Below are 54,964 nucleotides of genomic sequence, written 5' to 3'. Positions count from 1 at the left end.
GTTCTGCTCCAGGTGCGCCACCGACGACGTGCCCGGGATGCAGACGAGGTTGGGGCTGCGGCCCAGCAGCCAGGCGAGCGCCACCTGGTACGGGCTGGCGCCGTGCCGCTCGGCGACGTTCTCCAGCGGCTGTCCCGTCAGCGGCACCGCCTTCGGCACCTTGGCGTCCTGGCCGGGCACCTTCTCCGCCCGCAGCAGGGTGTACGTGCCGAGCGGGAAGAAGGACATGTACGCGATGCCGTCCGCCGCGCACGCCTTCAGCAGCTCCTCGTCGTCCCTGCGGACCACGTTGTACTCGTTCTGCACACAGACGACCGGTGCGATGCCGCGGGCCTCGGCCAGCTGCGCGGGGCTGATGTTGCTCACGCCCAGGTGGCGGATCAGCCCCTGCTCGCGCAGCTCGGCCAGCGCCGTGAACGGCTCCTCGATCGAGTCCTCGGGCGTGAGCCCGCCGCCCTCGGCGACGATGCGGAGATTGACGACGTCGAGCCGCTCGAGACCCAGGTGCTTCAGGTTCGCGTGCACCGCGTCCCGCAGCTCCGCCGGGGAGAGTGCGGCCGGCCAGTCCTTCTGCGGCGTGCGCCGCGCACCGACCTTGGTGACGATGACGAGGTCGTCGCCGTAGGGGTGCAGTGCCTCGCGGATCAGCTTGTTGACCACATGGGGGCCGTAGTAGTCGCTGGTGTCGATGTGGTTGACACCGAGTTCCCGTGCTCGGCGCAGGACGGCGACGGCCGCGTCGGGGTCGCGCGGCGGCCCCCAGACACCGGGGCCGGCGAGCTGCATCGCGCCGTAGCCCATCCTGTGGATCGAAAGGTCTCCGCCGAGCAGGAACTGACCGGCGGCATCCGCGCGCACAGCGGTATCCATACCGACTGTGGAATCCATTCCGATTCTCCTAGTGATCGTGGGGACGGAAGTGGGCGAGTGAATTCAATGGCGACGGACGCCCTGTGCGCAGCAGCAACCCGGCGACTGTGTCACTTCATGTCGACGCGGCGCTGTTCCGCGACGCGCCGGAGGAATACGACGATGACCACGACGGCGACGATGACCACGCCCGCGTCGACCGCGAGCGCGAGCCGCACACCGGAAAAGACCGATTCGCTTTCCGAATGGGTGGCCTCCAGGGCGTGGATACGGCTCGTGGCGATCGAGCTGATCACCGGAATACCGACCGCGAGCGCCACCTGCTGCGTCATCGTGGCGAGCCCGGTCGCGAGCCCCTGCTCCTCGTCCGGCAGCCCGGACGTCCCGGTCACCATGTACGAGACGACCGCCGTCACATGGCCGAACGCGCCCACGGACAGCAGCGCGAGCAGCACCGTCACACCGGCCGGACCGCTGTCCTGCCGGGCGACGAGAACCAGGCCGACGGGCCCGACGGCCTGCAGCGCCATACCGGTGACCAGGCTGCGGTGGTTGCCGATCCGCCCGATGATCCGGGGCGCGAACGACCCGCCGAGGAACGCCGCGACGCCCAGGACCGCGAACGCGAGCCCCGTCGCCATCGCCGACCAGCCGAGCACGTCCTGGAGGTACAGCGTGACCATGAAGATCACCGCGGTCTGCATGGTGATGGTGACCAGACCGCCGATGTTGCCCCAGCGGACGGTCGGCTTGCGCAGGATCCGTACGGACGCCAGCGGCTCCTGGGCACGCAGCTCGATGCGCCAGAACCAGACGAGCAGCGCGGCGCCGATCACGACGCAGCCGAGCACGAACGGGTCGGCCCAGCCCTCCTCGCCCGCGCGGGAGACGCCGTAGACGAGCGAGACCAGACCGGTGCTCACGGTGATCGCGCCGGGCACGTCCATCCGGGCGGTGCGGGCGACCTTGCTCTCGGCGAGCAGGTACGGCGTGAAGGCGATGATCACCAGGCCGATCGGCACATTGATCAGGAACGCCCAGCGCCAGCTGAGCAGATCGGTCAGCAGCCCGCCGACGATCGCGCCGACGGTGAACCCGGCCGACACCATCGCGCCGTTGGCGCCCAGCGCCCGGGCCCGCAGCGGACCCTCCGGGAACGAGGTGGTGAGCAGGGAGAGCGCGGCCGGGGTGGACATGGCGGTGGCGAGGCCCTGCAGGACCCGCGCGGTGATGAGCACGGTGGGGTCGTTCGCCACGCCGCCGAGCAGCGAGGACAGCACGAGCAGCGTCATGCCCGCGATGAACAGCATGCGGCGGCCGAAGAAGTCGCCGACACGACCGAAGAACAGCGTGAACCCGGCCGCGGTCAGGGCGAACGCGGTCGCGATCCACTGCAGGTCGCCGACCGCGAAACCGAGGCCGTCGCCGATCAGCGGGACGGCCACGTTGAGCAGTGACAGGTCGGCTGCGAGCAGGAACGTGGAGCTGAGGAGCAGGATCAGGACGGCGCGCTGGCGCTGTGTCATGCGCGGCCGCGAAGGACCGGATCCCTCGCGGCTCGCCGTCTCGTCGAGCACGGACATGGTGAGACCTTTCGCTGGGGCCTGACCCTCGGATCAGGCAGGGTCGCGGCTGCCGGTGTACCGGCGGAGCCGGCCGTCGGCGTTCCGGCCTGCGAGATCGGCCACGTGCCCGAGGCAGCGCGCAAGGTGGGCGGGGCGTGCGCGGTACCGTCCGGTCCGCACGACCGCCCCGAGGTCGTGTCCGCGCGGACACAACCTCGCCCTGCCATGCTCGGCGGCCGGGCGCGGCCGGTCGATCCGCGCCCGTCCACTTCGTCAGGTCATGGCCGGGAAACTGACGAAGTCCCCCGCGCGGACTGCGCGCGGCGGCGTGCCGGCGGTCACACTGGCCGGGCCGCGCTTCGGCCGGCGGTGGTTCTCCCCGGCCCCTGGGCACGGCCCGGACTCCAGGAAAGAGGACCTCAGATGAACCCCTTGGCCGAGACCCCGTCCATGTCGGTGACCCCCGGGACACGGCAGGAGGACTCCCTGCTGTCGCGCGACGCCCGCACGGTCACCGTGTGGTCCGACATCGGCTGCCCGTGGGCGACGCTGGCCCTGCACACGGTGCACGCGGCGGCGGAGCGGCGCGGCACCGAACTTCTCGTGGACCACCGGGTCTTCCCGCTGGAGCTGTTCAACAGCCAGTCCACGCCGAAGCCGATCATCGACGCCGAGGTCGTCGCGATCGGCGCCAAGGTGCCCGCGCTCGGCTGGCGGCTGTGGTCGGCGCCCGAGTACACCTACCCGGTCAGCACCCTGCCCGCCATGGAGGCGGTCCAGGCGGCGAAGGCCCCCGAGGTGGGCGGGCTGCGCGCCTCCGACCAGCTCGACACCGCCCTCCGGCACGCGTTCTACGCGCAGGGCCGGTGCATCAGCATCGTCCCGGAGATACTCGCGGTCGCCGAGGAGTGCCCGCTCGTGGACGAGAAGGCGCTCGCCTCGGCCGTGGAGCGGGGCGAGGGGCGTGCTGCCGTGTACCGCGACTGGGCGGTGGCGCGCAGCCCGCGGGTCCAGGGCAGCCCGCATCTGTTCACGGCGGCCGGCGTCGACGTGCACAACCCCGGCGCCGACTTCCGCTGGACGGCCGACCCAAACGAGGGCGGCTTCCCCGACTTCCACGCCTACTCCGCCGATTGGGCGGAGGGTGTCCTCGACTCCGTCACCGCACAGGAATGATGACTTCCGGTCAATTCCCGCCGCGTATCACCTGACAGAGTAAATTGGCTGACTTTGCAGGGGTCGATGGCCGGGCATTTCAATGAGGGCAACAGGCTGACTTGTTCTCGCTCTTGTTGTTTCCCGAAGGGAGCACATCGATGCCCGCCATCGATCCCATTCTCGAGCTGCCGTACGGTGTCACTCCGGATCCGGACGAATTCCTCCGCGCGGCGCTCCGCTGGCATTTCTCGCCGGAGACCGGTTCGCCGTTCTGGCTGGCACAGGCCCGGAAGCTGGAGTTCGATCCCATAGCCGATGTGCGCGGGTTCGACGACCTCAAGCTGTTCCCCAACGTGGCGAACTCGCTGCGCGACGTCCGCGCGGAGGATCTGATCCCGCGCGGCTACGGCCCCCGCCCCAAGGTCGTCGGTGTCTTCGACAGCGGCGGCACGACGGGCGCGCCGAAGCGGGTCGTCATGCTCCAGGAGTGGCTGGAGATGCTGATCGCGCACAGCAACGCGCAGCTCGACGCCCACGGCGTGCCGCGCGACGTGAACTGGCTGCTGTCGATCCCGTCCGGCCCGCACATGGTCGGCGCCACCTTCCAGCAGCTGGTGGCGGCCCGCGGCGGCCTGTCGTTCACGATCGACGTGGACCCGCGCTGGGTGAAGAAGATCATCGCCCGCGGTGCCGACACCGAGGCCGATCTCTACACCGACCACCTGGTCGACCAGCTGTCCCACGCGCTGGCCTCCCAGGACATCGGCGTCCTGATGCTGACGCCGCCGGTGCTGGAGCGGCTGAGCCGGCGCGACGACCTCGTCGAGCTGATCCGCAAGAAGGTCAAGGCCATCATGTGGGTCGGCACCCAGCTCGACCCCGACACCCGGCATCTGTACCGCACCGAGCTGTACCCGGGCATCGCCCTCTACAGCGGCTTCGGCAACACGATGACCCTCGGCCACGTCAGCGAGCGCCCGGGTCTCAGCGACGACGAGCCGTGCGTCTACGACCCGTTCTCGCCCTACATGACGTACAACGTGATCGACCTGGAGGCCCGTAAGCCCGTCGAGTACGGCGAGCGCGGCCGGGTCGTCATGAACTACGTCGGCAAGAGCCTGTTCCTGCCGAACAACCTGGAGCGGGACTTCGCCACCCGTATCCGCCCGCTGGAGGGCCAGGTCGGCGACTCGGTCGCGGACATCGCACCCGTGCGCGAGTTCGACGACGAGAAGGTCATCGAGGGGGTCTACTGATGACCGCCGAACCTGTCGGACTCGACGCGCTCGGCCCCAGCGGGCCCTACCGGTCCCGCAAGCGGCTCACCATCCCCGACGTGGCCGGCGCCCCCACCGCCGAACTGAGCCTCGTCCCCGCGCTGTTCGTCGGACGCGCCATGGTCGCGCTGCGCAAGGCGCGTCCGCTGCCGCAGGAGCAGCGGCTCGCCGCCCTCTCCCGCGCGGCCCGCATCTTCCGCGAGCAGGAGGTCGGCGGCCTGTCGTACGAGGAGTACGAGCGGACCGTCTCGCGGATCTGCGGTGTGCCGCTCCAGGCCGTGCGGTCGGCGGCCGACGAGATCGCCGACTCCGCCGAGCGCGTGCTGACCCCCTCGTACCACGCGCGCCCCACGGGTGCCGTCTCCGACTGGCGCCACCCGCTCACCCGTATCGGCCGCGCCGTGTGGACCCGGCGCGGTGAGGTCCTCGCGGTCAACGCGGCGGGCAACCACCCGGCGCCGCACGCCCTGTGGCTGGAGGCGCTGGCCCTCGGCTACCGGGTCGCCGTACGGCCCTCGCGGCGCGAGCCGTTCACCCCCCACCGTCTCGTGCTCGCGCTGCGGGCCGCGGGCTTCGGCGACGACCACGTCGTGCTGCTGCCCACCGACCACGCGGTCGCGGACGAGGTCATGGCGGGCGCCGACCTGAGCATCAGCTACGGCGGCGACGACGTGGTCCGGAAGTACGCCGCCGACACGACGGTGCTCGCCCAGGGCCCCGGCCGGTCCAAGATCCTCGTCACCGCCGACGCCGACTGGCGCGAGCACCTCGACACGATCGTCGACTCGGTCGGCCACCACGGCGGCGTCAAGTGCGTCAACACGACCGCCGTGTTCGTCGAGGGCGACCCCGCGCCGCTGGCCCGGGCGCTCGCCGAGCGGCTGGCCGCGCTGCCGTCGCTGCCGCCCGAGGACGAGAAGGCCGTCCTGCCCGTGCAGCCGGCCGAGACCGCGCGGAACCTCGAGCGCTACCTCCTCGCGCAGGCCGCCGGGACCACCGCGCACCTCGGCGCGGAGGGTGTCGTCGAGGAACTGCCGGACGGCAGTGCGGTGCTGCGGCCCGCCGTGCACGAGCTCGCCTCCACCGAGGGCGGTCAGCACCGGGTCGAACTCCCCTTCCCCTGCGTGTGGGTCGCGCCGTGGAGCCCCGGCGACGGCATCGCCCCGCTGCGCGAGACGCTCGTGCTCGGTGTGATCACCGGGGACGAGGACAGGCACGCCGAACTCATCGACGCGCTGGTGGAGGACCCGACCATCTGCAACGTCCACCTGGGGGACCACCCGACCCACTGGATGGACCGCAGCGTGCCGCACGACGGCTACCTGGGCGAGTTCCTGATGCGCACCAAGACCGTGATCCGCGGTTGACGGCGTCGTCCGCCCCCTTCTTCCGATCCTTCCCTGTGAGAGGCCGAGGTCAATGAGCACCGAGCAGCCGGCGCCCCAGCGCGCCGCCGTCCTCAAGGGCCTGGGGACATGGCTTCCCCGGCGCGCCGTCAGCAACGAGGAACTGTCCGCGCGGCTGGACACCAGTGACGAGTGGATCAGGAGCAGGACCGGTATCCGGCAGCGCTTCTGGGCCGAGCCGGGCACGGCCACCTCCGACCTCGCGGTCGAGGCCGGCGCGCGTGCGCTCAAATCGGCGGGTGCGACGGGCGCGGACGCGGTGGTGCTCGCCACCACGACACCGGACCACCCGTGCCCGGCGACCGCCCCGGCGGTCGCGGCCAGGCTCGGCCTCGGGACCGTGCCGGCCTTCGACGTCTCCGCGGTCTGCGCCGGATTCGTCTACGCGACCGCCACCGCGGCCGGCCTGATCACCGCCGGGATCGCCGAACGGGTCCTGGTCATCGGGGCGGAGACGTACTCCTCGATCCTCAACCCCGAGGACCGCACCACATCGGTCATCTTCGGCGACGGCGCCGGGGCGGTCGTCCTGGAGGCCGGCGGCGCCGACGAGCCCGGCGCGCTGCTCGGGTTCGACCTCGGCAGCGACGGAAGCCACCCGGACCTCATCACCGTCCCGGCCGGCGGATCGCGCCAGCGGCTGTCGGACACGGAGCCGGACCCGGCCGACGCCTACTTCCGGATGCAGGGCAAGCCGGTCTTCACCCACGCCGTGACGCGGATGGGCCAGTCGTCGACCGCGCTGCTGGAGAAGATCGGCTGGGAGAAGGAGTCCGTCGACCGGTTCGTCGGCCACCAGGCCAATGTCCGCATCCTGCACTCGCTGGCGGATCTGCTCGGCATCGACCGGGAGCGAGCGGTGGTGAACCTGGACCGGGTGGGCAACACCTCCGCCGCGTCCATTCCGCTTGCGCTCGGCGACGCGGTGGCGGACGGGCGGATCACGGCGGGCGACCGGGTGGTCCTGAGCGCCTTCGGCGGCGGGCTCGCCTGGGGCTCGACCGCACTCGTCTGGCCGGACATCACGACCGCCTGAGCCGTCACCGCACCACCACACGCACCACAGCCCCGTAGGTCAGAAGGCCGGCAGAACGCCGGGAGAGCGAGAGGGAAACCCATGAGCGCCGTTGCCGAGAACATCGCCGAGATCATGGTCTCCAAGTTCGAGATCGACGCCGACAAGGTCGACATCACCGCCACCTACGAGTCCATGGAGCTGGACTCCCTGGTCCTCGTCGAGCTGGCGGTGCTGCTGACGAAGCAGTACGGCGTCGAGGTCGAGGACTGGGAGATAGAGGCCGCGAAGACCATTGAGAACACCGCCGTGATGCTGCAGGAGAAGGGCGTCGCGGCCTGACCGGCCGCCCCCGCGATCCCCCCGCACCCCCACGCCCCCACATCCCCCACGCCCCCCACATCCCCACGCCCCCCACATGCTCGCGTCCCCACGAGCAGGAGGCCCTGTCCCTACCCCGGACAGGGCCTCCGCTGTGCTCGTGTTCAGTCACGCATCCGGCCGCCGCGCGGCCGGACTACCACTCACCCACGGCCGGCGGCCAGTTGACGCAGGACGTGAGGACGCAGCGGAAGGTGAGTTCACCGTGCTGCGTCCCGGTCACCTCGATCGCCCGGCTGCCGGGGAGTGCGCCCTGTACGTCGCGCGCCTCGATCCAGCAGGGGTCGTCGAACTCCACGTACTTCGTGGGCACGATGGAGGTCGACGTCGGCACGAAGCCGTCGGGCCCCGCGTGGGCGAATGCCGCCTGGTGGGCGGCCTCGACGAGGACCAGCCCCGGCACGTGGTCGACCGGGTGGTCCAGCAGGGCCAAGTGCCCGGTGTCGCCGCGCAGTTCCCACCGGCTGGGCCGGTCGCTCGGCGCGAGCGTCACCTCGTCCTCGGTTCGCCGGCCCACGAGGGCCGGAGCGACGGGGGCGGGTGCACCGTTCGGACGGGCGGAGGCGTACTCTCCGCGCAGACGTCCGTACACGTTCGCCGGCACCCAGCTGAACGCGGCGCTGCAGGTCACGAAGATCGTGCCCTCGTGCGAGAACACGAAGTGCATGTCCAGGCTGCGGCGTCCGGACGGTACGCAGCGGACGTCGATCTCGATGGCGTCCATGGTCCGGTCCACCGTGGGGTAGTCCGGGTCCGAGGAGTACTGGAGCTTGTTCATGAGGTACTGGTCCGACGTGGGGGTCTCGAACCCCGCGTGCGCCAGCAGCAGACCGGCCTGACGGATGGTCTGCGCCACGAGCATCTCGTTGTGCCGTGCCCTCGGTGCCGGGGCGAAGAATCCGTGAGCCACCGTCCAGTCGGCGGAGAGGTGGAATCGGTCCTCGCCCAGTCGCGTCCACGAGGTGATCAGGATGTCGTCCTCGGCGACGCGGTGCACGTACTTCGGGGTGATCGGTCCGCTCGGCCGGGTGCCGACCGTGGAGACCACCGCCGCGCTGCTCGGCGACGAAGCCGACCGGCGAATCTTGCGCGTGGTCCTTTTTCGGGCATGGATGGACAACTGAGACATAGAACCCCCCAGGCTCGTAGACCTTCTACGTAGGAACGGCTGTCCGCTCCCCTGCTAAGATACGGACTGCCCGGTTTGTTTTGTCAATCGATCTGAGGCAAACTCAACGAGAACTTGAAAACGAACGGGGAGTGAGAGGAGGCCTGATGGCCCGTCAGGAACGCGCGACCAGGACTCGCGCGGCGATCCTGGAGGCGGCCGCGACCGTCTTCGCGGAGCGGGGCTACGAGGCCGCGACCATCGCGGACATCCTGGCCCGCGCCGACGTGACGAAGGGCGCGCTGTACTTCCACTTCTCGTCCAAGGAAGACCTGGCCAGAGGGGTCCTCGCCTACGCGGTGACCACCGAGGGCGTCCCCGAGCAGCCGTCCAAGCTCCAGGAGGTCGTGGACGTCAGCATGGTGCTGGCCTACCGGCTGCCCCGCGAGGTCGTGCTGCGCGCGGCCGCGCGGCTCGCGGCGGACCAGAGCTCGCGGGAGCTCTTCGGCGCCCCGTACAGCGAGTGGACCGAGCTGGTCGCGAGCCTGCTCAGCCAGGCCAAGGCCCGGGGCGAGCTGCTGCCGCACGTGCAGCCCGAGGAGACCGCCGAGATCCTCGTCGGTGCCTTCACCGGCCTGTCGCTCACCTCGCAGGCCTCGGCGGACATCGCCTGCCTGGAGCGCCAGGTGGGCCTGATGTACGACCACATGCTGCCCGCCATCGCCGTCCCCGGGATCCTCGGCAGGCTGGACACCAGGCCCGACCGCGGTGCGCGGGTGTCGGCCCGGGCCGCCGAGGAGGCCGGACCGGCCGAGGCGGACGGCGAGAACGGCGCGGAACTCACGGCAGGGGCGGCCGCGGGCGCCTAGGTCCTGTCCGGTCGATCAGGCCGGATCAGTGAGCGGGGCCTGGTGCGTGCAGATGCAAGGCGGAAGAGGGAGCCACTGCGGTGGGGGCACCTCCCGTGCCCGAAGGGCTACGGGGGACATTGGCGACCGACGACAACGCAGCAGATGCGCGTGCCAGGGCACGCGAGCCCGGCAAGATCGGCCGGACAGGGCCTGGGTCCTGCCGGCCGGGGTGCTTCCGGCGGGGCGCACACCCTGCCGGTCACCCGTCACACACCATCGATGACCGACATCGATCACTTCGAAGGGGAGGGCGGTCGCATGACTGCTTCGCGTGCGAGGACAGCGCTGGTCACGGGAGCGAGCAGGGGGATCGGCCGCGGCACAGCCCAGCGGCTGGCGAGGGACGGATTCCTCGTCGCGGTCCACTACGGGAGCAACGAGGCGGCCGCGAAGGAGACGGTCGAGTCGATCCTCGCGGAGGGCGGACGGGCGTTTGCCGTGCGCGCCGACCTGGCCGCCGCCGACGGCGTGGCCGCGCTCTACGAGGGATTCGGGCAGGGCCTGGCCGCGCAGGGCGCCGAGCCGGGCCTGGACGTGCTGGTCAACAACGCCGCGCTCGGACCGACGGCCCGGATCCAGGAGGTGACCGAGGCCGACTTCGACCGGCTGTTCACGGTCAACGTCAAGGCGCCGTTCTTCCTGGTCCAGCAGGGGCTCGGGCTGCTGCGCGACGGCGGGCGCGTGGTCAACATCTCCTCCGGCGTGACCCGGATCGCGTTCCCCGAGGCCATCGCCTACTCGATGACCAAGGGGGCCGTGGACACCTTCACGCTGGCCCTGGCCAAGGAGCTCGCCGGACGCGGGATCACCGTGAACACGGTGGCGCCCGGCTTCGTCGAGACGGACATGAACGCGCCGCTGCGCTCGACCCCGGAGGGCGCCGCCTTCCTGGAGGGTTTCTCGGCCTTCGGCCGCATCGGGCAGCCGGCCGACATCGCGGACATCGTGGGCTTCCTCGCGTCCGAGGAGTCCCGCTGGGTCACCGGCCAGTACATCGACGCGACAGGCGGCTCGCGGCTCTGACGCGGGGCGCACGGGGCCGGGGGAGCCGGGGAGCCGGTCCACGGCTCTCGTGCGGCCCCGGGGCCCGCTGTCGCGGCCGTGGAGGGATCGGGCGTCAGGGCTCCGCCGTGGGAGGCCCCAGGGGGCACAGCGCGCCGTCCCCGCCCCGGGAGCCGTCCGCCATCAGCACCGGCAGGTGCCCTGCGGCGGCCACCTCCGGCAGCACGAGCTCCCAGATCCGGCTGAGCCACGCGCGGGGCGGCTCCGGCGGGTCGTCGGTGTCCTGGCGCGGTACGAGGTCGGCCAGTACGCCGTGGTCCCGCACGGTCGTCTCCAGACCTGACATCAGATACGCCACGAGTACGGCGACCGTGTGGACGTTCGCATCAGGGATCAGGGACCCGTCGGCCCGGGCGTGGCGCAGCAACCGGCGTACGGCCTCCGCCCATGCCGCGTTCCAGTGGCGCGGGAGGGACGCGGCCTGGGGACGTTCCCGCGCGAGCCGGGCGCCGGCCCGGGCGACCGGGTCCTTCTCCAGCAGGGCGGCGAGCTCGTGCGTGATGTCGATGACGGACTGCAGGGCCGGGCCCGGGCGGCGGCGCACGTCGTCGACGACGGCCCGGGCGGCGAGGTGGGCGGACTCCTGGACGGCGTCCGCGAGTTCTTCCTTGGAGGCGAAGTGGAACGACAGCGCGCCCTTGGAGACGCCGGCGGCCTCGCTGATGCGGGTGAGGGAGGAGCGCTCGTAGCCCACTTCGTCGAAGGTGAGGGCCGCCGCGCCGATCAGGGCCCGCCGGGTCTGTTCCGCTCGCTCCTGCTTGGCCACCGCCGCCACCCCTTCCTCGCGATCCGGCAAAACGAGGGACATGTCCCGACTCGGAAACCTACCATGCGGTTTCTTTACTGTCCCTTGGTGTGCGAGGTCCGACGGGATTTCGCTCTCATTGGCCGCTGAAACTACCCCGAATCGGGAGGTGGGAGCCGTACCGAGGGTCAGACATTGTCATCTCCGTCGGCATGCGTGAAGAAAGAAACCGTTGAGTCGGTTGTTTATTCGAGCCCGAGCCGCGTCGGCGGCCGGGCACACCGGACAGAAGGGGGAGGATCGACAGTGCGTGCGATCCAGTTCAGTCGATTCGGCGGTCCCGAGGTGCTGGAGGCCGTCGAGACACCCGATCCCGTACCGGGGCCGGGCGAGGTGTTGATCACGGTGGAGGCGGCCGGCGTGAACTACGCCGACACCCTCGTCGTCGACGGCTCCTACGCCGTAGCGGAATCCCTGCCGCTGATCCCGGGCAGCGAGGTCGTCGGCCGCACCGCGGACGGCCGCCGAGTCCTCGCCCGGGTGGCGAGCGGCTACGCCGAGCTGGCCGTCGCCAAGGAGTCCGCCGTCGTCGCGATTCCCGACGAACTCGACGCGGGGCAGGCGCTGGCGCTGCTCGTGCAGGGCCTGACCGCGTGGCACCTGCTGGAATCGGCGGCCCGCCTGCGGCCGGGCGAGACGGTCGTCGTACACGCGGCGGGCGGGGGCGTGGGCAGCCTCGCCGTGCAACTCGCCACGATCTTCGGCGCGGGCCGGGTCCTGGCCCAGGCGTCGACGCCCGAGAAGCGTGAACTGGCCCTGAAGCTGGGGGCGGACGCGGTGGCGGAGTACCCGCTCGCGGAGCGCGCGGACGTGGTCCTGGACGCGACGGGCGGTGAGCTGTTCGACCAGGCGCTGGCGTCGCTCGCGGACTACGGCCGCCTGGTGACGTACGGGGACGCGACGGGGAAGGGCCTGCCGCCCGTGGACCCGGCGCGGCTGTCCCGCCTGAACGCGGCGGTCGTCGGCTTCTGGCTCCGGCCGGCACTGGCGCGGCCCGGGGCGGTGTCGGGTCCGCTGACGTCGATGCTGCGCCTGGTGTCGGAGGGGCGCCTGACGCCGGTGGTGTCACCGCCGTACGCGCTGGGCGAGGCGCGGCGCGCGTTCGAGGACCTGCGGGCGCGGCGGACGACGGGCAAGACGGTCCTGCGTCCGTGACGGGCCCGTCCGGCTCTGCGGGTGCGTTGCGGGGCTGGTGTGGGCCGGGTCCGTTGGCGCGCGCTGGCTTCGGCGGGGGGCGCGGCGCGCTGGTGTGGGCCCGGTCCGTTGGCGCGGCGACCTGGCTTTGGCGGGTTCGTAGGCGCGGCGTGCTTGCGGGGCTCTGCCCCGGGCCCCGCGCCTCAATCGCCGGCGGGGCTGATCTTGGCCCGGTCCGTTGGCGCGGCGACGACCTGCTCTGGCCGGGGATCGGTTGGCGCGGCGTGCCTGGGCTTGGCCCGACTTTCCTACTTCGCGTCCGCGTATCGCTGCACCACCGCCACCGTGAACGGAAACCGCACCGGCGTGGCGCCGAAGGCGACCCGGCCCGCGAGGGTCCCCGCCTCGCGGATCGCGTGGGTCACCGCTTCCGCCTCCTCGGCCGGGCAGTGCACGATCACCTCGTCGTGCTGGAAGAACACCAGCTCCGCCCGCATCCCCGCCAGCGACCGCCGCAGCGCCGCCAGCATCAGCAGGGCCCAGTCCGCGGCGCTGCCCTGCACCACGAAGTTCCTCGTGAAGCGGCCCCGCGCGCGGGCGTCCGAGGACGAGAAACGGCCACGGTCCTCGTCCTCCTCCTGGGGGATCCCCGCCTCCTCCGCCCCGGCGTCCTGCGCCCCCGGGCTCGTCCGGCCGAGCCAGGTGCGGACGCGGCGGCCCTCCTCGCCCGCCTTCGCCGCGTCGTCCACGTACGCCACGGCCGCGGGGAACCGGCGCCGCAGGGCCGCCAGGTTCTTCAGGCCGTCGCCCGACGTCTGCCCGTAGATCGCACCGAGCAGCGCGAGCTTCGCGTGCGCGCGGTCGCCGGCGAACGCGCGGTCGGACAGCGCGGCGTACAGGTCGCCGTCGTGACCGGCGACCTCCATCAGGCCCCGGTCACGGGAGATCGCCGCCAGTACCCGCGGCTCCATCTGGTCCGCGTCGGCCACCACCAGCCGCCAGCCCTCGTCCGCGACCACCGCACGCCGGATCACCTTGGGGATCTGCAGCGCCCCTCCGCCGTTGGTCGTCCAACGCCCCGACACGGTGCCGCCGGGCTGGTACTCGGGCCGGAACCGCCCGTCGCGCACCCAGTCCTGCAGCCAACCCCAGCCGTGCGCGGTCCAGATGCGGTACAGCTTCTTGTAGGCGATCAGCGGCTCGACCGCCGGATGGTCGATCTCCGCCAGCTCCCAGCGCCGGGTCGACCGCACCCTGATCCCCGCCCCGGCGAACGCCTTCACCACGTCCGCCGGCAAATCCGGCCGCACCCGCCGCCCGAACGCCGCTGACACCTCGTCCGCCAGCTCCGCGAGGCGGCGCGGCTCGCCGCCGCCCGCGTACCGCTCGCCGAGCAGCTCGTGCAGCACCTCGCGGTGCACGTCGGCCCGCCACGGCAGCCCCGCCCGGTGCATCTCGGCGGCCACCAGCATCCCCGCCGATTCGGCGGCGGTCAGCAGCCGCATCCGCCCCGGGTGTTCGGCGGCGTCGTGCCGGCGCTGCTGGTCGGCGTAGACCTCCAGCAGCGCCTCCAGCGGAAGGGGCACCGGCTGCGGCTCGAACAGCGGGGACTGCGCGCCCGGCACGGCCGCGCGCGCCGGGGGATCGGGCGGCACGGGCGCGTTCCGCAGGCGGGCCCACGCGGCGGCCGCCGAGCGCGGCTCTCCCAGCCGCCCCTCGTGGCCGAGCAGCAGCAGCTCCGCGTCCTCGATGTCGTAGCAGCGCTCGACCCTGACGCCCGCCGCGAGCAGGCCGGGATAGATCTCCGCCGTGGACCGCCACACCCACCGGCCGACGCCGGGGCGCGAGCGGACCGCCTCGACGAGGTCGGGCTCGGTGCGGATCGGCCCCGAGGGCAGGCCGTCGGGGCCGAGGGGGACGAGCCGTGCCCCGCCCCCGTCCGCCGCCGCCACGGCCCACCGCTCGCTCATGGGTTCGAGTGTGGCAGCAGGGTCGGACAGTGCGGCGTAGCGCCGCGCTTCACGGCCCCGCGGGCCGGTCCGTGAGGTCGCGGGCGACCCGGGCCGGGCTGCCGACGGCCGGGAGGTCCTTCGTGACGACGGGCCCGGCGCCGACCAAGGTGTTCTCGCCGATCGTCACCCCGGGGCAGACGACCACCCGCCGCCCAGCCACAGGTTGTCGCCGATCGTCACCGGGTCCGCGCGCTCCCAGCCGGCCCGGCGGCGCTCGGTGTCCAGGTCGTGGGTGGGCGTGAGGATCTGGACGTTCGGACCGGTCTGCACGTCGGCGCCGATCGTGAGGGGCGCGGCGACCAGGAAGACCGCGTCGAGGTTGACGAACGTCGGTCGCCGATGCGGATGTGGCGGCCGTAGTCGCACTGGAACGGCGGCCGGATGCGCACGTCCCGGCCCAGTGCGCCGAGCAGTTCGGCGAGGATCCGTTCCCGGTCGGCGGGCGCCGCGCCGCCGCCCGCGTTGTACGCGGCGCACAGCGCGAAGCGCCGCGCGGTGTCCTCGGCGAGTCCGGGATCGTCGGGCAGGTACCACTCGCCGGTCGGCATCCGGTCCTTGTTCTCGCCCGTGCGCGGTCCGCCCCTCGGCTCGAATCGCCCTCTCCGTACGATTGATCCCTACTACGCGGCCTGTCATGGCCGCGAGCACTTTCACAGGGTGGGGATCCTTCGGTGCGAGAAGTGATGCAGGGCCGCGGACGCGGCATGGCCGGCACGGCGGCAACAGCGGTCCTGGTGCTGGGGGCGGTGACCGGCTGCTCGTCGGAGCCGGCGGCGGACGCGAAGGCGGGGGCCGGGAGCACGGCGAAGGCCACGGCGACGCCCGCCGCCGCGGACTCCGTGAAGAAGGGGGCCACGATCGGCGCCCCGGATTCGGCCTGCCCGATGCCCGTCACCTTCGACCTCGCGGCCGACTGGAAGCCAGAGGCGGTCGAGAGCGGCGGCCCGGACGACGAGTTCGGGGCGCTGCTGCGGCAGGGGCCCGTCACGCTCGTCTGCGAGATCGACGCGAAGCCCGCCGGGAACATCGGCTTCCTCCGCGTCTGGACGGGCGGCAAGGCCGGCGACGACGCCCGTGCGGCGCTGCGGGCGTTCGTCGCGGACGCGGCGAAGAGCCGCGAGAAGGAGGCGTACACCGCCACGAAGGCGGGTGGCCTGGAGGCCGTCGAGGTCACGTACGTCAACACCGACGAGTTCCTGGACGAGCCGAAGAAGGAGCGGGCCTTCGCCGTGACGACGCCGAAGGGCGTCGTGGTCGTGGACCTCGGCGGACTCGACACCCAGGAGCACGAGGAGATGCTTCCCGCGTACGAGCTGGCGAGGACGTCCCTCCGCACCTCCTGAACCCCATGGCCCCGGTCCGGCGGACCGGGGCCCGGTGTCCGCAGAGCCGTTGTGCCACGGACCTGCCGTGAACCGCCCCCTTCGCCGTACGCTGAACGACCGCGGTCGAGCGGCCACGCCGTCCGGCAAGCGTGGTGCGCCCTTCCGGGGCACACTGTGGACCAAGGCGCGGGCGACGTGACTGGGAGGCCGAAACGGTGAACGGCGGCAGCCGCAAACGGCGCCTGACCAGCCGGATCTCGTCGGGAGGCGGCGCATCGGCGCACCTTTCCGGCCGTGCGGGCCCGCGTTTCCGCCGGGGCAGGGGCCTGGTGCAGCCCGACCAGTTCACCACCCGCAGCCGGCTCGCCTGGCTGAACTCCGCCACGTCCAGGATCGGTACCACCTTGGACCTGGAGCGCACCGCGCAGGAGCTGGCCGAGTTCACCGTGCCCCGCTTCGCCGACGGGGCCGCCATCGACATCCTCGAGAGCGTGCTCCGCGGCGACGAGGGCAGCCGCTGGACCGGCACGGGCATCCCCGCCATGCGGGCCACGGCGCTGTGCGCCATCGAGGAGCTCTCCTCCCTGGAACCGACCCCCATCGGGGAGACGTTCGTCCACGCCGAGATGCCGCACGAGACACTGCTCCACCGGTACTGCCTCCGCCAGGGCAAGCCGGTCCTGCTGGGCCGGATGAACGACGACGACTTCGCCCGCGTCGCGCCCACCGCCAGCGCGGCCGTCAAGATGCGCGCCGCCGGTGTGCACAGCTACCTCGCCGTGCCGCTGATCGCCCGCGGGGTGCTGCTCGGCACCGCCGACTTCGTCCGGGGTCCCGGCACCCCGCCCTTCTCCTCCACGGACCTCGCCCTCGCGGAACAGCTCGCCTCCAAGGCCGCCGTCTTCATCGACAACGCCCGCCTGTACGGGCGCGAACGCGAGCACGTCGTCTCCCTGCAGCGCAGCCTCCTGCCACGCGTCACTCCGCACACCCCCGGACTGCGGGTGCACGCCGAGTACGCCCCGTCCGCCGCCGGCCACGGCGTGGGCGGCGACTGGTACGACGTCATGGCCCTGCCCAGCGGGCGTACGGCCCTCATGGTCGGCGACGTCATGGGACACGGGCTGCCCGCGGCCGCCACCATGGGACGCCTGCGGGCGGTCGCCCGCACGCTGATGACCCTGGACATGGCCCCGGAGCGGGTCCTCGCCCGGCTCGACCTGGCCACCCGCGACCTGGAGGACGAACAGGTCGCCACCTGCCTGTGCGCGGTCTACGACCCGGCCGACTCCAGCTACACCCTGGCCAGCGCGGGGCACCTGCCGCCCCTGCTGCTCGACGGGCCGGGCTCGGCCTCCTTCGTGGACGTGCCGACGGGCGCGCCGCTCGGCGCGGGAGTCATCCCGTACGACCCGCTGCGGCTGAAGGTCCCCGAGGGCAGCCGGCTGGTCCTCTACACGGACGGACTCGTCAAGTCCCGGACCGACGACATGGACGTCCAGCTGGACCGGCTGCGCACATCGGCGCTGGGGCTCGACCCGGGGGCGCTGGAAGCGGGCGGGCTGCTGGAGTGCGCACCGGCCAGTGCCGCCCGGTTCGACGAGGCGGTGCTCCTCGTCGCCGCGGACTCCGCGGTCCCGCGCACCGATCTGCGGGTGTGGGAGCTGCCGAAGGACGGCCGTGCCGCCTCCGTCGCCCGCGGCCTCGTCACCCACCAGCTCTCGGCGTGGGGCCTCACGGACCTCGCCGACATCTGCGAACTCGTCGTCTCCGAGCTCGTCGGCAACGCGCTGCGCTACGGGAACGGCCCCGGCCAGCTGCGGCTGCTGCGCGGTGAACGCCTCACCGTGGAGGTGTCCGACACGGGCCCCGACCTGCCCCAGATCCAGCACGCGGACCTCAGCGACGAGGGCGGCCGGGGACTCCAGCTGATCAACATGCTCTGCCGCCGCTGGGGGTCGTGCCGCACCGTCAAGGGCAAGGTGGTGTGGGCGGAGCAGAACATCGCCTCCTAGGCCCGTCGCCTCTCCTGGGCGCATCGTCCGTAGGCGCCCGCCTCACCGCCGGGCCGTCCGCGGGCAGCCGGCCACCGCCGAGAGCGCCGCGACCACCGCGCACGCGCCGAGGGCGAGCCCGGCCGTTCCCCACGGCACCGCGACCGTCACCGGTGCCGCGAGCGCCCACAACGCCCCTGCCGGCCCTGCCAGGTTGACGGCCGTGACGGCCGCTCCCAGCACCGCGCCGACGGCGACCGCGAACAGCGCTTCGCCCGCGACGACGCGCAGCGAGGCCAGTTCGCCGGTCCGGGCGGACGTGGCCATGAGCAGCGTGCCGGCGAGCGCGATCACGGTGTACACGAGGGCGATGCCGAGGACGACGAGCAGGCCCGTCCGGCCGGACGTCCGCCGATCACGACCACGAGGGGGCGTCCGCGGGGTGGGGCAGGCCGTACCCCGTGACACCATCTGGTGTGTGGACACGGTCGAGAAGGCGCTGGCGGCGGCGCTGTACGCGGACGGCGACGAGTCGCTGGACACCGCCGCCTCCCTCCTCGCCGCCGACCCGTCCGCCGACGCCGGACTGCTCCGGCGCGGCGAGGAGCTGCTGCGTCGCGCCTGGGAGCGCGGCTGGCAGCCCGCCGACGTCGTACGCATCGTCCGGCGCGACCTCGACGACGCCCATGAGCGCCTGGCCGCCGATCTGATCACCGCCGAGTCGCGCACCTACGGCGACCGGCTCGCACCGCGCTGGCGGGACCAGCTCGCCGTCCTCGCGGACCACGAGCCGTACCGGGCGGACCGCTTCACCCACGCGACCTCCGTCCTGGAGCTGTACCGCCTGCTCGCCCGGCTCCCGCGGATCGAGCCCGTCGCCCCGCCGCCCGGCACGCCCCTGACGGCCATCGCCTCCCCGCACGAGCCGCGCATGCTCACCCGCGTCCGCGCCCTGCTGGCCAAGGCGGAGGCGACGGGCTACCCGGAGGAGGCCGAGGCCCTGACCGCGAAGGCGCAGGAGCTGATGGCCCGCCACAGCATCGACGAGGCGGTCATCGCCCACGGCGCGCACAGCAAGGACGCGCCGTCCGCCTGCCGTATCGGCGTGGACGCCCCGTACGAGACGGCCAAGGCGGTCCTGCTCGACGCGATCGCCTCCGCGAACCGCTGCCGCGCGGTCTGGAACAGCGCCTTCGGCTTCACCACTGTGGTCGGCTTCGAGGGCGACCTCGAATCGGTCGAACTCCTCTACACCTCCCTGCTCGTCCAGGGCGCCGGAGCCATGACGAAGGCGGAGGCCGCGCAGCGGGCGGGCGGACGCCGGCGCACGAAGACGTTCCGGCAGTCGTTCTGGACGGCGTACGCGTCCCGCCTGGGCGAGCACCTGGCGGCGGTGGCCGGGGAACAGGTCACCGAGGACCTGCTCCCCGTCCTGGCCACCCGCGAGGTGGCGGTCGCCGACCATGCGGACCGCATGTTCCCCCAGACGACCAGGACCCGCGTCCGCGGCGCGACGGATCTGGACGGCTGGCGTGACGGCACGTCGGCCGCCGACCGGGCCCGACGCGAGCCGCACTCGCGCCGCACGCCGCTGCGCTAGCGCCAAGGCCCGCGCCGCGGTCCTCGGCCACCGGCCCTTCGACGTCTCAGACGTCGGTACGGACGATCACGTCCAGGGTGCGCGGACCGTGGACGCCTTCCACGCGCTCCAGCTCGATGTCGGACGTGGCCGACGGGCCGCTGATCAGCGTGGTGGGCCGCCCCGGCACCAGCCGGGCGAGGGCCTCGGGGACGCCCGCCTCCACCGTGGACAGGTCGACCACGCAGACGTGGAGGTCCGGTACGAGGGACAGCGCCCGCCGTCCCTGGTCCGGCGAACCGTCCAGGAAGATCGTGCCGGTCTCGGCGCAGCCGGCGGCCGACGCCGTGACCACCCCGTCCAGCGCGTCCAGTCCGGCCGCCGGCACGTCGGCGGTGTCGACGCGCACCTCGCCGTCGTGCTCGGTCAGCCAGCCGGGGTCGAGCCCCGCCGGGACGCCGACCACGCGGGCGCCGCGCTCCCCGAGGACGCGGGCGACGACCTCGGCGGTGCGGTCGGCGGTGCAGAGGTGGACCCGTGCCCGGTAGTCGGTCAGCCGGTCGGTGAAGAGGGCCAGGCGTTCCTCGGCGGGCAGGGTGCGGCCGGTGCGGTAGGCGCGGGGCACTGTCACCTCGCGCCGGGGCGCGAGCGCGAGGGCGTCGCGGATCCGGCCGAGCACGATGTCGCGGGCGGACGGCCCGGTTGCCGGTGCGGTCACTGCTCCTCCTCGTGGTGGGCGCGGCCGGCCGTCGTGTCGTTCCGCTCACGCTGCCGTTCGCCCTCGCGGGCGGCTTCCCGCATCGCCTCGCCGCCCTCCCGCGAGGCGAACCAGGCGCGGAACGTCTGCTTCGGCGGCGCGGGCGTGTCCCTGCTGTCGCTCCAGCCCGAGAACGGCGGCGGCAGGTGCCCGATCGTTCCGTCCCGTCCTGCCGCCACCCGGCCCAGCCGGGCCGCCTTCTGCGCGGCGGTGTAGAGCTTCGGCCGCTTCATCACGGACGCGGCCGCCTTCATCGCCAGCCGCTCCGCGCCGCGCCCCGACTGCTCGGTCTTCTGGTGGCGCAGCTCGACCAGCAGCGACGGGATGTCGATCTTCACCGGGCAGGCGTCGAAGCAGGCGCCGCAGAGGCTGGAGGCGTACGGCAGCGAGGCGTTCGGGTCGTTCTCGGCGGCGTGCATCCCGGCCAGTTGCGGGGTGAGCACCGCCCCGATCGGGCCCGGATACGTCGATCCGTAGGCGTGGCCGCCGACGCGCTCGTACACCGGGCAGACGTTCAGACAGGCCGAGCAGCGAATGCAGTTGAGCGCCTCGCGCCCGGCCCGGTCGGCGAGGGCGGCGGTGCGCCCGTTGTCGAGGAGGACGAGATGGAAGTCCTGCGGCCCGTCGCCCTCGGTCACGCCCGTCCACAGCGAGGTGTACGGGTTCATCCGCTCGCCGGTCGAGGAGCGCGGCAGCAACTGGAGGAAGACCTCCAGGTCCTGATGGCGCGGCAGGACCTTCTCGATGCCCATGACGGTGATGAGCGTCTCGGGCAGCGTCAGGCACATCCGGCCGTTGCCCTCGGACTCGACGACGCACAGCGTGCCGGTCTCGGCGATGCCGAAGTTGGCGCCCGACACGGCGACCTTGGTGGTCATGAACTTGCCGCGCAGGTACGCGCGGGCGACGGCGGCCAGGTGCTCGGGCACGGAGTCGAGGTCCGGGTCGACGCCGGGGATCTGACTGCGGAAGATGTCGCGGATCTCGTCGCGGTTGCGGTGGATCGCGGGGACCAGGATGTGCGAGGGCCGGTCGTGCCCGAGCTGCACGATCAGCTCGGCGAGGTCCGTCTCCCAGGCGGTGATGCCCTCGTCCGCCAGGTGCTCGTTGAGCCCGATCTCCTGGGTGGCCATCGACTTCACCTTGATGACCTCGTCGCTGCCGGCAGCCTTGACCAGGCGGGTGACGATCGCGTTGGCCTCGGCGCCGTCGCGCGCCCAGTGCACGGTGCCGCCGCGTTCGGTGACCTTGCGCTCCAGCTCCTCCAGCAGCTCCGGGAGCCGGTTCATGGTGTCGGTCTTGATCGCGGAGCCGGCGTCGCGCAGCGGCTCCCAGTCCGGCAGTTCCCCGGTGACCGCGAGCCGCTTGGCGCGGATGGTGCGCGTGGCCCTGCCGAGGTTGCGGCGCAGCTGCCCGTTGCCCAGCTCGCGCCCGGCGGCCTCGGGGAACGGGACGTCGCCGCGCAGGTTCCCGGTGCCGTACGGGACGCGCGGCGGCCTGGCGGGCATGCCGAGGAAGGTGCCGCCGCTCATCGGGCCGCTCATCGGGCTGTCCGTCGGGTTGTTCGTCGGGCTGCTCATCGGGCGGCCTCCGTCGGGGCGTACGGCGCGGTGCGGGTGGCGGCGAGGATCTGGGCGAGGTGCAGCGTGCGGGTTTCCGCCCCGGTACGGGAGAGGCCGCCGCCGATGTGCATGAGGCAGGACGAGTCGCCGGCGGTGCAGACGTCCGCGCCGGTCGAGACGACGTGGCGCATCTTGTCCTGGAGCATGGCGGTGGAGGTCCCGGCGTTCTTCAGGGCGAACGTGCCGCCGAAGCCGCAGCACGCGTCGGCCTCCGGAAGCTCCACGAGGTCGATGCCCTCCACGGCGCGCAGCAGCCGCAGCGGCTTGTCGCCGACGCGCAGCATCCGCAGCGAGTGACACGTGGGGTGGTAGGTGACGCGGTACGGGAAGTACGCCCCGACGTCCGTGACGCCGAGCACGTCGACGAGGAGCTCCGACAGCTCGTACGTCTTCGCCTTCACCCCGGCGACGGCCGTGACGAGCGCCGGATCGCCGTAGCGCCGGGCGACGAGCTCGTGCTGGTGCCGCACGGATCCGGCGCACGAGCCGGACGGCATGACCACGGCGTCGAGCGAGGAGTCGCCGAACTGCTCGGCGAAGTTCCGTACGAGCGGGAGAGGCTCGCGCTGGTACCCGGTGTTGATGTGCATCTGGCCGCAGCACGTCTGCTCGGGCGGGAAGACGATCTCGTGGCCGAGGCGGGCGAGCAGGAGCGCGGTCGAGCGCACCGCGTCGGGGAAGAGGGTGTCTCCCAGGCAGGTGGCGAAGAGTCCGATGCGCATCGAGCGAGCCTCCCGTAGCGGTATGGTCCGACCATACTAACGACGGGCCGTTCAGGGCGAGGGTTGTGCGCCGTCCTCGTCCCCGTCGTCGACCAGCGTCCCGTGGAACCCGCGGATGTGCCGCTCGGCGAGATCGGCGGCCGCGCCGCCCTCGCCCCGCCTCACCAGCCGCAGCAGCTCCGCGTGCTCGGCGTTGAGCGCGGTGGCCGTGGCCGGCCAGTCCTCCACCGCCTCCAGGGCGCGCAGGATCAACGGCCGCACCGATTCACGCACGGCCGAGGTGAGCGTCGAGGTGAGCCGGTTGCCGGAACCGCGGGCGATCAGGACGTGGAAGCGGGTGTCCAGGTCGTTGAACTCCGCGACGCCGATGCCCGGTTCACCGAGACGGGAAAGGATCTCCTCCGCCTCCGCCAGCTCCTCCGGCGAGGCGTGCCGCGCCGCCGCCTCGAAACTCGAACGCTCCAGGACGACCCGGGCCTCCAGCATGTCCTGGAGGGTGTAGCTGCCGAGGGCGAAGTGCAGCCGCAGCAGCCGGCCGAGCGCGTCGTCCGGGTTACGCACCAGGCGCGCGCCGGAGTCGGGGCCCCGCCCGGCCTGCGCGGACAGCACACCGATCGTCTCCAGCACGCGCAGCGCCTCCCGCAGCGCGGACCGGCTGACCCCCAGCACGGGAGCCAGCTCGCGCTCGGGCGGCAGCCGGTCGCCGGCCCTCAGCTCCCCGGAGAGCACCCGCTCCTCGATGCTCTCCAGCACGAGCTCGTGCGTGCGGGACTGCCGTACGGGGCGCCACTCGGCAGTCATCGGTCGGCTCCTCGGCTCGGTGGGACGGTGGGGTCCACCACGCTATGCCAGACCCGCCCCCGCGTCCGCCCGCACCCTCCTCCGCCCGCACCCTCCTCCGCCCACGACCCCGGCCCGCCCACGACCCCGGCCCGTCACGACCCCGGCCCGTCACGACCCCGGCCCGTCACGGACCCGGCCGGTCATGCCGCGTCGAACCACTCCTTGTTCGCGTGCCAGTGGGCGACCCATCCGGCGAAGCACGGCCGGCCCGCCGCGGTCAGCGGGAACGGCTCGGCGAGCACGCGCTCGGGGCCGTAGTCCCCCCAGTCCCTCGGCAGCTCCGCCGGCTCCAGCAGGCCGAAGCCGGGCGGCCCCGTGTACGACCCGTCGCCTGTCTCCGCGACGAACGTCCGGTACGGCTCGGGCAGCACGATGCCGTGTTCCGCCTCGAAAGCGCGCACCTTCTCCCAGCCGAGCGGCGGTCCGGCGGACCCGTCCCCGAACGCCGCGCGCAGCACGGCGAGATCATCGGACGAAGCGACTTCGGTCTCCGTGAGCCAAGGGAAACACCCGCCACTGACAACGCCCCCGACCGTCTGTCCGCGCGACCGAAATGCCGGTAAAGGCCGATACGCTCGGACCATGAGCTGGCTCAGGGCCCTGAAAGAGACCGCGCGTTCGGGCCTGAGCATCGAGCGGAAGCGGCTCGAACCACTCATCGCGCTGCGCGCCGCCGCCGGGCTCGCCCTCGTCGTCGGGACGAGCCTGGTGCTGTTCGGGCCGCTCGTCGCAGTGAGCTCCGCGTTCGGCGCGTTCCAGGCCGCGATCGCCACCTTCCAGCGCAGTTGGCGTCCTCGGCCGGTCCTCGCCCTGGTCTCCGGGGCGACGCTCGCCGTCTCCACGTTCGTCGGCTACCTCAGCGCGGCGCACGTCACGCTCTTCGTCGTACTCCTCGCCCTGTGGACGTTCGGCGCGGGGCTGGCCTGGACCGCGGGGCCCACGGCCGGGATCATCGCGCTGTCCAACGTCGCGATCATGCTGGTCACGGTCACGCTGCCGACATCGGTCGCCGACGCCGCCGGCCACGCCGCGGTGATCGCCGCCGGCGGCGTCGTCCAGGCCGCCATGGTGGTGCTGTTTCCCGTGCGCCGCTGGGGCGCCCGGCGCGACGCGCTCGCCGACGCGCTCGCGGCGGAGGCCGACTACGCCCGGCGCCTCCGTCAGGACCCCACCGCGCCCTTCGACCCGGCGCCGCTGATGCGTGCCCGCGGGGCCGCCGCCGTCACCGAGCGCGAGGCGCGGCGCCGCCCCGCCGAGCTGCACGGCACCCGGGGTGTCGCCGAACGCATCCGCCCCGTGCTCGCGTCCCTCGCCGACCCGGCCGTCGGCGTGCCCGCCGAGGGCCGTGCGCGCGACCGGGTGCGCGAACTCCTCGCCGCCGCCGGGTCCGTGCTGGACGCCGCCGCCGACGCTGTACGCCACGGTGAGCCCGTGGACGTCGAACCGGGTGCGCAGGCCGCGCTGCGGACCCCCGACACCGGCGACCTCCTGACGGGCCCGCCCCGCCGCGCCGCCGTACGGCTCGCGGCGCTGCTCGACGACGTCGTCGAGACCGCGCAGGGCACGGGCGACGCGGACGCCCTGCCGCACCGGCAGCGTCCCTCGCTCGTCGCCCTGCTCCCGGGCGTCGTGCGCGCGATGCGCGCCGAACTGCGCCCCGGCTCCCCGATCCTGCGCCACGCGCTGCGCGTCTCGGTGGTCGCCGCGGCCGGCTACCTGATGGGCACCGCGCTTCCGTTCGGCCACGGGTACTGGGCGCCCCTGACCTCCGTGATGGTGATGCGGCCCGACTTCTCGCAGACGTACGCCCGTTCCGTCGCCCGCTTCGGCGGCACGCTGGTCGGCGTCGGCGCGGCGACCGCCCTCGTGCAGGTGCTCGACCTCGATGTGTACGCCACCGCCGCCATGGCGGTCGTCTGCGCCTTCGGCATGTACCTCGTCATGCGCACCGGCTACGCGGCGGCCAGCGTCTTCATCTCCGCCTACGTCGTCTTCCTGCTCGGCATGGGAGGCGAGGACTGGGCCCAGACCGTGCCGGAACGCGTCCTGCTGACCCTGCTCGGCGGACTGCTCGCCATGATCGCGTACGCGCTGTACCCGGCCTGGGAGACCCCGCGGCTGCGCACCAGGCTCGCCGACTGGCTGGCCGCCGACGGGCGTTACGCCGCCGCGGTCGTGGACTGCTACGCCCGCCCCGCCGAGCGCGACCGCACCGCGGTGCGCGAGGCGCTGCTCGCCGCCCGCGACGCGCGGATCGCCTGGCGCGAGGCGGTGGCGAGAGCCCGCCACGAGCCCGTACGCCACCGGGGCCTGTCCCGCGCCGCGGCCGACAGTGCGGGGGAGGCGCTGGCCCAGGCGGGGCGCGTCGCCATGCTGTTGGAGGCCCACATTCCCGAGCGCGGCGCGCTGCCCCTCCCGGCCGCCGACGGTCTGGCCCGCGCGCTGCGCACGGCGACGGGGCAGGCGGCGAAGGCGGTGCGGGAACGCAGGTCCCCGGTCTGGGACCCGGTCCGTGACGCACTGGCGGCCTGGGGGGCGCCGCCGGACGGACCGGAGTCCCGCGGCCCCCACGACGCCGTCCTGCGCAGGGGGGCGCAGATGCTGCTCGCCGCGCTGGAGGACGTGTCCGACGCCCTGCACGAGGAAGGGCCGCGGACCCGTGAAGGATCCGCGGCCCACTAGGGACGCCGGCGGCTCGGGACCGACCGGCCCCCGACCCGCGCGGTCAGGAAGCCCACCGCCCGGCCGCCCACCGGAGTCCGGCCCGCGTCAGGACGAGGGCACGCCCGTCGGCAGGCCGGTGGGCAGCCCCTCCGGCAGCTGGCCGTCCTCGCTCTTCTTCAGCGTGTCCTTCTTGCCCGCGTCCCAGGAGATGACCAGCGTCGTCCCGTCGTTGGACTCGACCGAGCCCATCGTGCGGTCGGTGTTCCCGTCCGCGCACTTGAGCGACAGCGTCTGCTTCCCCATGTCCTGCACCTCGCCGGTGCAGGCGTGACCGTCGGCGAGCAGCGCCGCCTTGCCCTGCGTGACGGACAGGGCGACCGGCTTGCCGTCGCTCATGCCCGTCCAGGTGCCCTCGACGTCCCGGGGCCTGCCCTCGCCCCCGCCGGTGCCGCCGGACTCGGTGGGTGCGGCCGACGCCTTGTCGCCCTTGCCGGTGTCGTCGCTCTCGCTGCTGCCGCAGCCGGTCAGAGCGAGGGCCGCGACGAGGCCTGCCGCGGCGGCCGACATGCGTACGAGCTTGTGCACTGTTCTGTCCCCCTGTGACCACGGGCGAACGCGCCCGCGGACCTGGTTGGTTGCAAGACCGCGCCAAGCTACCAGGACGACTTGCGGATCCCTGGGAGGAATCCGGCGTGGGCCTGCTCACGCATCCGGACCCTGGAGAGTCCGAACTTCCGCAGGTGGCCGCGAGGCCGGCCGTCGACGCTGTCGCGGTTGCGCAGCCGGGTCGCGCTGGCGTCCCGCGGCTGACGCCGCAACTCGGCCTGGGCAGCGGCCCGTTCGGCGTCCGTGCCGGCGGGCCTGCGGATGATCTCCTTCAGCTCCGCGCGGCGCGCGGCGTACCGCTCGACGACGGTCCTGCGGTGCTCGTTGCGGGCGACCTTGCTCTTCTTGGCCATCAGACCTTCACTCCCCGCGCGCGGATCCGGGTCACGGCGGCCTCGATGCCGATGGTGTCGACCGTCTTCACGGCGCGGGCGCTGAGCGTCAGTCGCACATGGCGGCCCTCGCTCGGCAGCCAGTAGCGCTTGCGCTGGATGTTGGGGTCGAAGCGGCGTGATGTGCGCCGGTGGGAGTGGGAGATCCGGTTGCCGAAGCCGGGCTTCGACCCGGTCAGCATGCAGTGGGCGGACATGGGTGATGCACCTCTCGTCGAGTCATTTGGTAATGGAAACCATTTCCATATACTACCCGCATGGCTCGCAACGAACTCCGCCCGGTCATCAAGCTCCGCTCCACCGCGGGCACCGGCTACACCTACGTCACCCGCAAGAACCGTCGTAACGACCCCGACCGCCTGACGCTGCGCAAGTACGACCCGGTCGCCGGCCGCCACGTCGACTTCCGAGAGGAGCGCTGACCCATGAAGCCCGGTATCCACCCTCCGTACGCGCCCGTCGTCTTCCGCGACAAGGTCGCGAACTTCGCGATCCTCACCCGCTCGACCGCCACCAGTGACAAGACGATCGAGTGGGAGGACGGCAACACCTACCCGGTCGTCGACGTCGAGATCTCCTCGGCGAGCCACCCCTTCTACACGGGCCAGGCGCGCGTCCTCGACACCGCCGGACGCGTCGAGCGGTTCGAGCGCCGCTACGGCCGGCGCGAGGGCCGCTGATGCTGCCCGTCGCGATCGTCGCCGGGCTGCACGCCGACGCCCGCCGCGCGACCGTGGACCGCCTGCTCTCCGCGGTGTCCGGCAGCGTCGCGCTCCACCACGACCTCTCCACGGCGGAGCGGGGCACCGTGGTGCGCACGGTCCGCGACGCGTTCCGCGTCCGCGACACCGGCGAGACTCCGCTGGTCAACGACTGCGCCTGCTGCGCGCTGCGCGAGGACCTGGTGCCCGAGCTGGTACGGCTCGCCGACGACGGCGCGACCCGCCTCGCGATCGTCGAGCTGTGGGACTCCGTGGAGCCCAAGGCGATGGCCGAGGTCGTCGCAGCGCACGGCGGCGAGCGGCTCGCCGTCACCTCGGTGATGTGCGCCGTCGACCCCGCACTGCTCCTGCCCTACCTCGGCAACGGCGACGACCTCGCCGAGGCCGGGCTCGCCGCGGCCGCCACGGACCAGCGCACGATCGCCGACACCTGGGCGCGGCAGCTGGAGTACGCGCCGGTGATCGCCGTGGTCGAGAGCGAGGACGCCGACGAGGAGGACCGCGCGCTGCTGACCCAGCTTCATCCGACCGCGCGCCGCATTCCCGTCGGCTCGGACGAACTCGCCGCCGCTGCCCTCGCCGGCTTCGACGTGGAGGTGGCCGCGGCAGCCCAGCACCCGGCCTGTGCGCTGCTTCCGCAGGAGGCGGACGAGTGCGGGGTGACCACCTACGTCTGGCACCGCGCCCGTCCCTTCCACCCGGGACGGCTCTACGCCGCGCTGGAGGACCTGACCTGCGCAGCCGCCCGCAGCCGCGGCCGGTTCTGGCTCGCCGACCGGCCGGACACGCTGCTGGCGTGGGACGCCGCCGGGGGCGCGCTGTGCGTCGAGAGCGCGGGCCCCTGGCTCGCCTCGCTGCCGGACGCCGCCTGGGACATGGTGCCGCCGGTTCGCCGGGCGGCCGCTGCCCTGGACTGGCACCCCGAGCACGGGGACTGCTGCCAGCACCTGGTCTTCACCTCGCCGGGCCTCGACCGCGACGGCCTGGAACTGCTCCTCGAATCCTGTCTGCTGACCGATGCCGAGTACGCCGCGGGCCGTGAGGCCTGGAAGCGGCTGCCGCCCGACTTCGACTCCCTCCTGGAGGTCTGACATGTCCCCCCGCCGCACCGACGCACGCAAGCCCCTGAAGTCGCGCCCGAACCCCCTGGACCAGGCCGGCATCACCTACATCGACTACAAGAACACCGACCTGCTGCGGAAGTTCGTCTCCGACCGCGGGAAGATCCGCAGCCGCCGGGTGACCCGCGTGACCGCGCAGCAGCAGCGCCTGCTCGCGCGCGCGATCAAGAACGCCCGGGAGATGGCCCTGCTGCCGTACTCGTCGTCCGCACGCTGAGAGTGCTGAGGCGCTGGGACCACAGTGCACCGCGCCCGTGCGGCCGGTGCGCGAGGGGGGAATCCGTAGTCACGAGAACACCGCCCGTGCACGTGCATCTGCCGATGCATCAGCCCATGCATCGGCATATGAACACAGCTATGATCCCGGATAGTTGACACCTGCACCTTGCACCCCGGGAGCGACTTGTGCACCACGTGTACAACGGCATGGCGGCCACGGAGCTTCAGGGAGTCGTCTGGCAGAAGAGCAGACACAGCAACTCGCAGGGCTCCTGCGTGGAATTCGCCAAGCTGCCCGGCGGTGATGTGGCGATGCGCAACTCGCGGCACCCGGAGGGTCCCGCACTTGTGTACACGCCCGCGGAGATAGAAGCGTTGCTTCTGGGGGTCAAGGACGGGGAATTCGACCACCTGGTCGCCTAGGCCCTGTCCGGCCGATCAGCCCGGCAGGATCGGCCGGACAGGGCCTGGGTGGTCGGGGCGGGCCGGCCCCCGATCCGGCCCGCCCCCGCGGGTCAGCCCAGGCGGAACAGCGCCCAGACGACCTTGCCGCGCAGCGAACCGGCGAGCGGGTGCCAGCCCCAGCCGTCGCTGAAGGAATCGACGAGGAACAGACCGCGTCCCGACTCCGCCGAGAAGTCCTCCTCGGACTCACGGGCGGCGGGCCCGTCATGGCTGGGATCGCGCACCGCGCAGACCAGTCGGCTCGTCCAGCGCATCAGGTGCAGCCGCACCGGCGGCTCCTTGGCACTCTCGCGCGGTGCCGCGTCGCAGGGCAGTGCGTGCCGCAGGGCGTTGGTGACGAGCTCGGAGACGACCAGGGCGACGTCGTCGAAGCGGTGGTTCAGCTCCCACTGGCCGAGCGTCGACCGGGTGAACTGACGTGCGCCGCGGACCGCTTCGTAGCGGGCGGGCAGAGCGCAGGAGACGGAGCTGGAGACGGCCGAGGGATCGATCGGTGGAAGGCCCTGCCGTAACGGCTCGAGCACGGTCGATCCATTCGTCCCCATGCGAGGCACTCCCCCGGGAATCGCGGCTGTGACGCTACAACACGAACGAGCGCGCAGGTGCGCGAGGACCATGGTTCCCAATGCGCAGGGCAGATGCAAGGGCAGATGCACGTGCACGCGCCCGGCCTGTCCGTCCCCGTGCCGGTTCTTGCTCATTTCTTCCACGATTTACTTCCGGCCCGTGCTCACCGCCTTCTCATTTCCGTAACCGGACGTGTACGGGCTGAAGCGTTTTGGTGGCAGAATCCGGCTCTTGGGTTCGGGGGGACCCTTCGTGGAGGATCGGTCTGCGCCGAAGTGGCGCGGAGATGGGGAGGGTTGAAGTCGTGGCGGCAGGTGAGGCGGCGGCGGGAGCAGCGTTGTCGGGGTACCCCGGCGGCGAAGGTCCGGGCGGAGGCTCGGTGGTGCGGCGCATCCTGCTGGGCTCACAGCTCAGAAGGCTCAGGGAGTCCCGCGGCATCACCCGGGAGGCCGCCGGATACGCGATCCGCGCGTCCGAATCCAAGATCAGCCGCATGGAGCTGGGCCGGGTGAGCTTCAAGGCGCGGGACGTCGAGGATCTGCTCACGCTCTACGGGGTCGCCGACGAGACGGAGCGCCGGTCCCTCCTCGGCCTCGCCAAGGAGGCCAACGTCGCCGGATGGTGGCACAGCTTCGGCGACGTGCTGCCCGGCTGGTTCCAGACGTACATCGGCCTCGAAGGCGCCGCCTCCCTCATCCGTATCTACGAGGTGCAGTTCGTGCACGGTCTGCTCCAGACCGAGTCGTACGCCCACGCCGTCGTCATCCGCGGCATGCCCGACGCCCCCGCCGCCGAGATCGACCGCCGCGTCGCCCTGCGCCTGGAGCGCCAGAAGGCCCTCGTCTCCGAGCACGCCCCGCGGCTGCACGTGGTGCTCGACGAGGCGGCGCTGCGCCGGCCCTACGGCGACCGGGCGGTGATGCAGGGGCAGCTGAGGCATCTCATCGAGGTCTCCGAACAGCCCAACATCACGCTCCAGGTGATGCCGTTCAGCTTCGGCGGTCACGCGGGCGAGAGCGGCGCGTTCACGATGCTGCGCTTCCCCGAGTCGGACCTCTCCGACATCGTCTACCTGGAGCAGCTGACGAGCGCGCTCTACCTGGACAAGCGCGAGGAAGTGGCCCACTACGAGCGGGTGATGCGGCGCCTGGAGGAGGACAGCCCGGATGCCGCGGAGACCCGTGACCTTCTCCGGGGCCTCCTTCAACTCACCTGAAACACAAGTACGATGACGCCACATCAGGCTCGGACCATCTGACTTCTGTGCTTCTGCCGGCCACAGCCGCGTATGCCTCTGGAGCGATCACATGTCCTTCTTCAGTGAACTGGCCCTTCAGTACATAGACGGCGAGTGGAGGCCGGGCAGCGGCTCCTGGGACATCATCGACTTCAATCCGTTCGACGGGGAGAAGCTGGCGTCCGTCACCGTGGCCACCGCGGCCGAGGTCGACCAGGCGTACCGCGCCGCCGAGCGCGCGCAGGAGGCCTGGGCCGAGACCAACCCGTACACCCGCCGGCTGGTCTTCGAGCGCGCCCTGCGGATCATCGAGGACCGCGAGCAGGAGATCACCGAGACGATCATTGCGGAGCTCGGCGGCACGCATCTGAAGGCGGCGTTCGAGCTGCACCTCGCCAAGGAGTTCCTGCGCGAGGCGATCCAGCTCGCCCTGCGTCCCGAGGGTCGCATCCTGCCCTCCCCGGTCGACGGCAAGGAGAACAGGGTCTACCGCGTCCCGGTCGGCGTGGTCGGTGTCATCAGCCCGTTCAACTTCCCGTTCCTGCTCTCGCTCAAGTCGGTCGCCCCGGCGCTCGCCCTCGGCAATGCCGTCGTCCTCAAGCCGCATCAGAACACGCCGATATGCGGCGGCTCCCTGGTCGCCAAGGTGTTCGAGGACGCGGGCCTGCCCGCCGGCCTGCTGAACGTGGTCATCACCGACATCGCCGAGATCGGCGACGCCCTGCTGGAGCACCCGGTCCCCAAAGCCATCTCCTTCACCGGCTCCGACAAGGTGGGCCGCCACGTCGCCACCGTCTGCGCCGCGAACTTCAAGCACGCCATCCTCGAACTGGGCGGCAACAGCGCGCTGATCGTCCTCGACGACGCCGACATCGACTACGCGGTCGACGCGGCGGTCTTCAGCCGCTACGTGCACCAGGGCCAGGTCTGCATGGCGGCCAACCGGATCCTGGTCGACCGTTCGGTCCAGCAGGAGTTCACCGAGAAGTTCGTCGCCAAGGTGAAGACGCTGAAGGTGGGCGACCCGGCCGACCCGACGACCCACATCGGCCCGCTGATCAACTCCTCGCAGGCCGAGGCGGTCTCCTCGCTTGTCGAGCAGACGGTCGAGGCGGGCGCGACGGCGCTGCTGCACGGTGCGACGGACGGCAACCTGGTCGCGCCCTCGGTCCTCACGGACCTCCCGGCCGGCTCACCCGTCCTCACCCAGGAGATCTTCGGCCCGGTCGCCCTGGTCATCCCGTTCGACGGCGAGGACGAGGCGGTACGGATCGCCAACGACAGCCCGTACGGCCTCAGCGGCGCCGTGCACACGGCCGACATCGAGCGCGGTGTCCGGCTCGCCAAGCGGGTGCGCACCGGCATGATCCACATCAACGACGGCACCGTGCACGACGAGCCGATCGTCCCCTTCGGCGGCGAGAAGCAGTCCGGCGTCGGGCGGCTGAACGGCGACTCGATGCTGGACGCGTTCACGACCCAGAAGTGGATCTCGGTGCAGCACGGCCGCTCGCGGTTCCCGTTCTGACATTTCCTCCGCGCCACGGACCCTTGAGGACAGAAGCTGTCCGCAAGGGTCCGTAGCGTACGGGGTGTCGGGAGAGCGGCGGACGGGCCGCCTCCCCCGAGTCCGGAAGGCGGACATCATGGTCACTCACGTTCCCGCGGAAGCCCATGGCGACGAGCGAGGAGCGCTGCTGTCCTTCGTGGAGGAGCAGCGGGGCGGAATCCGCCGTGCGGTGCTCGGACTGACGGAGGAGCAGGCCGCTTCCCGGCCGACCGCGAGCGAGCTGTCGCTGTCCGGTCTGATCAAGCACGTCGCCGAGGTGGAGCTGCAATGGCTCCGGCTGGCGCAGCAGCGGCCCAATGAGAAGCAGCGCACCCGGGACACGTGGGCGGAGGGCTTCCGCCTGGCCGGTGACGAGACGGTCCCCGGCATGCTGGAGTTCTGGGCCTCGGTGGCCAAGGAGACGGAGGAGTTCATCCGCTCGGTGCCCAGCCTAGACGACACCTTCCCGCTGCCGCCCGCGCCCTGGTTCCCCAAGGACGGCAGGGTCTCCATGCGCTGGATGCTGCTGCACCTGATCCGTGAGACCGCGCGACACGCCGGCCACGCCGACATCATCCGCGAGTCCCTGGACGGCAAGGGCGCCTTCGACCTGGTAGCCCTGGAGCAGGGCGGCGGCGTCTGAAGCACGCCTGACCCGCGTACCCTAGTCAAACTTGAACAGGAGGTACGCGGATGTCGGCGATCCGGCTACTGGTCCTGGGCGCCGTGCGCCAGCACGGCAGGGCGCACGGCTACCAGGTCCGGAGCGACCTCGAGTACTGGGGCGCGCACGAGTGGTCGAACGCCAAACCCGGCTCGATCTACCACGCGCTCAAGCACATGGCCAAGCAGGGACTGCTGCACGCGCACGACACCGAGCCGTCGACCGCCGGCGGCCCGCCGCGTACCGAGTACGAGATCACGGACAAGGGCACGCAGGAGTACTTCGCCCTCCTGCGCGAGTCCCTGACCGCCTACGACCAGAAGCCGGACGTGCTCTCGGCGGCCCTCGGCTTCATCGTGGACCTGCCGCGCGCCGAGGCGGTGGAGCTGCTCCGGCAGCGGGTGCGGAGCATCGAGGAGTGGCGGTCGTCGGTGACCGGCTACTACACGCCCGAGGCGGGTCCCGAATCCCTCGGCCACATCGGCGAGATCATGAACCTGTGGGTGACCCAGGCGGACTCCGGCGCCGAGTGGACCCGGGGCCTGATCGCGCGGATCGAGTCCGGCGCGTACACGTTCGCGGGGGAGGGCGCCCCGTTCGTCGGCGTCCTCGGCGAGGGCGAGGAGAACCCGTACGCGACCGGTGAGTCCCACGCGGAGGACGACCGGTAGCCGTCAGTGGTGGAAGGCCGTCGCCCGCGCCGTGTCCTTGCCGAGCGGCGCCGTCTGCTCCCGCAGCTCCGGCAGCAGCCTCCGCACGTCCTCCAGCAACAGCTCCGCCAGGTCGGCCGAGAAGCCGTTGCGGCACACCACCCGCAGCACCGAGAGGTCCTCCCGGTTCGCCGGGAAGGTGTACGCGGGCACCAGCCAGCCGCGCTCCCGCAGCCGCCGGGAGACGTCGAACACGTCGAAGCGCGAGATGCCCGGCGCCGTGGTGAACGCGAACACCGGCAGCTCGTCCCCGTGCGTCAGCAGCCGGAAGTCGTCCAGCTCACCGATCCGCCGCGCGAGCTCCCGCGCCACGTCCCGCGCCGCCTGCTGCACGGCCCGGTAGCCCTCGCGCCCCAGCCGCAGGAACGTGTAGTACTGCGCCACCACCTGCGCGCCGGGCCGGGAGAAGTTGAGCGCGAAGGTCGGCATGTCGCCGCCCAGGTAGTTGACCCGGAAGACCAGTTCCTCGGGCAGGTGGGCCGGCGAGCGCCACAGCGCCCAGCCGACCCCCGGGTAGACCAGCCCGTACTTGTGACCCGAGGTGTTGATCGAGGCCACCCGCGGCAGCCGGAAGTCCCAGACCAGTTCCTCGTCGAGGAACGGCGCCACCATCGCCCCGGACGCGCCGTCGACATGGACGGGGACGTCGAGGCCCGTGCGCTTCTGGAGCGCGTCCAGCGCGGCGCAGACCTCGGCGACGGGCTCGTAGGACCCGTCGAAGGTCGAGCCCAGGACGGCGACGACTCCGATGGTGTTCTCGTCGCACAGCGCGGCGGCCGCCTCGGGATCGAGGTGGAAGCGGTCGCCGTCCATCGGCACCTGGCGCGCCTCCACCTCCCAGAAGGTGCAGAACTTCTCCCAGCAGACCTGCACATTGACGCCCATCACCAGGTTGGGCCGGGCGCTCGCGGGATAGCGGTCGGCGTTCCGCCGCGCCCAGCGCCGCTTGAGTGCCATCCCCGCGAGCATGCACGCCTCGCTCGACCCGGTCGTCGAGCAGCCCACGGCCGCGGCCGGGTCCGGGGCGTGCCACAGGTCCGCGAGCATCGCGACACAGCGGCGCTCCAGCTCCGCGGTGCGCGGGTACTCGTCCTTGTCGATCATGTTCTTGTCCCGGCACTCGCTCATCAGGATCCCGGCCTGGGGCTCCATCCAGGTGGTGACGAAGGTGGCGAGGTTGAGCCGGGAGTTCCCGTCGAGCATCAGCTCGTCGTGCACGAGCTGGTAGGCGGTGGAGGGCGGCAGCGGGCCGTCCGGGAGGCGGTGCGTGGGCGGGGCCGCCGCCATGCCGCCGACCGGATCCGCCTCGCCGAAGAACGGGTTGAGCGCCAGCCTGCGCCGGTCCGGCCCGCCGTCGGCGGACACGCCCTGGTGAAGTGCCATGGGACTCAGGCTCACCCGGACTTGCACCTCACGCAACGTGAGGCAGCAGCCTTGGACGCGTCACGGAAAAGAAGGAGCGGAAGCCATGAGCTACTCCGTGGGAGAGGTCGCCCGTTTCGCCGGCGTCACGGTGCGCACCCTGCACCACTACGACGGGATCGGGCTGCTCAGCCCGGGCGGGCGCAGCCACGCAGGTCACCGGCGGTACGACGACGCCGACCTGGACCGGCTGCAGCAGATCCTCTTCTACCGGGAGCTCGGCTTCCCGCTCGACGAGGTGGCGGCACTCCTCGACGACCCGGACGCGGACCCGCAGGAGCACCTGCGGCGGCAGCACGAGTTGCTGTCGGCCCGGATCACCCGGCTGAAGGAGATGGCTGCCGCCGTGGAGCGAGCCATGGAGGCGAAGAAGATGGGCATCAACCTCACGCCCGAGGAGAAGTTCGAGGTCTTCGGGGACTTCGACCCCGACGACTACGCGGAGGAGGTCGTACAGCGCTGGGGCGACACCGACGCCTACAAGGAGTCGGCGCGTCGGTCGGCGTCGTACACGAAGGAGGACTGGCAGCGCATCCAGCGCGAGGGCGACGAGATCACCGGGCGCTTCGTGGCGCTGATGGAGGCGGGGGAGGAGGCGGGGTCCGAGGCCGCGATGGACGTGGCCGAGGAGCACCGCCGGTGGATCTCCCGCAACCACTACGCGTGCTCGTACGAGATGCACACCTGCCTCGGCGAGATGTACGTCACGGACGAGCGCTTCACCCGCAACATCGACAAGGCGAAGCAGGGCCTGGCCGCCTACGAACGCGACGCCATCCTCGCGAACGCCACCCGGCACGCCTGACCGGGTGCCGCACGCGCCCGCCCGCCGGCGCGCTGTCCACGGCGGCCGGCCCCGGGCCGTGCGGCGCGCCCGAACTGGGTGGCAAGCGCCCGCAGGCCGGCCGCGGGCCGCATTGCGCCTGCCGGCGCGCTGTCCACGGCGGACGGCCCCGCGCCGCCGCGCCGCCGCAGTGGCCGGCCCCGGGTGGCGCACGCGCGCGCCCGCGCCCCGTCCATAGCGGCCCGCCACGGGCCGCCCGGCGCGCCTGGCCGGTGCCGGCCGTTCGGGCAATGGTCATCCGTCGGCCACGTGCCCCCGGCCGGGCTTTGTCCCGGCCGTGGGCACAGGGCATCCTGAGCGGGCCGTGGAACGCGGCGGCAGCCCGGGCCGTTGATAGCTTTGGCCCGTCCTCGCACGCCGTACACCGCCCGGCGCATCGCCCGACTACCCACTCAGGAGCCCGGACCTCGTGAACACCCTTGCGCTCGGACCGAGCTGGCTCGACCCGGACTATCTGATCACCACCTTCGGACTGATCGGTGTCCTCGTCATCGTCTTCGCCGAGTCCGGCCTGCTGATCGGCTTCTTCCTGCCGGGCGACTCGCTGCTGTTCACCACCGGCCTGCTGGTGACCACCGACGTGATCAAGCAGCCCCTCTGGCTGGTCTGCACCCTCGTCGTGCTCGCCGCGATCATCGGCGACCAGGTCGGCTATCTCTTCGGCCGCAAGGTCGGCCCAGCCCTCTTCAAGCGCCCGGACTCCAAGCTCTTCAAGCAGGAGAACGTGGAGAAGGCCCACGAATTCTTCGAGAAGTACGGCCCCAAGTCGCTGGTCCTGGCCCGCTTCGTGCCCATCGTGCGCACGTTCACGCCGATCATCGCCGGCGTGAGCCGGATGAACTACCGCTCGTTCGTCACGTTCAACATCATCGGCGGTGTGCTGTGGGGCGCCGGCGTCACGCTGCTCGGCGCCGCGCTCGGCAAGGTCGACTTCGTCCACAAGAACATCGAGGCGATCCTGATCCTGATCGTGCTGATCTCGGTGCTCCCGATCGTGATCGAGTTCCTGCGCGCCCGCTCCAGGAACAAGAAGGAGGCCGCCGCAGCCTCCGCCGACGGCGCCGACGTGTCGTCGGCCCGCGGCCGCCACGCCAAGCGCTGAGCGCGGCAGCCCGTTCCCCGGCCGGTCAGAAGCCGCGCGTCCGCTTGGCCGCGCGGCGTCCGCCGGGCGGCTCCGCGCCCGGCACACCCACGGCTCCCGGCACACGCAGGAAGAGCCGGGAGATCTCCGCGCCCAGGTTCACCCCGATCGCGATGGCGAGCGCCAGCGCCGCCGCCTTGCTGAGCGAGGCGAGCCCCGTGTTCAGCTCGCCCCGGGCGATCGACAGCAGCCCGAAGTAGGTGGCGCTGCCCGGCAGCAGCGGCCCGATCGCGGCCGTGAGGTACGGCAGGGCCGAGGCGAACCGGTAGCGGGAGAGCATCTGGCCGAACAGGCCCACCAGCCCGGCCGCCAGGGCCGTCGCGGCCACCGGGGAGACGTCGGCGGTGTCGGCGAGCGCCCCGTAGACGACCCAGGCGACTCCGCCGTTGAGCGTCGCCAGCCACACGGTGTTGCGCTCCTGCTGGAGCATCACGGCGAAGCACAGGGACAGCATCATCGCCGCCAGCGTCTGCACCACCGGCCGCTCCACGGTGTGGATGGCGGTCTCCGGCTGGAGCCCGGCATCGAGCGCGAAGCCGAGATACAGCACGCTCAGCACCCCGACGACGATGCCGACGACCAGGTAGCCGACCTCCAGCAGGCGGGCCGCGGCCGTGATGTAGAAGCCGGTCAGGCCGTCCTGCACACCGGCGACCAGCGCCCGCCCAGGAATCAGCGCGAACAGCCCACCGGTGATCACCGCGGACGCCCGCACATCCAGCGGCGACAGCGTCAGCGCCACACCCACCGCGGCGGGCGGCATCGCCGCCACCACGAACTGGTAGAACTCCGGCAGCCCGCGCCCGGCGGCCAGCCAGGCCAGCCGGTCGCCGAGCATCGCGCCCACCGCGGCCGCCAGGAACACCGTCAGATCACCGCCGACGAGCACCGACGCCGCACCGGCCAGCACGCCACCGGCCAGCGTGAGCGCCCAGCCCGGGTACGGGTGCCGGTTCCTGCGGATCTCCGCCAGCCGCCGGTACGCCTCCTCGAGCGTGACGTCCGACTCGTCGACGCTGATGTCGTGGACCAGCCGGTAGACCGCGGCGAGCCGCGTGTAGTCGGTGCCCCGCCGCCGCACCGTGCGGTTGGCCGTCACGGGGTCGTCGACGAGGGACGGCTGATAGGTGATCGACAGCAGGGTGAACGTGACGGTCGGCTCGCAGCGGTCCAGCCCGTACGAGCGCGAGATCGCGAACATCGCAGCCTCGACGTCCTCGGCCCCCTCGCCGCCCGCGAGCAGCAGCTCGCCGATACGCAGGGTCAGGTCGAGCACGCGCGGCACGGCGGGACCGGCCTCGTCCTGCCGGTGCGCGGTCTCCGGCACGGGCCGCTCGCCCACCGGCATCCGCAGCATGGCCCGCATCCGGTCCTGCCAGGGCGCGTCCTTGGTGAGCCGTACGACGGGGACGCCGTGGGCCGGGGTGAAGGCCGGCGGGGAGCTCCGGGCGCTGTACGTGCTGGGCGGGGCGAACGCCGACCCCTCCGGCTCCGGCGGCGGCTCGGGCAGGAGCCCCTCGGGCACCGCGAACTCCGAGCTGGGGTGGTCCTCCTCGTGCGCTTCCGGCTGCTCCACCCCCGCGGGCGGAGCGAAGGCGCTGTGCGCCTCGTCGGACTGAGGCTTCCGGTCTTCCGGACCCTCGGGCTCCGCCATATCCGCCTGTCCTCGCTCCCTCTCGCACCAGCCCTGTGTCCGGCCCTCCTGCCCAGTATGGGCACGGCCGTGGCGTGCTACGCGACGCGGGCGGGACACCGAGGTGTCCCGCCCGCGTCAGGGCTTCGTGCGAGCGGCGTCAGTGCGCGCCGCCCTGCGCCTCCAGGCGCTTGAAGGAGGCCTCGATCTCGGCCTCGGCCTCGGCGCGGCCGACCCAGTTGGCGCCCTCGACGGACTTGCCGGGCTCCAGGTCCTTGTAGACCTCGAAGAAGTGCTGGATCTCCAGGCGGTCGAACTCGGACACGTGGTGGATGTCGCGCAGGTGCTCCACGCGCGGGTCGGACGCCGGCACGCACAGCAGCTTGTCGTCGCCGCCCGCCTCGTCCGTCATCCGGAACATGCCGATGGCGCGGCACTTGATCAGGCAGCCCGGGAAGGTCGGCTCGTCGAGAATGACCAGCGCGTCCAGCGGGTCGCCGTCCTCGCCGAGGGTGTTCTCGACGAAGCCGTAGTCCGCCGGGTAGCTGGTCGAGGTGAAGAGTCGACGGTCCAGGCGGATCCGACCGGTCTCGTGGTCCACCTCGTACTTGTTCCGCGAACCCTTCGGGATCTCGATGGTGACGTCGAACTCCACGGGTGGCTCCTCCATGATCAAGACATAGCAAGACGTGATTGACGGTGATTAAGTGTCCCTCACGCACATGCGTGATCGCGAAAGGGGCTGGTGCGGGGTGCCGAAGGTCAGGACGTGGCAGCTCGCGGCAGGTGCCGCCGTTGCCGGCCTCGCCCTCGCCGCCGGGGCGGTGGCCGCGGCGGGCCCCTGGGACTCGGGCCAGCGTAAGGCCGAGAGGCAGTGGGCGGTGGCCCACGACCCCATGGGTGGCGTACATCACGAACGGCCCGCGCCGAAACGCCCCGCCCCCGCCCCCAGCGCACCTGCCGTGCTCACCGCTCTGGGCGGCCCGCGGACCGCGTCCGCGAAGGCCCCCGCGACCGCCCCGGCCGACCTCGCGAGGAGACTGGGACCGCTGCTCGGCGACCCCGGCCTCGGACCGTCGCCGACCGCCTGCGTGGTCGACCTCGGCACCGGGGAGCGGCTGTACGGCAAGGGGGCGACGGCTCCCATGACCCCGGCCTCCACCGTGAAGATCGCCACGGCCGCCGCCGCCCTGAGCGCGCTCGGACCCGACCACCGCATCCCCACCACGGTCGTCGCGACCGCCGAGGGGAAGGAGATCACCCTCGTCGGCGGCGGCGACGCCACCCTCGACCGGACCCGGCTCGCGAGCCTCGCCGACCGCACGGCCCGCGTCCTGCGGGACCGGGGCGCCGGCGCCGTCCGCCTCACTCACGACACCTCGCTCTACGCGGGGCCCCTGCTGCATCCCATCGGTCCCAACGACAACATCGCCCCGGTCAGCGCCCTCATGGTCGACCAGGGGCGGAACGACCCGAAGAGCACCGGCGCCGCCACCCGCACCGCCGACCCGGCCGGTGAGGCCGCCCGCGTCTTCGCGACGATGCTCGAGGAGCGGGGCGTGCACATCAGCGGCGGCCCGCGCCCCGGCCGCGCGGCCGCCGAGGCCGTCCCGCTGGCCCAGGTCCTCTCCGCGCCCCTCTCGGCCGTCGTCGAACGCATGCTGACCAGCAGCGACAACGACATCGCCGAGTCGCTCGCCCGCCAGACCGCGATCGCCACGGGCGGGAAGGCCGACTTCGCCGGCGCCGGACAGGCCGTCACCGGACAGCTGCGCCGGCTCCAGCTGCCGCTGGCCGGTGCCCGGTTCGCCGACGGGAGTGGCCTCAGCAGGCACGACAAGGTCTCCGCCGCCCTGCTGACCGCCCTGCTCGCCCGCTCCGGCGACCCGGCCCACCCCGAACTGCGCCCGGTCCTCACCGGCCTCCCCGTCGCGGGTTTCACCGGCACCCTGGAGGACCGCTACGCACCCTCCTCCGCCGGCTCCGGCCTCGTGCGCGCCAAGACGGGGACGCTCTCCGGCGTCAACACCCTCGCCGGCACCGTCGTTGCCCCGGGCGGCCGACTCCTCGGCTTCGCCTTCCTCGCCGGCGGCACCCCCTCGCGGGACGCGGCCCAGGCCGCCCTCGACCGCCTCGCGGCGTCCCTCGCCGGGTGACCGGCCGGGCCGGGCGGGCCGGAAGGGGGCGCCCCGACACCTGCACGCCCCGGCGGTCGAGAACGTACGGTTGACGCATGACGAGCATCGGTGGTGCCGAGATGGTCGACTGGAACCTCGCCGTGGCGACCGCGACCCGCTTCGTGCGGCCCGGTCCCGACGTGAGCCGGGACGAGGCACGCGCCGTCGTCGCCGAGCTGCGCCGGCACGCCAAGGCGTCCGAGGAGCATGTGCGCGGCTTCACCCGGATGATCCCGGCGGGCTCGCAGCCGCAGGACACCCCGGTCCTCGTCGTGGACCGGGCCGGCTGGATCAAGGCGAACGTCGCGGGCTTCCGCGAGCTGCTGCGCCCCCTGCTGGAGAAGATGCAGGAACGCCGCTCGGGCACCCCGGGCGGCGCGGTGCTGGGCGCGGTCGGCGGCAAGGTGACGGGCGTTGAGCTCGGGATGCTGCTGTCGTTCCTCGCCTCGCGGGTCCTCGGGCAGTACGAGACCTTCGCCCCGGCCACCCGCGATCTGCCGGCCGGCGACCCGGCCGACCCGGACGGCAACGGCGGCGGCAGGCTCCTGCTCGTCGCGCCCAACATCGTCCACGTCGAGCGCGAGCTCGAGGTCGACCCGCACGACTTCCGGCTGTGGGTCTGCCTCCACGAGGAGACCCACCGCACCCAGTTCACCGGCGTGCCGTGGCTGCGGGACCATCTCGAGGGCGAGATCCAGTCATTCCTCGGCGAGACCGAGATGGATCCGATGACGGTGCTCGAACGGTTCCGGGAGGCCGCGCAGTCCCTTGTCGGGGCCCGCCCCGAGGGCGAGGACGACGAGGGCGGCCACTCCATCGTCGAACTGGTCCAGACGCCCGCCCAGCGCGAGATCCTCGGCCGGCTGACCGCCGTCATGTCCCTGCTGGAGGGCCACGCGGACTACGTGATGGACGGCGTCGGACCGGATGTGGTGCCGTCCGTGACCGAGATCCGGGAGAAGTTCCAGCAGCGCAGGGCCCGTGGCGCGAGCCGCCTCGACGTCGCGCTGCGCAAGCTGCTCGGCCTGGACGCGAAGCTGCGGCAGTACCGCGACGGCGAGCGCTTTGTGCGTTCGGTGGTGGATCAGGTGGGAATGGACGGCTTCAACCGGGTCTGGACGTCCCCGAACACGCTCCCGACCAAAGCGGAGATCGCCAAACCGGCGGACTGGGTCGCGCGGGTGCACCGCAAGGCCGAAGGAGCACCGTAGAGCAGGGTCGTGAACGACGGTTCCATGACGGCAGAAGAGCGCCCCTCCAATCACCCATCCGAGGGACCCTGGGCGTTCGGCAGGCGTGCAATGCTCGGGTATTGGCTCGGTTCTGTCACCATCGACGCACTCTGAGTGACTGATCTCCCGTCGCTCTCGTTCCCCTCGGACCGAGACACCCCTCCCGAACTTTCACGAAGGGCACCGGACATGGGTCCCCATCCTGCGGTCGCGGCGATACGCCTGGCGGTCCGCCGCGAACTCCACGAAATCCTCAATCGGCACGCCGAGCACGCCGAGCACATCGACACCCCCGAAGCCGCCGCCCGCGCCACGCGAGAGCGCCCGCTCGTCCTCGTCGCCTGCTCCGGCGGCGCCGACTCCATGGCGCTCGCCTCCGCCCTCGCCTTCGAGGCCCCCAAACTCTCCGTCCGCGCCGGTGGCATCACCATCGACCACGGCCTCCAGGACGGTTCCGCGCAGCGCGCCGCCGAAGTCGCCGCCCGCCTCACCGCCATGAACCTCGACCCCGTCGAGGCCGTCGCCGTGCGCGTCGGCCGCGCGGGCGGGCCCGAGGCCGCCGCCCGCGACGCCCGCTACGCCGCACTCGACGAGGCCGCGCAGCGCCTCGGCGCCTCGGCCGTGCTGCTCGGCCACACCCGTGACGACCAAGCCGAAACCGTTTTGCTCGGTCTCGCCCGCGGCTCCGGCATCCGCTCGCTGTCCGGGATGGCCGCCGTCTCGGGGACGGACGGCCGCTACCGCCGCCCCTTCCTCCAGATCGACCGCCAGACCGCGCGCAAGGCCTGCATGGTCCAGTCGCTGCCCGTCTGGGACGACCCGCACAACGCCGACCCGGCCTACACCCGCTCCCGCCTGCGCCACGAGGGCCTGCCCGCCCTGGAGAAGGCGCTCGGCAAAGGCGTCGTCGAGGCCCTGGCCCGTACCGCTCGGCTCTCCCGCGACGACGCCGACGCCCTCGACAGCTGGGCCGCCGACGCGGCCGCCCGCGTCCGGGACGAGACCGGCGACCTGGAGTGCGCCAAGCTCTTCGCCCTGCCCGCCGCCGTACGGCGCCGGGTGCTGCGCCGGGCGGTCATCGAGGCCGGTGCGCCCGCCGGTTCCCTGTTCGCCCGACACGTCGAAGAGGTCGACCGGCTGATCACCGGATGGCGCGGTCAGCGGGCCATCAATCTGCCCGGCCGGGTCGAGGCGCGCCGGCAGGGTGGCAGACTGGTCATTCGGCAAGGCTGAACCGCCGAGACAGAAAGCGACGCGGGTGAACGAGAAGGACATGGGCAGCGACCTTCAGTCGGTGCTCATCACCAAGGAAGAGATCGACGCCAAGCTCGTGGAGCTTGCCGCGAAGATCGACGCGGAGTACGCGGGCAAGGACCTGCTCATCGTCGGTGTCCTCAAGGGCGCCGTGATGGTGATGGCGGACCTGGCGCGTGCGCTCGCCACCCCTGTCACGATGGACTGGATGGCGGTGTCCTCGTACGGCGCGGGCACGCAGTCGTCCGGCGTCGTCCGGATCCTCAAGGACCTGGACACCGACATCAAGGGCAAGCACGTCCTGATCGTCGAGGACATCATCGACTCGGGCCTGACCCTGTCGTGGCTGCTGACCAACCTCGGCTCGCGCGAGCCGGCCTCCCTGGAGGTCTGCACGCTGCTGAGGAAGCCGGACGCCGCGAAGGTCGCGATCGACGTGAAGTGGATCGGCTTCGACATCCCGAACGAGTTCGTCGTCGGATACGGCCTGGATTACGCGGAGAAGTACCGCAATCTCCCCTTCGTCGGCACGCTTGCGCCGCACGTATACGGGGGCTGAAGCACCGGCGCGCCGGGGAACCCAGCCCGCCTTTCCGCCGTTGGAGCAAGGGAAGGCGGTCCCCGGCGACAATGCTGAGGTACCGTCCGAAGAACAGTTGTCTTTTCCCATAGCAGTCTCATAGCAAGTCCCCACAGCAGCATTTACCTACGGGCAGGAGGGACGGAGCGGGTTCGCTCCGTATGGATGGACGTGAAGCGATACTTCCGTGGGCCGGTCATGTGGATCGTGCTGGCCGTCCTCGCCGTGGTCGTGCTGATGCAGGTCGTCGGCTCGTCCGGCGGCTACAAGACGGTTGACACCGGCGAGGTCGTCCAGGCGATCGACAAGAACCAGGTCAAGCAGGCAAAGCTGACCACTGGCGACGAGCAGATCATCAAGATCGAGCTCAAGCAGGGTCAGAAGGTCGACGGCGGCACCAAGGTGCAGGCCAGCTACATCGGCACCCAGGGCGCCGACCTGGCCGACAAGCTGCAGGAGAAGTTCGAGGCCGGTGAGATCGAGAAGGGCTACACGGTCTCGCCGTCGAAGCAGAGCCCGTTCGTCTCGGTGCTGCTCTCGCTCCTGCCCTTCGTCCTGATCGTCGTGGTCTTCCTCTTCCTGATGAACCAGATGCAGGGCGGCGGCTCCCGAGTCATGAACTTCGGGAAGTCCAAGGCCAAGCTCATCACCAAGGACACCCCCAAGACGACCTTCGCCGATGTGGCCGGGTCCGACGAGGCGGTCGAGGAGCTCCACGAGATCAAGGAGTTCCTCCAGGAGCCCGCCAAGTTCCAGGCCGTCGGCGCCAAGATCCCCAAGGGTGTGCTGCTCTACGGCCCGCCCGGCACCGGCAAGACCCTGCTCGCGCGCGCCGTCGCCGGCGAGGCGGGCGTCCCGTTCTACTCGATCTCCGGTTCCGACTTCGTCGAGATGTTCGTCGGTGTCGGTGCCTCCCGAGTCCGTGACCTGTTCGAGCAGGCCAAGGCGAACGCCCCGGCGATCGTCTTCGTCGACGAGATCGACGCCGTCGGCCGGCACCGCGGCGCGGGCCTCGGCGGCGGCCACGACGAGCGCGAGCAGACGCTGAACCAGCTGCTCGTCGAGATGGACGGCTTCGACGTGAAGGGCGGCGTGATCCTGATCGCCGCCACCAACCGACCCGACATCCTCGACCCGGCACTGCTGCGCCCGGGCCGCTTCGACCGGCAGATCGCCGTCGACCGCCCGGACATGCAGGGCCGTCTGGAGATCCTCAAGGTCCACCAGAAGGGCAAGCCGGTCGCCCCGGACGTCGACCTGGGCGCCGTCGCCCGGCGCACGCCCGGCTTCACCGGTGCCGATCTCTCCAACGTGCTGAACGAGGCGGCACTCCTGACCGCCCGCAGCGACAAGAAGCTGATCGACAACCACTCCCTGGACGAGGCGATCGACCGCGTCGTGGCGGGCCCGCAGAAGCGGACCCGGATCATGTCCGACAAGGAGAAGAAGATCACCGCGTACCACGAGGGCGGACACGCCCTGGTCGCGGCGGCCTCACCGAACTCCGACCCGGTCCACAAGATCACGATCCTCTCCCGCGGCCGGGCCCTCGGCTACACGATGGTCCTGCCGGACGAGGACAAGTACTCGACCACGCGCAACGAGATGCTCGACCAGCTGGCGTACATGCTGGGCGGCCGCGCGGCCGAGGAGCTCGTCTTCCACGACCCGACCACGGGCGCGGCGAACGACATCGAGAAGGCGACGGCCACGGCCCGCGCGATGGTCACGCAGTACGGCATGACCGAGCGGCTCGGCGCGATCAAGTTCGGCGGCGACAACACCGAGCCCTTCCTGGGCCGGGAGATGGCGCACCAGCGCGACTACTCGGAAGAGGTCGCGGCGCTCGTCGACGAAGAGGTCAAGAAGCTCATCGAGACCGCGCACAACGAGGCCTGGGAGATCCTCGTCGAGAACCGCGACGTCCTCGACAACCTGGTCCTCCACCTGCTGGAGAAGGAGACCCTCGGCAAGGAGGAGATCGCGGAGATCTTCGCCCCGATCGTGAAGCGTCCGGCCCGCCCGGCGTGGACCGGCTCCTCCCGCCGTACGCCCTCCACCCGTCCGCCGGTGCTCTCCCCCAAGGAGCTCGCCCTGACGAACGGTGCGAACGGCAGCACGCCGACGGTGGCGGACGTCACCAAGGCGGCCCCGAGCGAGCCCGTCGAGGCGGTCCCCGAGGAGCGCCCCGAGGCCTGAGCCCCCGGGCTCGCAGCCGCCCCGGAATGAATGCCGCGCCCCCCAGGTTTTAGCCTGGGGGGCGCGGCATTTTGGCCATGTCCGCGGCCCGAGCAACAGGAACGAGGCACAGATGACCGACCCGGTGACGCTGGACGGCGAGCGTATGATCGCCGAGTTCGACGAGAAGCGGGCGGAGAACGCCGTACGCGAGCTGCTGCTGGCGGTGGGCGAGGACCCGGACCGCGAGGGCTTGCGCGAGACGCCGGCACGGGTGGCGCGGGCGTACAAGGAGATCTTCGCCGGGCTGTGGCAGCAGCCGGAGGACGTCCTGACGACGACGTTCGACATCGGCCACGACGAGATGGTCCTCGTCAAGGACATCGAGGTGTACTCGACCTGTGAGCACCACCTGGTGCCCTTCCGGGGCGTGGCGCACGTCGGCTACATCCCCTCGACCACCGGGAAGATCACCGGGCTGTCGAAGCTGGCCCGGCTGGTGGACGTCTATGCCCGCCGTCCGCAGGTCCAGGAGCGGATGACCTCGCAGATAGCCGACTCGCTGATGGAGATCCTGGAGCCGCGCGGGGTGATCGTGGTCGTCGAGTGCGAGCACATGTGCATGTCGATGCGCGGGATCCGCAAGCCCGGAGCCAAGACCATCACCTCGGCGGTGCGTGGTCAGCTGCGGGACGCGGCGACCCGCAACGAGGCGATGAGCCTGATCATGGCGCACTGACCTGACGCCGATCCGGTACGGGGGCGACTCCGATCCCGATCCCGTCCCACATGGTGGAAACCGCCAATGTTCTGCATCAACTCCCGGTCGCATCATGGGAGTTGATGTCAGTATCGCGGTCATGACCGAACGACTGCTGCCCACCCGCAGGCTCGGGGGGCTCGAGGTGTCCGCGCTCGGCTTCGGCGCGATGGTCCTGTCCCCCGGGGTGTACGGCGAGATCGACGACGAGCGCGGCGAGCGGGCGCTGCTCGCCGCCGTCGACGCCGGCGCCACCTTCTTCGACACGTCCGACGGCTACGGCGCCGACGGGCACAACGAGCGGCTCCTCGGCAGGGCGCTGCGCGGGCGCCGTGACGAAGTGGCCATCGCCACCAAGTTCGGCTTCCGGCTCCCCGAGGGTGTCGAGCCGCACCCGTTCCCGGTCGGCTTCGCCTTCGGTGAGCTGGCCGTCAACGCCGATCCCCGGCATGTCCGCGGCTATGCCGAGGCCAGTCTGCGCGGCCTGGCCACGGACCGTATCGATCTGTACTACCCGCACTTCCCCGACCCCGAGGTGCCGCTGGAGGACACCGTCGGGGCCGTGGCCGAGCTGATCAGGGACGGGCTCGTTCTGCATCTCGGGCTCTCCAACGTGACCGCCGCGCAACTGCGCGCCGCGCACGCCGTGCACCCGGTGGCGGCGGTGCAGACCGAGTGGTCCATGTGGCGTCCGGTCGATCCGGAGCTGCTGGCCGCCGCGCGGGAGCTCGGCGTGGGCATCGTGCCCTGGTCGCCGCTCGGCAGCGGCTTCCTCAGCGGTGCGGTCAGCGAGGTGAAGGAGGGCGACTTCCGGCAGAACGCGCCGCGGTTCGACGCCGCCAACCTCAAGGCGAACAACGACCGGTTCGCACCGGTACGGGGCATCGCGGCCGAACTGGAGCTCACCCCGGCGCAGCTGGCGCTGGCGTGGCTGCTGCACCAGGACGAGCACGTCGTGCCGATCCCGGGCAGCCGGACGCCCGCGCACATCGAGGAGAACCTGGCCGCGGGCCAGGTGAAGCTGTCGCAGGAGGTGCTGGACCGGCTGGCAGGCATCCTGGCGGCCACGGAGGTCGCGGGCGGCACGCTGCTGTGAGCCGGCGGGCCCCCGGCCGGGCCGCGCGACTCGCGCGCCCCGGCCGGGGGCCCGTGGCACGTCACACCGCGCGGGCCGCCGGGTTGTTGTCGTCGTCCCCGTCCTCGGGGAGCTTGCAGACGCGCTCCAGGAAGATCGCGGCCGCGATCACCCCGATGCCCGCGACGACCGAGAACCCGGCGTAGATCGCCTGGTCCCGGCGGGCGGGGACGTCGAGCGAGCCGAGCAGGAACACGCCCGTGCCGCCGTACATCCCGCTCACCAGCGCCACGACCAGCGCGCTCGCCTGGCCGAAGACCACGGCGCGCGCCGCCATCAGCGGCTCGACGCCCTTGGCGCCCGGGCGGCGCTCGCGCTGCGCCTTCAGCCGGGCGCGCAGCGACAGGGCCGTGGCGGCGAGGATCGCGGCGATCGCCGTGAGCACGATGGGTGCGGCCAGCGGCACACTCGGCAGCGTGCCCAGCGAGTCCCACAGACGGGCGCCGCCCCAGGAGAGGACTCCTGCCGCGGCGAAGAGTCCGGCCAGCACACCGAGCCGTAGTTGCTTCACCGCAAAGAGCCGCCCTTCAGCTGTCGTGTCGTACGGGCATCCCGTACGCGCGTCGTCGGGCGACGGTGAGGTCGCCGAGATCGTCCCGTACGAGCCTAACGACTACTCGGGCAGACGCAGTTCCAGGTCGGCCCGGGGCTGGACGCCCTCGACGCCGACGCCCGCCAGCAGCTCGGCGACCGCGCCGCGGCCCGGCAGCTGGGCCTCGGGCTGGACGTCGTGCCACGGGGCGAGCACGAAGGCGCGCTGGTGGGCGCGCGGGTGGGGGAGGGTGAGGACCGGGTCGTCGGAGACGACGTCCGCGTACGCCACGATGTCGACGTCGATCGTGCGCGGGCCCCAGCGCTCGTCGCGGACGCGGTCGAACGCCTCCTCGATGGCCTGACCGCGCTCCAGGAGCGAGGACGGCGGCAGCGTCGTCTTGATCACGACCACCGCGTTGAAATAGGAGGGCTGGCTCCCGGGCTCGACGCCCCACGGCTCCGTCTCGTACACCGGGGAGACCGCCTTGACCCGCAGGCCGGGGGTGTCCTCGAGGGCGTCGATCGCGCCCTGGAGGGTCTCCAGGCGGTTGCCCAGGTTGGAGCCGAGGGAGATCACCGCCTGTTTGGGATTGGACAGGGTGACGTCGGCGGCGTCCACCTGCGCCACCACGGACGTGGGCACCGGCTGCACGGTCGGGTCGCCATGTACGGGGCGCCGCGAAGCGGCTCCTTGGGGGGCGGTGGTCGGGTGGCGGGTGGGCCTGGTCATACTCGGCTCCGGGTGATCGTGATGGTCACGTCGTCGAAGGGCACCGTGATCGGGGCGTCCGGCTTGTGTACCACCACCTCGACCTCCTCGACGCCGTCGTGCTTCAGGCACTGCTGGGCGATGCGCTCGGCCAGCGTCTCGATCAGGTCGACGGGCTCGCCTTCGACGACCGCGACGACCTCCTCCGCCACCACGCCGTAGTGCACGGTCTTCGCCAGGTCGTCGTCGGCCGCCGCCGGGCGGGTGTCCAGGCCGAGCACCAGGTCGACGATGAAGGTCTGGCCCTCCTCCCGCTCCCGGGGAAAGACGCCATGGTGCCCGCGGGCCTTGAGGCCGCGCAGCGCGACACGATCCACGCGAATCACTCCTGCTTTCTGTACTAGCGGGATGCGGGCTCCGGCCACGTGCGGATGGCGCGGTACCCGCAATCGAATCTACCTGCGAGCACCGACACGACGTGCCCACGGGGGGCCGGGGGTACCGCGCGGGCTGGGGTAGCCGCGTATACCCGGGGGAGGCAGCCATGAACCTCCTGTGGGGCGCTTACCCACTTACGAGGGGCTGTCCTCGTCCTCTTCGCCCTCGGTTTCCGTCAGTACGGGGGAACCGTGATGTGACCAGATCTTCCAACCGTCGGATGTGCGACGGAACACATTCGTGGCGACGACCAGCTGGCCGACGAGCGGCCCGAGCTCGCCCGCCTCCTCGGCGGGGCCGCCGCTGAGGATGTTCTCGGTGCAGGTGACGAGCGCCGTGTCGCCGGCCACGCTCACCTTCACATCGGTGAGGAAGAACTGGATGTACTCGGTGTTCGCCATGATCAGCGCGTACGAGCGCAGGACCTCGCCGCGGCCCGAGAGCACCGGCCAGCCCGGGTGGACGCACGAGATGTCCTCGTCCATCCAGAGCGTGGACAGCAGCTCGAAGTCGCCCCGCTCCATCGCCTCGTAGAAGGCGGTGTTGGCCTTCTCGACCCGCTCCGTGTCGGTAGCGCTCACCGGGCGCCCTCGACGGCGCGTGCGACGCGCACGGCGTCGGCCGTGGCCCGCACCTCGTGGACCCGTACGGCCCAGGCGCCCTCGTGGGCGGCGATGGCGGAGACGGCGGCGGTGGCCGCGTCGCGTTCCCTGGCCGGCGGGGCGGCGCCCTCCTTGGCGAGCACCCGGCCGAGGAACCGCTTGCGGGAGGCGGCGACCAGGACAGGGCGGCCGAGGGCCCGCAGCTCGTCGAGGTGGGCGACGAGGGCGAGGTCGTGCTCGGCCATCTTGGCGAAGCCGAGGCCGGGGTCGACGACAATGCGCTCGGGCGCGATGCCGCCCGCGACGACCGCCTCCATGCGGGCGCGCAGCTCGGCGACGACCTCGCCGACGACGTCGCCGTACACCGCGCGGCTGTTCATGTCCTCGCTGAAGCCGCGCCAGTGCATGACCACGAAGGGGGCGCCGGTGTCGGCGACGGCCGGGATCATGCGGGGGTCGGCGAGACCACCGCTGACGTCGTTGACCAGGACCGCTCCGGCGGCGATCGCCTGCTCGGCGACGGAGGCGCGCATGGTGTCGACGGAGACGACCACGCCCTCCGCGGCGAGCCCGCGGACGACCGGGACGACCCGGCGCAGCTCCTCGGCCTCGTCGACCCGGGTGGCGCCGGGCCGGGTGGATTCGCCGCCGACGTCGACGAGGTCGGCGCCCTCGGCGACCAGATCCAGACCGCGCTTGATCGCGGCCGTGGTGTCGAACCAGCGGCCTCCGTCGGAGAAGGAGTCGGGCGTCACATTGACCACACCCATGACCGCACAGCGATCCCACTCCGGCAGGCCGTCGGCCGTACCCCGTCCGCGCAACGTACTCATGTGGCCAGCCTAGGGCCTGCCCACGGGATCGTGACCGGCACCGGCCGGGGCGCCCCTCCCCGGCGCCCCAGGGCCCCTCCCCGGCGCCCCCGGCGCGGGCGCGTCCCGCGCGGGCGGGCCTCGCCGGCCGAGGTGCCGTCGTGGGCCGGGACCCGTGCGGCCGTGCCCGTTGCCGGACGGGCGTGGTCGGAGGGCGCCCCGCGCGGGCACCCCGCGCGGAGTGCGGTCAGGCCGCGCGGACCTCGGGGTGGTCGGTGGGGCGGGGGAGGTGGGCGCAGGGGAGCGGCTCGCGGGTCGGGCGGCGGCGGGCGAAGGGACGGGGCAGCGAGAGGTTGACGAAGCCTTCCGCCTGCATCGCGGCGAAGCCGATCCGGGGCAGGTCGCGGGTGCTGCGGAAGACGACGAACCGCGGCTCCCAGCGCGGGCGGAACTTGGCGTTGAACTTGTACAGCGACTCGATCTGGAACCAGCGGGAGAGGAACACGAGCAGCCCGCGCCACAGCCGCAGCACCGGGCCGGCGCCGATCTTCTCGCCGCGGGCGAGCGCCGAGCGGAACATCGCGAAGTTGAGCGAGACCCGCTCGATGCCGAGGGCGGGGGCGGCCTGGAGGGCGGCGACGATGAGCAGCTCGTTCATGCCGGGATCGGCGGAGCGGTCGCGGCGCATCAGCTCCAGGGACATGCCGTCGTCGCCCCAGGGGACGAAGTGGATGATCGCCTTCAGGTCGCCGTACGGGGTGTCGTCCCCGGCCTTGTGGGCGGTGGCGATCACGGCGTCGCCGTCCGCCGGGTCGCCGATCCGGCCGAGCGCCATCGAGAAGCCGCGCTCGGTGTCGGTGCCCCGCCAGTCGGCCGCGGCCCGGCGGATCCGTTCCAGCTCGTCGTCGGTGAGGTCACGGGCGCGCCGTACGCGGGTCTCGTAGCCGTTGCGCTCGATGCGCTTGACCATCTGGCGTACGTTCCGCATCGCGCGCCCGGTCAGGGAGAAATCCGCGACGTCCACCACCGCCTCGTCCCCGAGTTCCAGCGCGTCGAGGCCGGTCTCGCGGGTCCAGACCTCGCCTCCGGTCTCCGAGCAGCCCATGACGGCCGGGGTCCAGGAGTGGGCCCTGGCCTCGTCCATGAAGCGCTCGATGGCGCCCGGCCACGCCTCGACGTCGCCGATCGGGTCGCCGCTGGCGAGCATGACGCCGGAGACGACGCGGTAGCAGACCGCGGCCTTGCCGCTGGGCGAGAACACGACGCCCTTGTCGCGGCGGAGCGCGAAGTGGCCGAGCGAGTCGCGGCCGCCGTGCGCGGCGAGCAGGGCGCGCAGCCGGCGCTCGTCGTCGGCGGTGAGGCGGGCGGCGGGGTGTTCGGGCCGGAAGGCGAGGTAGATCGTGGTGACAGCGGTCAGCAAGCCGAGCGAGCCGAGCGAGTAGCCCACGGTCCACGGGACGTTGCCGGTCCAGTCGACGGGGCCCTCGAAGCCGACCAGCCCGTACATGACGTGCTCGATGCGGTCGGTGAGACCGGGGCTGCCGACGACCCGGCCCGGGTGGGCGCTGACGATCACCAGGCCGAGGCCGAGCGAACCGGCGCTCATCACGACGAAGTTGGCCAGTGCCCGCCAGCGGCTGCGGGGGTCGGGGAGGGCGGCGAACTCGGCCCGGTGGCGCAGCAGGAGCGCCAGCAGGCCCAGGGAGAGGAGGACGCCGACGACGGAGTGGCGGTAGACGAACTGGGCCACGGCCCCGGCGGGCAGCAGGACGACCGCGGCCCGCCAGGCGCGCCGTTTGTGGCGCTTGATGCCGTGCGCGAGCAGGAGCAGCAGGACTCCGGTGCTGAGCGAGAGCGCGGCGGCGAACGGGCCGAGGGCGCCGGGCAGCACCTCGGCGAGCGTGTGCATCCGGCTGTGCCGGAACCGCGGGAAGACTCCGGCCGCGATGTCGATCAGTCCGACGAGGGTGCAGGCCGAGCCGACGAGCGCGGGCACCGCCTCGGGGCGGGGGCCCCGCAGGACGCGGCGTACCCGGTGCATCGCCCGATGCGCCGCGGCCTGCGCCGTCCCTTGCGTCGCCCGATTCGGAACCAAAGCTGATTTGTCCCCATCTACCGTTGCAGACATCGCTTCCCGTGACTCCGGATGAGATCCTGCGTCCGGGCCTCAGGTCGGTCGGGCCCCGGACGATGTGCGCTCTCTAGGACGGCACTTCCAGGAGGCGGGTTCATCCGCAGCCGGGAAAATCTCGGCGAACCGGCCCCGGGCCGGGCGCGGATCACCGACGCCGGCCCGCAGCAGAAAGCGCACGCCACCCATGGGTCTGACCAGCAACAAAGTCCTTGCCACGGCCGTAGCCGCCGCCGTTGTGCTGTTCGTCGCCACCGTGTGGCTGTGGCCCCGGCTCGCCCGCAGGGGGCCGGGTCCGGTCGCCGGGCGGATCGGGCTGCTGCTCGCCACGCAGCTCTCGATCTTCGTCGCGGTCGCGCTCGCGGCCAACAACTCCTTCCTCTTCTACGGCTCCTGGGCCGACCTCTTCGGGCAGGAGCAGGAGATCGGTGTGGTGCAGGACCACACGGCGGGCAGCAGCATCAAGCTCGTCGAGAGGCGCGCGCCCGACGTGCCGGGCGGCTCGCGCGCGGTGACGGGCGGACAGATCCACAAGGTCGTCGTGGCCGGGGCGGTGTCGGGGATCGACAGCCCGGCGTACGTGTACCTGCCGCCGGAGTACTTCCAGGAGAAGTACCGGCACAGCACCTTCCCCGCGGCCGTCGTGCTCACCGGCTACCCGGGGACGGCCGAGAACCTGTTCAAGGGCCTCAAGTACCCTTCGACGGCGCACCGGCTGGCCGCGCAGGGCCGGATGCAGCCGATGATCCTGGTGATGCTGCGGCCGACCGTCGCGCCGCCGAGGGACACCGAGTGCGTGGACGTGCCGGGCGGGCCGAAGACGGAGACGTTCTTCGCGAAGGACCTGCCGAAGGCGGTCTCGGAGACCTACCGGGTCGGCACGGCTCCGCGGAACTGGGGCTTCATCGGCAATTCCACGG

Annotated in this window: 55 protein-coding genes and 1 pseudogene (2 of these 56 only partly in view); 31 read left to right on the top strand and 25 right to left on the bottom strand. The window is 72.2% G+C overall.

Features of this window, described 5'->3' with window-relative positions:
* On the bottom strand, positions 1-870 hold the 5' portion of the coding sequence (locus tag ACF08N_RS19180; protein ID WP_392326005.1) for an oxidoreductase. Its footprint begins 66 nt before the window's first position; 870 of the gene's 936 nt are visible here — the first part of the coding sequence; it begins with the start codon at positions 868-870; its stop codon lies off the left edge, out of view.
* A 110-nt stretch (positions 871-980) separates the two neighbouring features.
* A complete protein-coding gene (locus ACF08N_RS19175) occupies positions 981-2,453 on the bottom strand; it encodes an MFS transporter (protein WP_392325806.1) in 1,473 nt (490 codons plus the stop codon).
* 405 nt (positions 2,454-2,858) lie between these two features.
* Here ACF08N_RS19175 and ACF08N_RS19170 point away from each other — a divergent pair, with 405 nt between their 5' ends.
* The 5 genes from ACF08N_RS19170 to ACF08N_RS19150 all read left to right on the top strand — a co-directional run bounded on the left by ACF08N_RS19170 (position 2,859) and on the right by ACF08N_RS19150 (position 7,633).
* The gene (locus ACF08N_RS19170; RefSeq protein ID WP_392325805.1) at positions 2,859-3,611 is read left to right on the top strand and encodes a DsbA family protein; all 753 of its coding nucleotides are present in this window, start codon (positions 2,859-2,861) and stop codon (positions 3,609-3,611) included.
* A 140-nt stretch (positions 3,612-3,751) separates the two neighbouring features.
* Complete coding sequence (locus ACF08N_RS19165; RefSeq protein WP_392325804.1) at positions 3,752-4,849, top strand: phenazine antibiotic biosynthesis protein; 1,098 nt, start codon at positions 3,752-3,754, stop codon at positions 4,847-4,849.
* Positions 4,849-6,237 (top strand): aldehyde dehydrogenase family protein, encoded by a 1,389-nt coding sequence (locus ACF08N_RS19160; protein ID WP_392325803.1) that lies wholly within the window; start codon positions 4,849-4,851, stop codon positions 6,235-6,237. The genes ACF08N_RS19165 and ACF08N_RS19160 overlap by 1 nt, the downstream gene beginning before the upstream one ends.
* 52 nt (positions 6,238-6,289) lie before the next feature.
* The gene (locus tag ACF08N_RS19155) at positions 6,290-7,312 is read left to right on the top strand and encodes a beta-ketoacyl-ACP synthase III (RefSeq protein ID WP_392325802.1); all 1,023 of its coding nucleotides are present in this window, start codon (positions 6,290-6,292) and stop codon (positions 7,310-7,312) included.
* 81 nt (positions 7,313-7,393) lie between these two features.
* Positions 7,394-7,633, top strand: a complete 240-nt coding sequence (locus ACF08N_RS19150) for a phosphopantetheine-binding protein (protein WP_392325801.1) — start codon at positions 7,394-7,396, stop codon at positions 7,631-7,633.
* 175 nt (positions 7,634-7,808) lie between these two features.
* Here ACF08N_RS19150 and ACF08N_RS19145 read toward each other — a convergent pair whose 3' ends face one another.
* Positions 7,809-8,720, bottom strand: a complete 912-nt coding sequence (locus tag ACF08N_RS19145; RefSeq protein ID WP_392325800.1) for a ScbA/BarX family gamma-butyrolactone biosynthesis protein — start codon at positions 8,718-8,720, stop codon at positions 7,809-7,811.
* Between the two features lie 227 nt (positions 8,721-8,947).
* Here ACF08N_RS19145 and ACF08N_RS19140 point away from each other — a divergent pair, with 227 nt between their 5' ends.
* Together ACF08N_RS19140 and ACF08N_RS19135 are read left to right on the top strand one after the other, a co-directional pair.
* Positions 8,948-9,649 (top strand): ScbR family autoregulator-binding transcription factor, encoded by a 702-nt coding sequence (locus ACF08N_RS19140; protein WP_392325799.1) that lies wholly within the window; start codon positions 8,948-8,950, stop codon positions 9,647-9,649.
* Positions 9,650-9,949: 300 nt separating this feature from the next.
* Positions 9,950-10,714 (top strand): SDR family oxidoreductase, encoded by a 765-nt coding sequence (locus tag ACF08N_RS19135; protein WP_392325798.1) that lies wholly within the window; start codon positions 9,950-9,952, stop codon positions 10,712-10,714.
* A gap of 94 nt (positions 10,715-10,808) precedes the next feature.
* Here ACF08N_RS19135 and ACF08N_RS19130 read toward each other — a convergent pair whose 3' ends face one another.
* Positions 10,809-11,561 (bottom strand): ScbR family autoregulator-binding transcription factor, encoded by a 753-nt coding sequence (locus ACF08N_RS19130; RefSeq protein WP_392325797.1) that lies wholly within the window; start codon positions 11,559-11,561, stop codon positions 10,809-10,811.
* Positions 11,562-11,804: 243 nt separating this feature from the next.
* Here ACF08N_RS19130 and ACF08N_RS19125 point away from each other — a divergent pair, with 243 nt between their 5' ends.
* Complete coding sequence (locus ACF08N_RS19125; protein WP_392325796.1) at positions 11,805-12,713, top strand: zinc-binding alcohol dehydrogenase family protein; 909 nt, start codon at positions 11,805-11,807, stop codon at positions 12,711-12,713.
* A gap of 287 nt (positions 12,714-13,000) precedes the next feature.
* Here the strand turns inward: ACF08N_RS19125 and ACF08N_RS19120 are convergent, their stop codons facing one another.
* Both ACF08N_RS19120 and ACF08N_RS19115 read right to left on the bottom strand, forming a co-directional pair.
* The gene (locus ACF08N_RS19120) at positions 13,001-14,662 is read right to left on the bottom strand and encodes a bifunctional 3'-5' exonuclease/DNA polymerase (RefSeq protein ID WP_392325795.1); all 1,662 of its coding nucleotides are present in this window, start codon (positions 14,660-14,662) and stop codon (positions 13,001-13,003) included.
* 49 nt (positions 14,663-14,711) lie between these two features.
* A pseudogene (locus tag ACF08N_RS19115) lies at positions 14,712-15,252 on the bottom strand (maltose acetyltransferase domain-containing protein).
* Between the two features lie 123 nt (positions 15,253-15,375).
* On the opposite strand from ACF08N_RS19115, the gene ACF08N_RS19110 reads away from it, so the two are divergent.
* Both ACF08N_RS19110 and ACF08N_RS19105 read left to right on the top strand, forming a co-directional pair.
* Positions 15,376-16,047 (top strand): lipoprotein, encoded by a 672-nt coding sequence (locus ACF08N_RS19110; RefSeq protein ID WP_392325794.1) that lies wholly within the window; start codon positions 15,376-15,378, stop codon positions 16,045-16,047.
* 197 nt (positions 16,048-16,244) lie between these two features.
* On the top strand, positions 16,245-18,044 hold the full coding sequence (locus ACF08N_RS19105) for a SpoIIE family protein phosphatase (RefSeq protein WP_392325793.1): 1,800 nt from the start codon (positions 16,245-16,247) through the stop codon (positions 18,042-18,044).
* Positions 18,045-18,086: 42 nt separating this feature from the next.
* On the opposite strand, the gene ACF08N_RS19100 is transcribed toward ACF08N_RS19105, so the two are convergent.
* On the bottom strand, positions 18,087-18,509 hold the full coding sequence (locus tag ACF08N_RS19100) for a hypothetical protein (RefSeq protein ID WP_392325792.1): 423 nt from the start codon (positions 18,507-18,509) through the stop codon (positions 18,087-18,089).
* Here ACF08N_RS19100 and ACF08N_RS19095 point away from each other — a divergent pair.
* Positions 18,502-19,623 (top strand): DUF2786 domain-containing protein, encoded by a 1,122-nt coding sequence (locus tag ACF08N_RS19095; RefSeq protein ID WP_392325791.1) that lies wholly within the window; start codon positions 18,502-18,504, stop codon positions 19,621-19,623. The genes ACF08N_RS19100 and ACF08N_RS19095 overlap by 8 nt on opposite strands.
* Positions 19,624-19,669: 46 nt before the next feature.
* Here ACF08N_RS19095 and ACF08N_RS19090 read toward each other — a convergent pair whose 3' ends face one another.
* From ACF08N_RS19090 to ACF08N_RS19070, 5 genes are all read right to left on the bottom strand, one after another.
* Entirely contained in the window at positions 19,670-20,320 is a 651-nt protein-coding gene (locus ACF08N_RS19090; RefSeq protein WP_392325790.1) for a lactate utilization protein C, read from the bottom strand.
* Positions 20,317-21,939: a lactate utilization protein B gene (locus tag ACF08N_RS19085; RefSeq protein ID WP_392325789.1), complete on the bottom strand. Its 1,623-nt coding sequence runs from the start codon at positions 21,937-21,939 to the stop codon at positions 20,317-20,319. The genes ACF08N_RS19090 and ACF08N_RS19085 overlap by 4 nt, the downstream gene beginning before the upstream one ends.
* Complete coding sequence (locus ACF08N_RS19080) at positions 21,936-22,703, bottom strand: (Fe-S)-binding protein (RefSeq protein ID WP_392325788.1); 768 nt, start codon at positions 22,701-22,703, stop codon at positions 21,936-21,938. The genes ACF08N_RS19085 and ACF08N_RS19080 overlap by 4 nt, the downstream gene beginning before the upstream one ends.
* A gap of 51 nt (positions 22,704-22,754) precedes the next feature.
* Complete coding sequence (locus tag ACF08N_RS19075; RefSeq protein WP_392325787.1) at positions 22,755-23,504, bottom strand: FadR/GntR family transcriptional regulator; 750 nt, start codon at positions 23,502-23,504, stop codon at positions 22,755-22,757.
* Between the two features lie 182 nt (positions 23,505-23,686).
* Positions 23,687-24,004, bottom strand: a complete 318-nt coding sequence (locus ACF08N_RS19070; RefSeq protein WP_392325786.1) for an SMI1/KNR4 family protein — start codon at positions 24,002-24,004, stop codon at positions 23,687-23,689.
* 124 nt (positions 24,005-24,128) lie between these two features.
* Here ACF08N_RS19070 and ACF08N_RS19065 point away from each other — a divergent pair, with 124 nt between their 5' ends.
* A complete protein-coding gene (locus tag ACF08N_RS19065; protein ID WP_392325785.1) occupies positions 24,129-26,228 on the top strand; it encodes an FUSC family protein in 2,100 nt (699 codons plus the stop codon).
* Positions 26,229-26,315: 87 nt separating this feature from the next.
* Here ACF08N_RS19065 and ACF08N_RS19060 read toward each other — a convergent pair whose 3' ends face one another.
* From ACF08N_RS19060 to rpmB, 3 genes are all read right to left on the bottom strand, one after another.
* Positions 26,316-26,795, bottom strand: coding sequence for a hypothetical protein (locus ACF08N_RS19060; RefSeq protein WP_392325784.1), 480 nt, complete (start codon positions 26,793-26,795; stop codon positions 26,316-26,318).
* A gap of 68 nt (positions 26,796-26,863) precedes the next feature.
* Positions 26,864-27,169, bottom strand: a complete 306-nt coding sequence (gene rpsN / locus ACF08N_RS19055; RefSeq protein ID WP_392325783.1) for a 30S ribosomal protein S14 — start codon at positions 27,167-27,169, stop codon at positions 26,864-26,866.
* A complete protein-coding gene (rpmB, locus tag ACF08N_RS19050) occupies positions 27,169-27,405 on the bottom strand; it encodes a 50S ribosomal protein L28 (protein ID WP_177149562.1) in 237 nt (78 codons plus the stop codon). Before rpmB ends, rpsN begins: the two co-directional genes overlap by 1 nt.
* Before the next feature lie 60 nt (positions 27,406-27,465).
* Here rpmB and rpmG point away from each other — a divergent pair, with 60 nt between their 5' ends.
* From rpmG to ACF08N_RS19025, 5 genes are all read left to right on the top strand, one after another.
* On the top strand, positions 27,466-27,630 hold the full coding sequence (rpmG, locus tag ACF08N_RS19045; RefSeq protein WP_030361075.1) for a 50S ribosomal protein L33: 165 nt from the start codon (positions 27,466-27,468) through the stop codon (positions 27,628-27,630).
* Between the two features lie 3 nt (positions 27,631-27,633).
* On the top strand, positions 27,634-27,888 hold the full coding sequence (locus tag ACF08N_RS19040; RefSeq protein WP_392325782.1) for a type B 50S ribosomal protein L31: 255 nt from the start codon (positions 27,634-27,636) through the stop codon (positions 27,886-27,888).
* Entirely contained in the window at positions 27,888-29,021 is a 1,134-nt protein-coding gene (locus ACF08N_RS19035; protein WP_392325781.1) for a CobW family GTP-binding protein, read from the top strand. Before ACF08N_RS19040 ends, ACF08N_RS19035 begins: the two co-directional genes overlap by 1 nt.
* A gap of 1 nt (position 29,022) precedes the next feature.
* A complete protein-coding gene (rpsR, locus tag ACF08N_RS19030) occupies positions 29,023-29,268 on the top strand; it encodes a 30S ribosomal protein S18 (RefSeq protein WP_392325780.1) in 246 nt (81 codons plus the stop codon).
* 188 nt (positions 29,269-29,456) lie between these two features.
* The gene (locus ACF08N_RS19025; protein WP_356633955.1) at positions 29,457-29,693 is read left to right on the top strand and encodes a DUF397 domain-containing protein; all 237 of its coding nucleotides are present in this window, start codon (positions 29,457-29,459) and stop codon (positions 29,691-29,693) included.
* A gap of 92 nt (positions 29,694-29,785) precedes the next feature.
* Here the strand turns inward: ACF08N_RS19025 and ACF08N_RS19020 are convergent, their stop codons facing one another.
* The gene (locus ACF08N_RS19020; protein WP_392325779.1) at positions 29,786-30,280 is read right to left on the bottom strand and encodes an ATP-binding protein; all 495 of its coding nucleotides are present in this window, start codon (positions 30,278-30,280) and stop codon (positions 29,786-29,788) included.
* Positions 30,281-30,588: 308 nt separating this feature from the next.
* Here ACF08N_RS19020 and ACF08N_RS19015 point away from each other — a divergent pair, with 308 nt between their 5' ends.
* The 4 genes from ACF08N_RS19015 (at position 30,589) to ACF08N_RS19000 (ending at position 34,423) form a co-directional block, all read left to right on the top strand.
* A complete protein-coding gene (locus ACF08N_RS19015; protein ID WP_392325778.1) occupies positions 30,589-31,518 on the top strand; it encodes a helix-turn-helix domain-containing protein in 930 nt (309 codons plus the stop codon).
* A gap of 91 nt (positions 31,519-31,609) precedes the next feature.
* Positions 31,610-33,067: an aldehyde dehydrogenase family protein gene (locus ACF08N_RS19010; protein WP_392325777.1), complete on the top strand. Its 1,458-nt coding sequence runs from the start codon at positions 31,610-31,612 to the stop codon at positions 33,065-33,067.
* Between the two features lie 118 nt (positions 33,068-33,185).
* Complete coding sequence (locus ACF08N_RS19005) at positions 33,186-33,731, top strand: DinB family protein (RefSeq protein ID WP_392325776.1); 546 nt, start codon at positions 33,186-33,188, stop codon at positions 33,729-33,731.
* A 50-nt stretch (positions 33,732-33,781) separates the two neighbouring features.
* Positions 33,782-34,423, top strand: a complete 642-nt coding sequence (locus ACF08N_RS19000) for a PadR family transcriptional regulator (RefSeq protein WP_392325775.1) — start codon at positions 33,782-33,784, stop codon at positions 34,421-34,423.
* A gap of 3 nt (positions 34,424-34,426) precedes the next feature.
* Here the strand turns inward: ACF08N_RS19000 and ACF08N_RS18995 are convergent, their stop codons facing one another.
* Entirely contained in the window at positions 34,427-35,845 is a 1,419-nt protein-coding gene (locus ACF08N_RS18995) for a glutamate decarboxylase (RefSeq protein ID WP_392325774.1), read from the bottom strand.
* 85 nt (positions 35,846-35,930) lie between these two features.
* Between ACF08N_RS18995 and ACF08N_RS18990 the strand changes: the two genes are divergently transcribed.
* The gene (locus ACF08N_RS18990) at positions 35,931-36,689 is read left to right on the top strand and encodes a MerR family transcriptional regulator (protein WP_392325773.1); all 759 of its coding nucleotides are present in this window, start codon (positions 35,931-35,933) and stop codon (positions 36,687-36,689) included.
* Between the two features lie 448 nt (positions 36,690-37,137).
* On the top strand, positions 37,138-37,830 hold the full coding sequence (locus ACF08N_RS18985; RefSeq protein ID WP_392325772.1) for a DedA family protein: 693 nt from the start codon (positions 37,138-37,140) through the stop codon (positions 37,828-37,830).
* Between the two features lie 25 nt (positions 37,831-37,855).
* Here ACF08N_RS18985 and ACF08N_RS18980 read toward each other — a convergent pair whose 3' ends face one another.
* Together ACF08N_RS18980 and ACF08N_RS18975 are read right to left on the bottom strand one after the other, a co-directional pair.
* Complete coding sequence (locus ACF08N_RS18980) at positions 37,856-39,523, bottom strand: threonine/serine exporter ThrE family protein (protein WP_392325771.1); 1,668 nt, start codon at positions 39,521-39,523, stop codon at positions 37,856-37,858.
* A gap of 139 nt (positions 39,524-39,662) precedes the next feature.
* Positions 39,663-40,157, bottom strand: coding sequence for an inorganic diphosphatase (locus tag ACF08N_RS18975; RefSeq protein ID WP_017949744.1), 495 nt, complete (start codon positions 40,155-40,157; stop codon positions 39,663-39,665).
* A 67-nt stretch (positions 40,158-40,224) separates the two neighbouring features.
* Between ACF08N_RS18975 and dacB the strand changes: the two genes are divergently transcribed.
* The 7 genes from dacB to ACF08N_RS18940 all read left to right on the top strand — a co-directional run bounded on the left by dacB (position 40,225) and on the right by ACF08N_RS18940 (position 48,779).
* Positions 40,225-41,658: a D-alanyl-D-alanine carboxypeptidase/D-alanyl-D-alanine-endopeptidase gene (gene dacB, locus ACF08N_RS18970; protein ID WP_392325770.1), complete on the top strand. Its 1,434-nt coding sequence runs from the start codon at positions 40,225-40,227 to the stop codon at positions 41,656-41,658.
* Between the two features lie 77 nt (positions 41,659-41,735).
* The gene (locus ACF08N_RS18965) at positions 41,736-42,890 is read left to right on the top strand and encodes a zinc-dependent metalloprotease (RefSeq protein WP_392325769.1); all 1,155 of its coding nucleotides are present in this window, start codon (positions 41,736-41,738) and stop codon (positions 42,888-42,890) included.
* Positions 42,891-43,100: 210 nt separating this feature from the next.
* Complete coding sequence (gene tilS, locus ACF08N_RS18960) at positions 43,101-44,144, top strand: tRNA lysidine(34) synthetase TilS (RefSeq protein WP_392325768.1); 1,044 nt, start codon at positions 43,101-43,103, stop codon at positions 44,142-44,144.
* Positions 44,145-44,184: 40 nt separating this feature from the next.
* Positions 44,185-44,724 (top strand): hypoxanthine phosphoribosyltransferase, encoded by a 540-nt coding sequence (gene hpt / locus ACF08N_RS18955; protein ID WP_392326004.1) that lies wholly within the window; start codon positions 44,185-44,187, stop codon positions 44,722-44,724.
* Between the two features lie 186 nt (positions 44,725-44,910).
* The gene (gene ftsH / locus ACF08N_RS18950; RefSeq protein WP_392325767.1) at positions 44,911-46,944 is read left to right on the top strand and encodes an ATP-dependent zinc metalloprotease FtsH; all 2,034 of its coding nucleotides are present in this window, start codon (positions 44,911-44,913) and stop codon (positions 46,942-46,944) included.
* Positions 46,945-47,056: 112 nt separating this feature from the next.
* Positions 47,057-47,662, top strand: a complete 606-nt coding sequence (folE, locus tag ACF08N_RS18945) for a GTP cyclohydrolase I FolE (protein WP_392325766.1) — start codon at positions 47,057-47,059, stop codon at positions 47,660-47,662.
* Between the two features lie 121 nt (positions 47,663-47,783).
* Positions 47,784-48,779 carry an aldo/keto reductase gene (locus ACF08N_RS18940; RefSeq protein ID WP_392325765.1) on the top strand — a complete coding sequence of 332 codons (996 nt, stop codon included), beginning with the start codon at positions 47,784-47,786 and terminating at the stop codon, positions 48,777-48,779.
* 61 nt (positions 48,780-48,840) lie between these two features.
* Here ACF08N_RS18940 and ACF08N_RS18935 read toward each other — a convergent pair whose 3' ends face one another.
* From ACF08N_RS18935 to ACF08N_RS18910, 6 genes are all read right to left on the bottom strand, one after another.
* Entirely contained in the window at positions 48,841-49,329 is a 489-nt protein-coding gene (locus ACF08N_RS18935; RefSeq protein WP_392325764.1) for a DUF3180 domain-containing protein, read from the bottom strand.
* Positions 49,330-49,431: 102 nt separating this feature from the next.
* On the bottom strand, positions 49,432-50,082 hold the full coding sequence (folK, locus tag ACF08N_RS18930; protein ID WP_392325763.1) for a 2-amino-4-hydroxy-6-hydroxymethyldihydropteridine diphosphokinase: 651 nt from the start codon (positions 50,080-50,082) through the stop codon (positions 49,432-49,434).
* Positions 50,079-50,438 carry a dihydroneopterin aldolase gene (folB, locus tag ACF08N_RS18925; RefSeq protein ID WP_177149541.1) on the bottom strand — a complete coding sequence of 120 codons (360 nt, stop codon included), beginning with the start codon at positions 50,436-50,438 and terminating at the stop codon, positions 50,079-50,081. Before folB ends, folK begins: the two co-directional genes overlap by 4 nt.
* A gap of 195 nt (positions 50,439-50,633) precedes the next feature.
* Positions 50,634-51,080 (bottom strand): nuclear transport factor 2 family protein, encoded by a 447-nt coding sequence (locus ACF08N_RS18920; RefSeq protein ID WP_392325762.1) that lies wholly within the window; start codon positions 51,078-51,080, stop codon positions 50,634-50,636.
* Complete coding sequence (gene folP / locus ACF08N_RS18915) at positions 51,077-51,934, bottom strand: dihydropteroate synthase (protein ID WP_392325761.1); 858 nt, start codon at positions 51,932-51,934, stop codon at positions 51,077-51,079. Before folP ends, ACF08N_RS18920 begins: the two co-directional genes overlap by 4 nt.
* Before the next feature lie 226 nt (positions 51,935-52,160).
* Complete coding sequence (locus ACF08N_RS18910; RefSeq protein ID WP_392325760.1) at positions 52,161-54,041, bottom strand: phosphatidylglycerol lysyltransferase domain-containing protein; 1,881 nt, start codon at positions 54,039-54,041, stop codon at positions 52,161-52,163.
* 190 nt (positions 54,042-54,231) lie between these two features.
* Here ACF08N_RS18910 and ACF08N_RS18905 point away from each other — a divergent pair, with 190 nt between their 5' ends.
* Positions 54,232-54,964, top strand: partial view of an alpha/beta hydrolase gene (locus ACF08N_RS18905; RefSeq protein WP_392325759.1) — the 5' portion only. 377 nt of this gene lie beyond the right edge of the window; 733 of the gene's 1,110 nt are visible here — the first part of the coding sequence; its start codon is at positions 54,232-54,234; its stop codon lies off the right edge, out of view.

Origin of the sequence: Streptomyces sp. NPDC015127 (assembly GCF_043080095.1) — a bacterium.
In the GTDB taxonomy this organism is placed as follows: domain Bacteria; phylum Actinomycetota; class Actinomycetes; order Streptomycetales; family Streptomycetaceae; genus Streptomyces.
This window is presented reverse-complemented; position numbering and strand designations above follow the sequence as displayed.

Excerpts from the sequence above, each read along its gene's own strand:
- ACF08N_RS18990 (WP_392325773.1), top strand. The coding sequence starts at position 35,931 with ATGAGCTACTCCGTGGGAGAGGTCGCCCGTTTCGCCGGCGTCACGGTG.
- ACF08N_RS18995 (WP_392325774.1), bottom strand. The coding sequence starts at position 35,845 with ATGGCACTTCACCAGGGCGTGTCCGCCGACGGCGGGCCGGACCGGCGC.
- ACF08N_RS19135 (WP_392325798.1), top strand. The coding sequence starts at position 9,950 with ATGACTGCTTCGCGTGCGAGGACAGCGCTGGTCACGGGAGCGAGCAGG.
- ACF08N_RS19165 (WP_392325804.1), top strand. The coding sequence starts at position 3,752 with ATGCCCGCCATCGATCCCATTCTCGAGCTGCCGTACGGTGTCACTCCG.
- rpsR (WP_392325780.1), top strand. The coding sequence starts at position 29,023 with ATGTCCCCCCGCCGCACCGACGCACGCAAGCCCCTGAAGTCGCGCCCG.
- folP (WP_392325761.1), bottom strand. The coding sequence starts at position 51,934 with ATGAGTACGTTGCGCGGACGGGGTACGGCCGACGGCCTGCCGGAGTGG.
- ACF08N_RS19140 (WP_392325799.1), top strand. The coding sequence starts at position 8,948 with ATGGCCCGTCAGGAACGCGCGACCAGGACTCGCGCGGCGATCCTGGAG.
- ACF08N_RS19120 (WP_392325795.1), bottom strand. The coding sequence starts at position 14,662 with ATGAGCGAGCGGTGGGCCGTGGCGGCGGCGGACGGGGGCGGGGCACGG.
- ACF08N_RS19000 (WP_392325775.1), top strand. The coding sequence starts at position 33,782 with ATGTCGGCGATCCGGCTACTGGTCCTGGGCGCCGTGCGCCAGCACGGC.
- ftsH (WP_392325767.1), top strand. The coding sequence starts at position 44,911 with ATGGACGTGAAGCGATACTTCCGTGGGCCGGTCATGTGGATCGTGCTG.
- ACF08N_RS19010 (WP_392325777.1), top strand. The coding sequence starts at position 31,610 with ATGTCCTTCTTCAGTGAACTGGCCCTTCAGTACATAGACGGCGAGTGG.
- ACF08N_RS19085 (WP_392325789.1), bottom strand. The coding sequence starts at position 21,939 with ATGAGCAGCCCGACGAACAACCCGACGGACAGCCCGATGAGCGGCCCG.
- ACF08N_RS19015 (WP_392325778.1), top strand. The coding sequence starts at position 30,589 with ATGGGGAGGGTTGAAGTCGTGGCGGCAGGTGAGGCGGCGGCGGGAGCA.
- rpmB (WP_177149562.1), bottom strand. The coding sequence starts at position 27,405 with ATGTCCGCCCACTGCATGCTGACCGGGTCGAAGCCCGGCTTCGGCAAC.
- dacB (WP_392325770.1), top strand. The coding sequence starts at position 40,225 with ATGCGTGATCGCGAAAGGGGCTGGTGCGGGGTGCCGAAGGTCAGGACG.
- ACF08N_RS19175 (WP_392325806.1), bottom strand. The coding sequence starts at position 2,453 with ATGTCCGTGCTCGACGAGACGGCGAGCCGCGAGGGATCCGGTCCTTCG.
- tilS (WP_392325768.1), top strand. The coding sequence starts at position 43,101 with ATGGGTCCCCATCCTGCGGTCGCGGCGATACGCCTGGCGGTCCGCCGC.
- ACF08N_RS19065 (WP_392325785.1), top strand. The coding sequence starts at position 24,129 with ATGAGCTGGCTCAGGGCCCTGAAAGAGACCGCGCGTTCGGGCCTGAGC.
- folE (WP_392325766.1), top strand. The coding sequence starts at position 47,057 with ATGACCGACCCGGTGACGCTGGACGGCGAGCGTATGATCGCCGAGTTC.
- hpt (WP_392326004.1), top strand. The coding sequence starts at position 44,185 with ATGGGCAGCGACCTTCAGTCGGTGCTCATCACCAAGGAAGAGATCGAC.
- ACF08N_RS19035 (WP_392325781.1), top strand. The coding sequence starts at position 27,888 with ATGCTGCCCGTCGCGATCGTCGCCGGGCTGCACGCCGACGCCCGCCGC.
- ACF08N_RS19130 (WP_392325797.1), bottom strand. The coding sequence starts at position 11,561 with ATGTCCCTCGTTTTGCCGGATCGCGAGGAAGGGGTGGCGGCGGTGGCC.
- ACF08N_RS19160 (WP_392325803.1), top strand. The coding sequence starts at position 4,849 with ATGACCGCCGAACCTGTCGGACTCGACGCGCTCGGCCCCAGCGGGCCC.
- ACF08N_RS18980 (WP_392325771.1), bottom strand. The coding sequence starts at position 39,523 with ATGGCGGAGCCCGAGGGTCCGGAAGACCGGAAGCCTCAGTCCGACGAG.
- rpmG (WP_030361075.1), top strand. The coding sequence starts at position 27,466 with ATGGCTCGCAACGAACTCCGCCCGGTCATCAAGCTCCGCTCCACCGCG.
- ACF08N_RS19150 (WP_392325801.1), top strand. The coding sequence starts at position 7,394 with ATGAGCGCCGTTGCCGAGAACATCGCCGAGATCATGGTCTCCAAGTTC.
- ACF08N_RS19155 (WP_392325802.1), top strand. The coding sequence starts at position 6,290 with ATGAGCACCGAGCAGCCGGCGCCCCAGCGCGCCGCCGTCCTCAAGGGC.
- ACF08N_RS19080 (WP_392325788.1), bottom strand. The coding sequence starts at position 22,703 with ATGCGCATCGGACTCTTCGCCACCTGCCTGGGAGACACCCTCTTCCCC.
- ACF08N_RS18965 (WP_392325769.1), top strand. The coding sequence starts at position 41,736 with ATGACGAGCATCGGTGGTGCCGAGATGGTCGACTGGAACCTCGCCGTG.
- ACF08N_RS19020 (WP_392325779.1), bottom strand. The coding sequence starts at position 30,280 with ATGGGGACGAATGGATCGACCGTGCTCGAGCCGTTACGGCAGGGCCTT.
- rpsN (WP_392325783.1), bottom strand. The coding sequence starts at position 27,169 with ATGGCCAAGAAGAGCAAGGTCGCCCGCAACGAGCACCGCAGGACCGTC.
- folK (WP_392325763.1), bottom strand. The coding sequence starts at position 50,082 with ATGACCAGGCCCACCCGCCACCCGACCACCGCCCCCCAAGGAGCCGCT.
- ACF08N_RS19005 (WP_392325776.1), top strand. The coding sequence starts at position 33,186 with ATGGTCACTCACGTTCCCGCGGAAGCCCATGGCGACGAGCGAGGAGCG.
- ACF08N_RS19075 (WP_392325787.1), bottom strand. The coding sequence starts at position 23,504 with ATGACTGCCGAGTGGCGCCCCGTACGGCAGTCCCGCACGCACGAGCTC.
- ACF08N_RS19040 (WP_392325782.1), top strand. The coding sequence starts at position 27,634 with ATGAAGCCCGGTATCCACCCTCCGTACGCGCCCGTCGTCTTCCGCGAC.
- ACF08N_RS19170 (WP_392325805.1), top strand. The coding sequence starts at position 2,859 with ATGAACCCCTTGGCCGAGACCCCGTCCATGTCGGTGACCCCCGGGACA.
- ACF08N_RS18940 (WP_392325765.1), top strand. The coding sequence starts at position 47,784 with ATGACCGAACGACTGCTGCCCACCCGCAGGCTCGGGGGGCTCGAGGTG.
- ACF08N_RS18910 (WP_392325760.1), bottom strand. The coding sequence starts at position 54,041 with ATGTCTGCAACGGTAGATGGGGACAAATCAGCTTTGGTTCCGAATCGG.